The following is a 56,771-nucleotide window of genomic DNA, read 5'->3' on the forward strand; positions in this document are numbered from 1 at the left end:
TGCAGGTTGTTGAGGTTCACCACGTAGGCGTTGTGATGCTTGCCGTAGTGGTATTCGAGGGTTTCCTTCGAATACTCGGGCGCCAGTGCGTCGAGGGCGTAAGGCAGGGGTGGGAGCACATGTTCCATGATTTTTTTCTCGCGGGTTGGTTGTAGGAATCAGCGATTCTAGGAAGTAATTAGCGAGGCAGCGTCGGACGTGTGCCCGTTGCATCGCCCGGCGTGACGGTCAGGTCGACTTCGCCATCAGCAAGCCGCGCCTTGACGGCGTCGCCCGCCGCCAGTTGCGTTGCGCTGACGATCGCATGACCGTCTGTGTCGGTCAGCCACGCATAGCCGCGTTGCAAGACCAGGGCCGGGTCGAGCAGCCGCAAACGCAAGGCCATGCGTTCCAGGCGCTCGCGACGCTGAACCAGTGCACGCCCCAGCCGCAAGGGAAAGTCGGCCGCGATCGACCGCGGCGTCTGCGACAGGCGCTCCCGTCTCGACAGCACCGCATACCGCAGGCGCTGCGCATGATGCGCCAATCGGAGCTGCTGCCGCGCCACGAGGTTCGAGGGGCGGCCCAGGCGTCCCGCGGCTTGGTCGATGCGCTGCCCGAGCGCGTCGAGGCGCCCATCCAGAGCATCGCCGAGCCGCTCGTCGAGCAGATCGAGTGCACCGAGCCACAAGTCGCGCGGCGCGCTCACCAGTTCTGCCGCGGCCGTGGGCGTGGGCGCGCGCAGGTCGGCGCAGAAATCGGCGATGGTGAAGTCGGTTTCGTGGCCCACGCCGCTGATCAGCGGCACCGGGCTCTGCACGATGGTGCGCGCCAGCGTCTCGTCGTTGAAAGCCCAAAGGTCTTCGATGGAGCCACCGCCACGCACCAGCAGGATCACGTCGACGGCAGGTTCGAGGCGGTAGAGCGACTGCAACGCCCGCACCAGCTCGGCTGGTGCGCCGACTCCCTGCACTGCCGCCGGTGCGAGCACGACCGGGATGTGCGGAACACGCCTTCGCAGCGCCGTCACTACATCGTGCAAGGCCGCCGCGCCCAACGACGTGACGATGCCGACCGCCCGCGGCATGGCCGGCAACGCCCGCTTGCGCGCTGGATCGAACAGGCCTTCGGCTTCCAGGCGTGCCTTGCGCTGCATGAACTGCTCGAACAGGGCGCCCTGCCCGGCCCGCCGCAAGCTCTCGACCACCAGTTGCAGATCGCCGCGAGGCTCATACACCGCAAGGCGCCCACGCACTTCGACCTGATCGCCATCGCGCGGCGAAAAGTCGAGCAAACCGGCAGCGCGGCGGAACATCGCGCAGCGCAGCTGGCCGGACTCGTCCTTAAGCGAGAAGTAACAATGTCCGCTTGAGGCTCGCGAGAAGCCGGAAATTTCGCCCCGCACCGCGACCGGATTGAAGCGCGCGTCGAGTGCGTCGGCCACCGCCCGGCACAACGCGCCGACGGCCCAGACGCGCGGCCCCGGCGCGGAGTTCGATTCACGCAAGTTCACAGAATGCACGCTCGGCCAGATGCCACTCGTCCACAACAGGCCGCATGCGGCCCCGCGTCAGCCCCTGGAGCGAGGCAAACGCACGGTTTCTCGTGCAAGCCGTTGATTTCATTAAAAAAAGTGCTGCTCAAAATTCAGTCGATCTAGCAGAAAGGCCGCCCCATGCGGGCCCGGACGAGTTGCGTAGCAGGTTAATCACAAAGTTATCCACAGAATCTGTGCGTCCTTGCCGACACAAAAACAAGGTGCGTGCCGATGGTGGGCTCAGTGGATAATCGCCGCGCATTTGCAGTCTACGGGCCGGAGGATTTTTTCTTGTTTTCCATCATAGTTGCCGCGGGTTGGCCAATCTGGCCCTTGCTCGCTTGTTCGGTCATTGCGCTCGCGCTGGTTATAGAACGTTTCACGAGTCTGAAGACCGTGAGGGTACTTCCGCCGAAGCTGCTCGACGAAACCATCACCGTGTCGCACGGGGCCATTCCCGGCCCGGACATCGTGACCAAACTTGAACGCAACTCGATGCTCGGCCAGGTGCTGGCCGCCGGCCTGCGTGCGCTGAACGCCAACCCGCGCTGTACCGAAGACGATCTGCGTGCCGCCATGGAGGCCTCGGGCCGCACGGTGGCGCACAAGCTGGAGCGCTACCTGCCGGCGCTGGCCACCATCGCCTCGGCAGCCCCGCTGCTGGGGTTGCTGGGCACGGTGATCGGCATGATCGAGATTTTCGGCTCGCAGTCGCCGGGCAGCGGCGCTGTCGGCTCGGGCAACCCTGCCCAGCTGGCGCACGGCATCTCGATCGCGCTCTACAACACGGCCTTCGGCCTGATCGTGGCCATTCCGACGCTGATCTTCTGGCGCTACTTCCGCAGCCGCGTCGACGAATACCTGCTGAACCTCGAACTGTCCGGCGAGCGCTTCGCCCGCCACCTGAACGCGCTGCGCAAATGATGACCCCCACGCTTGCCACTGCGTGTGCTGCGCTGCCCCCCGAGGGGGCCGCCGCCTCCTTGGGGCGGCCCGGCGGAGGCTTGTCATGACCCGCGCCCGCATGCAGTTCCGCCATGGTGCGCGCGACGAGCCGGAGATCAACCTGATCCCGTTCATCGACGTGCTGCTGGTGATCCTCATCTTCCTGATGCTGTCGACCACCTACAGCAAGTTCACCGAAATGCAGCTGAGGTTGCCGACGGCAGACGTCGACGCGCAGCGTGACTATCCGAAGGAAGTGATCGTGGCGGTGTCGGCCGACGGCCGCTACTCGATCAACAAGAGCCCGGTGGCCGACCGCAGCGTGGAAACCGTGACGGCAGCCCTCGCCGCCGCGGCCACCGGCGGCAAGGACAGCGTGGTGATCATCAGCGCCGACGCGACCAGCCCGCACCAGGCCGTGGTGACGGTGATGGAGGCCGCGCGCCGCGCCGGCATGATGCAGATCACCTTCGCCGCCCAGTCGACGGCACAAGCCGGGCACTGAGTGCCTTCCGACGGCCGCAGCAGCAGCAAGGCGGGTTCGCCGTCCGCCTCGCGGCTGCAGCGTGCCTGGCTGCGCCGAGGCCCGCTGGCTTGCCTGCTGTGGCCATTGTCGTTGCTATATGCCGCGCTCTTCGCGGTGCGGGGCTGGCTCTATCGGCTGGGATGGCTGCGGACCGAGCGGGTGCCCGTCCCGGTGATCGTGGTCGGCAACGTGATCGCGGGTGGAGCGGGGAAAACACCGGTCGTGATGGCCGTCGTCCAGCATCTGCAGGCGCGAGGACTGACGGTCGGCGTGGTGTCGCGCGGCTACGGCCGGCGCACCGACGATTGCCGCGAGGTGCTCGGCGACAGCGATCCACAGGATGTCGGCGACGAACCTGCGCTGATTCACCATGCCACGAAGGCGCCGGTGTTCGTGGCGCGCAAACGCATCGATGCGGCGCGCGCCCTGCTCGCCAGCCACCCGGCCACGCAGGTCGTCGTGAGCGACGACGGCCTGCAGCATCTGGCACTGGGTCGCGATATCGAGATCTGCGTGTTCGACGACCGCGGCATCGGCAACGGCTGGCGACTGCCTGCAGGCCCGTTGCGCGAAGCCTGGCCGCGGCCATGCGATCTGGTGTTGCACAGCGGCGCACGGCCCGCGTTCGCCGGCGGCTACACCGCTACCCGCGCGCTCGCATACGACGCCTTGACCGGCGGCGGACAACGCGTGCCCCTGGCAACCCTTGCAGGCCGGCCCCTGGTGGCACTGGCAGCCATTGCGCGGCCGGAGGCCTTCTTCGACATGCTGCGCGCACGCGGCCTGATGCTCGCCGAAACCATCGCACTGCCCGACCACTTTGACTTCGGGAGTTGGCAGCGCCCTGCCGCCACCGAACGCACCATCGTCTGCACGGAAAAAGATGCCGTCAAGGTGTGGCGCAAGGCGCCCGATGCGCTGGCAGTGCCATTGCACTTCGCGCCCTCGCCGGAATTCTTCACCGCACTCGACGCAAAGCTATCATCGCTCGATGGATACCAAGCTGCTTGAACTGCTCGTCTGCCCCGTCACCAAGGGTCCGCTAACCTGGAACCCCGAGAAGCAGGAGCTCTGCTCGCGCAGCGCGCGCCTCGCCTATCCGGTGCGCGACGGCATTCCAGTGCTGCTCGAGAACGAAGCGCGCACGCTCTCCGACGAAGAGCTCGGGCTGTGAGCTTCACCGTTCTGGTGCCGGCGCGCCTGGCGTCGACACGGCTTCCCAACAAACCGCTGGCCGACATCGCTGGCTTGCCTATGGTGGTGCGCGTGGCGCAGCGCGCCGGCGAATCCAGCGCGGCGCGCGTGGTGGTCGCCGGCGACGATCCTTCGATCGTTGCGGCGTGCAAGGCGCACGGCGTCGAAGCCATCCTGACGCGCCAGGACCACCCCAGCGGCACCGACCGGCTGGCCGAAGCCTGTGAGCAGCTTGGCCTGGACGGCGACGACATCGTTGTCAACGTACAGGGCGACGAGCCACTGATCGATCCCGCGCTGATCGACGCCGTGGCATCAACGCTGGCCACCCATGCGGAAGCAGCGATGAGCACAGCGGCCCACGAGATCGACTCGATCGGCGACTTCATGAACCCCAACGTGGTGAAGGCCGTGCTCGACACGCAAGGCAACGCCATGTACTTCAGCCGCGCACCGATCCCGTGGTGGCGCGACGGCTCCGCAAACGGCGCGCCCCCCGCGGTGCTGCCCACGCCCGCCCCGCTGCGCCACATCGGCATCTACGGCTATCGCGCGGGCTTCGTGCGGAAGTTTCCGTCGCTGCCGCCGGCGCCTGTCGAGGCCACCGAAGCACTCGAACAGCTGCGCGCGCTATGGCACGGCCATCGCATCGCGGTGCATGTGAGCCATGTCGCCCCCGGACCGGGCATCGACACGCCCGAAGATCTGGCGCGCGTGCGTGCCGTCTTTGCCGCCGCGCCCCCCGCCTGAGACGCTCTGCAGCCTGCCCGGCAGCGGAAATTCTTCGCGGGCACGCGTGCTATCCTCGAAGCAACTCCGCCTAGCCCAGCCCTGGGGCCGACGCTTGGTGCGACACAAAATCCAAGAACCGTCCGAGGAAACCATGAGACTAATTTTGCTGGGCGCGCCCGGGGCGGGCAAAGGCACGCAAGCGGCTTTCATCTGCCAGAAATACAGCATCCCCCAAATCTCGACCGGCGACATGCTGCGCGCCGCCGTCAAGGCCGGCACGCCGCTCGGCCTGCAGGCCAAGGCCGTCATGGACGCCGGCGCACTGGTCAGCGATGACCTGATCATCAATCTCGTGAAGGAACGCATTGCGCAACCCGATTGCGCCGGCGGCTTCCTGTTCGACGGCTTCCCCCGCACCATTCCCCAGGCCGATGCCATGAAGGCAGCGGGCGTCAAGCTCGACTACGTGCTCGAGATCGACGTGCCCTTCAGCGACATCATCGAACGCATGAGCGGCCGCCGTTCGCACCCGGCCTCGGGCCGCACCTATCACGTCAAGTTCAATCCGCCCAAGGTTGAAGGCAAGGACGACGTGACCGGCGAGGAACTGATTCAGCGCGAGGATGACAAGGAAGAAACCGTGCGCAAACGGCTCGACGTGTACAGCCAGCAGACGCGTCCGCTGGTCGACTACTACTCGGCCTGGGCCGAGGCCGACCCGGCCGCCGCCCCGAAATACCGCGCCATCAAGGGTGTGGGCACGGTGGACGAGATCACGCAACGTGCATTGGCTGCCCTGAACAGCTGATCCTCCCAACCGCCCCTGTACGGGGCGGTTTTGCTTTCACCCCAGCAGTTCCAGGATCAGCGCGATGCGCGCTTTCACGGGCGTCAATGCGCCAGCATCGCGCAGCTCGTCCCCGGCCTTCGGCAGGATGCGCCCGTTGGCGCAACGCGTGGCGCGAACAACCGCAACGCCTGCGTCCTGCGCCTTGAGCGCAGCCGCTTCCAGCGCGTGGTGCAGGGTGCCGTTGCCAGTGGCGGCAAGCACCAGTCCTCGCACGGGATCGGCACCGCCGAACTGCAGCAGCGCATCGATCACAGCACCGCTGGCGCCGGCATGGCTCATGACGATCTCGACGCGGGGCCACTGAACCGCAGCCTCCAGGAAGACCTTCGACGCGTGTGATGCAGCGCCTTCCGGCCAAGACCGGACAAGGCGAACCTCCCCTTCCTCGACATAACCGACGGGCCCAGCATCGCCTGAAGCAAAGGCGTCAGGCCGATAGGTGTGCACCTTCTGGATGTCGATGCCGCTGTGGATCGTGCCGGCGCACACCACCGCTACGCCTCGCGCGCCCTGCGTCGCGGCAACGCTGATGGCGTCGCGCACGTTCTGTGGTCCGTCGGGCGCCAGCGCGGTCGCCGGGCGCATCGCGCAGGTCAGTACCACGGGCTTGGAGGGCGCCAGCACCGAGTGCAGGAAGAATGCGGTCTCTTCGAGCGTGTCGGTGCCGTGCGTGATCACGACGCCTGCCACGTCGGCCTGCGCCAGCCAGTGCGCACTGCGCCGGGCCAGTTGCTGCCAGATGGCGAACGACATGTCCTTGCTGTCCACCTGCGCGACCTGCTCCGCTTCCAGCAACACGCCCTCAGGCGCCTCGATGCCGCCCAACAGGTCGGCCACGCCGACCTGTCCCGCGGTGTAGCCGATGTTGTCGCCGCTGCTGGCGGCCCGGCCGGCAATGGTGCCGCCCGTGCCCAAAACCACGACACGGCGGCGCGATTCAGGCGAAGAGGAATTGACCATAGCTTGTCAACTTTTAAAAACTGGTTAAAAATACAGCTACTGGATATCTAGCCAGTGCCGCAAGGAACCACATATGCAGTTCGCCGTGAAGCTTACAGCCCGCCAGCAGCAGATCCTGGACCTGATCCAGAGCGCCATAGCACGCACCGGTGCGCCGCCCACGCGCGCCGAAATAGCCACCGAGCTCGGGTTCAAGTCGGCCAACGCCGCCGAAGAGCATTTGCAGGCGCTGGCGCGCAAGGGCGTCATCGAGCTCGTGAGCGGCACCTCGCGCGGCATCCGCCTCAAGGGCGACGCCCTGCGTTCGCTCAATGAAACACGCCACCGCGAAGGTGGTCAGTTCTCGCTCTCGCTGCCCGGCATGGCCCAACTGGCATTGCCGCTCATCGGCCGCGTCGCAGCCGGCTCGCCCATCCTCGCGCAGGAGCACGTCGACCAGACCTACTACGTCGAGAACACGCTGTTCCAGCGCCAGCCCGACTACCTGCTCAAGGTGCGCGGCATGTCGATGCGCGACGCCGGCATCATGGACGGCGACCTGCTCGCGGTGCAGGCCACCAAGGAAGCGCGCAATGGCCAGATCGTGGTTGCGCGCCTGGGCGACGAAGTGACCGTCAAGCGCCTGAAGCGCAACAAGCAGGTCATCGAGCTGCACGCCGAGAACCCCGACTACCCGACCATCATCGTCCAGCCCGGCGAGCCCTTCGAAATCGAAGGCCTCGCAGTCGGGCTCATCCGCAACACCATGCTGATGTAGGCCCCGCGGCCTGCTTTTTGCAGCACCCCATCCGGCAGCGACAGGTGGCGGGCGTATGGCGAAGAGTCGCCATCACCCTGTCGCAGCCGACTCAAGAAATCCTGCCTGTGTTCAACCTCATACTTTTTTGGAGTTCACATGGGAATCGCCCTCCTCGCCATCGCTGATTTCTGGATGCCGCTGCAATCGCTGGCCAGCCGCCTGATGCCGGCACACCGTCCTCGCCGCAGGGATCGCCTCGACGCTGCCGAATCCTCGACCGGACTTCGCTACGTGGCGGTGCGCCCTGCCTGCACCGCCCGCGCCGGCGGCGGTGCAACACCCACAGCAGCCAGCGCCGCGCCGGCGCGTCCGTTGCGCGTGGTTCGCGTGGTCGACGGCATGGGCCAGCAGCGCAGCAACCGCGTCGTGATCTCGGGCCGCATGGCCGATGTCTGCGCCGAACTCGACCGGCTGGCCGCACTCGAAACCGCCGAGACCGCGGCCGCGGCCCCTCGTTCGACCCGCCTTCACTGAGCCAGAACACCCCTGCGAGCGGCTGTGGGGTGGGTATCCAAACGTTCACTGGCACGACATTCCAATGCTGCGAGGCACAATGACACGCCATGAACATTGTGATCCTCGACGATTACCAGGACGCCGTGCGCAAACTGCGCTGCGCCGCCAAGCTGGACGCGTACGCGGCCAAGGTCTATACCAATACGGTGAAGGGTATCGGGCAGCTTTCGGTTCGCCTCAAGGATGCCGACGTGATCGTGCTGATCCGCGAGCGCACCCAGATCTCGCGCCAGCTGATCGAAAAGCTGCCGAAGCTCAAGCTCATCTCGCAGACGGGGCGTGTCGCCGGGCACATCGACGTTACTGCCTGCACGGAACGTGGCGTCGCGGTTGCGGAGGGCTCGGGCTCGCCGCAGGCGCCTGCCGAGCTCACCTGGGCGCTCATCATGGCCGCCATGCGCCGGCTGCCGCAGTACATCAGCAACCTCAAGCACGGCGCGTGGCAGCAGTCGGGGCTCAAGTCGGCCTCGATGCCGCCCAACTTCGGGATCGGCTCGGTGCTCAAGGGCAAGACGCTGTGCATCTGGGGTTATGGCCGCATCGGCCAACTGGTGGCGCGCTATGGACAGGCTTTCGGGATGCAGGTCGTGATCTGGGGCCGTGAAGCCAGTTGCGCCAAGGCCCGCTCCGACGGCTTCCAGGTCGCACAGAACCGCCACGAGTTCTTTGCCGCGGCCGACGTGCTGTCGGTGCATCTGCGGCTCAACGAAGAGACCAACGGCCTCATCACGCTGGAAGATCTCTCGCGCATGAAGCCGACGGCGCTGTTCGTCAACACTTCGCGCGCCGAACTGGTCGAAGCCGACGCCCTGCTCGCCGCGCTCAACCGCGGCCGCCCCGGGCTGGCCGCCATCGACGTGTTCGAGAGCGAGCCGCCGCTGCAAGGCCATGCGCTGCTGCGGCTCGAGAACTGCATCTGTACGCCGCACATCGGTTACGTCGAGCAGGAGAGCTACGAGAGCTACTTCGGTCAGGCGTTCGACAACGTGGTGAGCTACATCAACGGCAACCCGACGAACATCGTGAATCCCGGCGCGCTGCAGGTTCGCCGGTGAACCGGCCGGCGCCCCGGGGTGCACTCTGGGCGCTGCTCGCCGGCAATTTCGTGATCGGCACGGGCGTGATGGTGGTGCCCGGCACGCTCAATGAAATCAGCACCTCGCTTTCGGTCACGGCCGCCACCGCGGGCCAGCTGATCACGGCCGCAGCGGCAGTGATGTGCGTCGGCGCACCGCTGCTGGCTGCGGCGGTCGCGGGCTGGGACCGCCGCCAATTGCTGGCGCTCAGCCTGCTCTGGTACGCCGCGGGCCACATCCTCTGCGCGCTGATGCCGAGCTTCGGCGCCCTGCTGCCGGTGCGCATGCTCACTGTGGTCGCTCCAGCCATCTTCACGCCCCAGGCCGCGGCCTGCGCCGGCATGCTGGTGCCGCCGGAGCAGCGCGGACGTGCGGTCACGTTCGTCTTCCTGGGCTGGTCCATGGCCTCGGTGCTGGGCCTGCCCATCGGCGCGCTGATCGGCGGCCACCTGGGCTGGCGCATGGCCTTCCTGGCCATTGCGGCGCTCAGTGTCGCAAGCGCGACAGCGGTCTGGCTCACCTTGCCGAACGGCGTCCGCCCCGCCGCTCTGACCGCCGAAGCATGGTCGCGCGTGCTGCGCAGCCCGGTGCTGATGGGCATCGTTTCGGTCACGGCGCTGCAGGGGGCCGGCCAGTTCGTGCTGTTCAGTTATTTCGGCCCGGTCCTCAAGCAAGGCTTCGGCGCGGACGCCACCACGCTGAGCGTGATGTGGGCGCTGTTCGGCGCCTGCGGGCTGGTCGGCAACATGATGGTCAGCCGCTTCATCGACCGTGTGGGCGCCGGCCGCATGGTGCTGATTACCACCGTGCTGATCGCCTCGAGCCTGCTGCTGTGGCCGCTGGCCTCCACGCTCGCCTGGCTGGCTGTCGTGCTCGTTCCGTGGGGGTTGGGCTGCTTCTCCGCCAACTCAGCCCAGCAGGCCCGTCTGGTGGGTCTGGCGCCGGCCCTCGCACCAGGCTCCGTGGCGCTCAACAGCTCCGGCATCTATACCGGGCAGGCCGTGGGCGCCGCGGTCGGCGGCTGGCTGCTTGCCAACGATGCCGGGGCATGGATGAGCTGGGTCGGTTTTGGCCTGCTGCTGGTCGCCATATCGCTCAGCGTGGCCATCGATCGCAGCCGCCGGGCGGCCTGAAAGCGCGCCCCCGCGTTAAACCCGTCACGCCCCACCCGCACGGGGCTGCAAAATCAGAGTCTTCGTCAGCATCAATCTCCAGCAAATGACAGTGAACTACACCCGAATCGGCGTCATCGGCGCAGGCGCCATGGGTCGCGGCATCGCACAGATCGCCGCCCAGGCAGGCAGCGAAGTGCTGCTGCTCGACAGTTTCGCAGGCGCCGCCGAGCGCGGCCGCGAGGCCCTCGTTGCGCAATGGAACAAGCTGCACGAGAAGAACAAGATCGACGCCGCCACGCGCGATGCCCAGATCGCCCGCGTCAAGGCGATCGACAGCATCCAGGCTCTGGCCGGCTGCGACCTGGTGATCGAAGCGGTCATCGAAGACCTCGAAGTCAAGCGCAAGCTGTTCCGCGAGCTCGAAGGCTCGGTGAGCGAGGCCGCCACGCTGGTCACCAACACCTCGTCGCTCTCGGTGACGGCCATCGCCGCCGGCCTCAAGCACCCGGAGCGCTTCGCGGGCTTCCACTTCTTCAACCCCGTGCCGTTGATGAAGGTGGTCGAGGTGGTCGCGGGCTTCAAGACCGCGCCCGAAGTCTGCAAGCAACTGGCCGGCTACGCGGTGCAGATGGGCCACAGCGCCGTGCAGGCACAGGACACGCCGGGCTTCATCGTCAACCACGCGGGCCGCGGCTATGGCACCGAGGCGCTGCGCATCGTCGGCGAAGGAGTGACCGACTTTGCGACCATCGACCGCATCCTCAAGGACCAGGCGGGCTTTCGCCTGGGACCGTTCGAGCTGCTGGACCTGACGGCTCTCGACGTGTCGCATCCAGTGATGGAGTCGATCTACCACCAGTATTTCGAGGAGCCGCGCTTCCGACCGAGCGTGATCACCGCGCAGCGGCTGGCTGCGGGTGCCCTGGGCCGCAAGACCAACGAAGGCTTCTACCGCTACACCGACGGCGTGATGCAGCAGGCGCCCGAGGCCCCTGCGCCGGTGGTCGAGGGCACGCCTTCGGTCTGGGTGTCTCCGCGCGCAGCACGCCGCGCCGAGCTGCTGCGCCTGGTGAACACGCTGGGCGCGCAGATCGACAGCGGCGCCGCGGCCGCGCCGCACTCGCTGATCCTGGTGGCGCCGCTGGGCTTCGACGTGACCACGGTCGCAGCGGTCGAGCGCCTGGACGCCACGCGCACTGTCGGCATCGACATGCTCATCGACGACGACGCTACCAAGCGCCGCGTACTCGCCACCAACCCTGCGACGCGCCGCGACGTCCGCGATGCCGCACACGCCCTCTTCGCGCGCGATGGCAAGGCCGTGAGCGTGATCCGCGACAGCGGCGGCTTCGTCACGCAACGCGTGATCGGCACCATCGTCAACATCGCCACCGACATGTGCCAGCAGCGCGTGTGCACGCCGGCCGACCTCGAGACCGCGGTGCAGCTGGGACTCGGCTATCCGCGCGGCCCGCTCGCCATGGGCAATCTCTACGGTCCGACCAACATGCTCGAAGTGCTGTTCAACCTGCAGACGGTGTACGGCGATCCGCGCTATCGCCCGAGCCCGTGGCTGCGCCGCCGCGGCGCGTTGGGCCTGAGCTTGCTGCACGAAGAAGAATAGACAGACATGACCGCCGAACTCAAGAGCACGAGCGAAGGCAGCACCATGGTGCTGACGATCGCAAACCCTACCCAGCGCAACGCACTGGGTCCGGAAATCTATGCCGCGGGCATCGAGGCGCTCAACGGCGCCGAGAACAGCGCCGAGATCCGCAGTGTCGTCATCGTGGGCGAAGGTGCATGGTTCTGCGCCGGCGGCTCGCTGCAGCGGCTGCTGGCCAACCGGCAGCTCGACCGCTCGGTGCAGGCCGAGAGCATCGAGGGCCTGCACAACTGGATCGATTCGATCCGCACCTTCCCCAAGCCGGTCATCGCCGCCGTCGAGGGCGCGGCTGCCGGCGCGGGCTTCTCGCTCGCGCTGGCCTGCGACTTCGTAGTGTCCGCGCGCGACGCCGTCTTCGCGGCCTCGTACAGCAACGTGGCGCTGTCGCCCGACGGCGGCCTGAGCTGGCACCTGGGCCGGCAGCTGCCGCGCCAGCTGGCGAGCGAATGGCTCATGAACGGCGAGCGCATCGGCGCCCCGCGCCTGCATGCGCTCGGCCTGGTCAACGAACTCACGGAAAACGGCCAGGCGCTCGCAGGTGCGCTGGCGCTGGCCGCGAAGCTCAATGCACGCGCGCCGAACTCGCTGGCCAGCATCAAGGAACTGCTCAGCGAGGCGCGAGGCGCCACGCTGGCCACGCAGCTCTCGCAGGAGCGCGACCACTTCGTGCGCAACCTGCACCATGCGAACGCAGGCATCGGCATCGCCGCGTTCCTCGAAAAGAAGCCGCCGCAGTACGAGTAACGCCAAACGGCGTCGCTCCCGTGACACCCACCAGCATTCCAGTCGCCGAGAGGACAGACCAATGGACGACCCCATTCTTACCATCGAAGAACGTGAAGCGATCAATAGTGGTCGCTGGTTTTCTTCCCTATCTCCATCGCTACGGCACGACATCCTCCGATGCGCCTTCGTCAAACGCTACAAGGACGGCGACCTGATCGCTGCCCGCGGCGATCCTCCCGAACACTGGATCGCCTGTGCCAAGGGCGCGGTGCGCGTGAGTTCGACGGCCGTCTCCGGCAAGCAGGTGACGCTGACCTACGTGGAGCCGGGCATCTGGTTCGGCGACGTGGCGATGTTCGACGGGGACCGGCGCACGCACGATTCCTACTCGCACGGCGACACCACGATCCTGTGCGTGGCGCGCGCCGACTTCCAGAAGATCCTGGCCTCGCACGTGGAGTTGTACGAGGCGCTGATGCGGCTGCAGGCACGCCGCATCCGCACGCTGTTCGGGCTGGTGGAAGACCTCAACACCCTGCCCCTGCGGGCACGGCTGGCCAAGCAGCTCATTCACCTCGTGCGCAGCTACGGCGTGCCGAACCTGGAAGACGGCAACCAGATGCGCATCGGCCTGCAGCTGGCGCAGGAAGAGCTGGCGCAGCTGCTGGGCGCATCGCGCCAGCGGGTCAACCAGGAACTCAAGACCATGGAGCGCGAGGGCAGCATCCGCATCGAACAGGGTGGCCTGGTCGTGCTGGACCGCGCAGCCTTGAGGCGCATTTCCGAAGCCGAGAACTGAAAAGCCAGACGCAGACATGAGCCAGGACTTCTCCAACTTCATCGGCACCCGTGCCGTCTCGCAACAGCACGCTTTCGACGTCGACGCGCTCGCGGCCTGGCTCGAGAAGAACCTCGAGGGGTTCAAGGGTCCGCTCGCGGTCGAGATGTTCAAGGGCGGCCAGTCGAACCCGACCTACAAGCTCGTCACGCCGTCGCAAAGCTATGTGATGCGCGCCAAGCCGGGTCCGGTCGCCAAGCTGCTGCCCTCGGCCCACGCGGTGGAGCGCGAGTTCAAGGTGATGAGCGGCCTGGCCGGTACCGATGTGCCCGTGCCACGCATGTACTGCCTGTGCGAAGACGAGGCCATCATCGGCCGCGCCTTCTACGTCATGGAGTTCATGCAGGGCCGCGTGCTGTGGGACCAGTCGCTGCCCGGCTTCAGCAATGCCGAACGCGCGGCCCACTACGACGAGATGAACCGCGTCATCGCGGCGCTGCACACGGTCGACTTCGCCGCCCGCGGCCTGGCCGGCTACGGCAAGCCCGGCAACTACTTCGAGCGCCAGATCGGCCGCTGGAGCAAGCAGTACAAGGCCTCGGCCGACGGCACCGGCGAACTCTCCCAGCCCATCGAGGCCATGGAGCGCCTGATCGACTGGCTGCCCGCCCACATGCCGGCGAGCGCGCGCGATGAAAGCAAGGTGTCGATCGTCCATGGCGACTATCGCCTCGACAACGTGATGTTCCACGCCACCGAGCCGCGGATCATCGCGGTGCTCGACTGGGAACTCTCCACGCTGGGCCACCCGCTGGCGGACTTCAGCTACCACTGCATGTCCTGGCACATGCCGCCCACCACGGGCCGCGGCATCGGCGGTGTGGACGTCACCGCGCTGGGGATTCCCACCGAGAGCGAATACATCCGCCGTTATTGCGAACGCACCCGCATCAGCACACCCGAGGCGCTGGCGCCCGACTGGAATTTCTACCAGGCCTACAACCTGTTCCGCATGGCCGCGATCCTGCAAGGCATTGCCAAGCGGGTCGAGGCCGGCACCGCGTCGAGCGAGCAAGCCGTGGCTTCGGCCCGCGGCGCCCGACCCATGGCCGAAATGGCCTGGCAGTTTGCCCAAAAGGCATAAGCCGCCCCACACCCACCAGGAGACGAAGATGGATTTCGAATACTCGGCCAAGACCAAAGACCTGCAGAAACGCGTCCAGGCATTCATGGACGACCACATCTATCCGGCCGAAGCCGAGTACCACGCCGAACTGGCCGCCAACACGGTCGCCGGCAAGCGCTGGTCGGCTCTCAAGACCGTCGAGAAGCTCAAGGAAAAGGCCAAGGCCCAGGGCCTGTGGAACCTGTTCCTGCCGGTCGACAGCGCCGCCGCCTCGGGCTATGAGGGCGCGGGGCTGACCAACCAGGAATACGCCCCGCTGGCCGAGATCATGGGCGCGGTGCCATGGGCGAGCGAAGCCTTCAACTGCTCGGCGCCCGACACCGGCAACATGGAGACCGTCGCGCGCTACGGCTCGGAAGAAATCAAGGCCCGCTGGCTCAAGCCGCTGCTCGAAGGTCAGATTCGCTCGGCCTTCGCGATGACCGAGCCCGAAGTGGCATCGAGCGATGCCACCAACATCGCCACGCGCATCGAACGCCAGGGCGACGAATACGTGATCAACGGTCACAAATGGTGGATTTCGGGTGCGGCCGACCCGCGCTGCGCCGTCTTCATCACCATGGGCAAGAGCGACCCCGATGCGCCGCGCCACTCGCAGCAGAGCATGGTCATCGTGCCGGCCGATGCCAAGGGCATCCGCATCGTGCGCCCGCTGAACGTGATGGGCTACGACGATGCGCCGCACGGCCACGTCGAGATGTACTTCGAGAACGTGCGCGTGCCGGTCAACAACATTCTGCTGGGCGAAGGCCGTGGCTTCGAAATCGCCCAGGGCCGCCTCGGCCCTGGACGCATCCACCACTGCATGCGCCTGATCGGCCTGGCCGAGCGCGCGCTCGAACTGATGTGCAAGCGCGCCTCGTCGCGCGTGGCCTTCGGCAAGACCGTGGCCTCGCAGACCGTGACGCAGGAACGCATCGCCGAAGCCCGCTGCAAGATCGACATGGCTCGCCTGCTCACGCTGAAGGCCGCCTGGCTGATGGACGTGGCCGGCAACAAGGTCGCCAAGAACGAGATCGCCATGATCAAGGTGGTGGCGCCGTCGATGGCCTGCCAGGTGATCGACTGGGCCATGCAGGTCCACGGCGGCGGCGGCATGTGCGACGACTTCCCGCTTGCGGCCGCCTATGCCGGTGCGCGCACGCTGCGCTTTGCGGACGGCCCGGACGAAGTGCACCGCAATGCAATCGCCAAGTGGGAGCTGGGCAAGTACGCCCCGACCAAGGCGGGCGATGCCGAAATGCCGGTAACACGTTTCTGATCTGACTTGCCCCTCTTCCCGGGGGAGAGGGTTGGGGTGAGGGCCGACGGCGACAGGTACGCCTCGGCCCTTTTTCTTTTCAGAGCTTCTTCTGCAGGAAGACGGCCCTGCCGAACGCCGGATCGAGCTGATAGCTCACGAACCCGTCGCGTTCATAGGCGCGCAGCGCGGGCGCGTTGCCCGACAGCACTTCGAGCGTGAGCTTGCAGGCGCCGCGCCTGCGCGCCTCCTGCTCCACCTGAGCGAACATCTTCTGCGCCACGCGCTGCCCGCGATGGCCGGCCAGCACGACCACATCGTGCACGTTCACCAGCGGCTTGCAGGCAAAGGTCGAGAAGCCTTCGATGCAGTTGATGAGGCCCACGACCCGCTCGCCGTCGTAGGCCAGCACGCTGAAGGCCTGCGGGCGCGCTGCCAGCGCCGCAGGCAAGGCTTCGCGCACGGCCGCGTCGAGCGGCGTGCTGCCACCAGCCGGATCGCGGGCATAGCTGTCCAGCAGGGACACGACAGCCTCGGCGTGCGCGGGATTGCGATAGTCGGCGATCAGGGTCGCGATCGCGGCGTGGCCAGGCGTCGACATGCGATGCGCGCCGATCAGCCCAGCGTGGCCGCCAGGCGCTGGGCGTACGAGTCGGCTTGTGCCGCATCGCGCGCCTCGACCATCACCCGCACCAGCGGCTCGGTGCCGCTCGCACGGATCAGCACGCGGCCGCTGTCGCCAAGTTCCGCCTCGATGCGCTGGGTTTCGCTCGCGAGCGCCTTGTTGGACTTCCAGTCCTGGTCCGGAGACAGGCGCACGTTGATCAGCGTCTGCGGGAACAGCGTGACGCCTTCGAGCAGCTGCGCCACTGTCTTGCCGCTGCGCACGCAGGCCTGCAGCACCTGCAGTGCGCTCACGATGCCATCGCCCGTGGTGTGGCGATCGAGCGCCAGCAGATGGCCGGAACCTTCGCCGCCCAGCAGCCAGCCGCGCTTGTCCAGCTCTTCGAGCACGTAGCGGTCGCCGACCTTGGCACGCACGAACTCGATGCCCTGCCCGCGCAGCGCCACTTCGACGGCCTTGTTGGTCATGAGCGTGCCGACCACGCCCGCCGGCTTCTCGCCGCGCGCGATGCGCTCGGCCACCATGAGGTAGAGCAGCTCGTCGCCATTGAACAGGCGCCCGCTGGCATCCACCAGCTGCAGGCGGTCGGCGTCGCCGTCGAGGGCGATGCCATAGTCGGCCTGCTGCGTCGTCACCGCGGTCACCAAGGCCTGTGGATGCGTGGCGCCGAAGCCCTTGTTGATGTTGAGCCCGTCGGGCGAAACGCCGATGCTGCTGACCTCCGCACCCAGTTCGTGGAACACGTTGGGCGCGACCTGATACGCCGCGCCGTGCGCCGCGTCGACGACCAGCTTCATGTCGCGCAGGGTCAGGTCGTTGGCGAAGGTGCTCTTGCAGAACTCGATGTAGCGCCCCGGCGCGTCGTTGAGGCGGCGGGCCTTGCCCAGGTCGGCGGAGGCTGCCCATACCGGCGCTTCCTCCAATGCCGCCTCGACAGCCAGTTCCCAGGCGTCGTCGAGCTTGGTGCCCTGCGCGCTGAAGAACTTGATGCCGTTATCGGGGTAGGCGTTGTGGCTCGCGCTGATCACCACGCCCAGGCTCGCGCGCTGGGCGCGCGTGAGGTACGCCACGCCGGGCGTCGGCAACGGGCCGAGCAGCACCACATCGACGCCCGCCGAATTGAAGCCCGACTCGAGCGCCGACTCAAGCATGTAGCCCGAGATGCGCGTGTCCTTGCCGATCAGCACCGTGGGACGCGCCTGGGTTCTCTTGAGCACGCGGCCCACGGCATGTGCGAGGCGCAGCACGAAATCGGGCGTGATGGGCGCCTGGCCGACAGTGCCGCGGATGCCGTCGGTGCCGAAATATTTGCGGGTCATGTGGTTTCCTCTTTTCTTTGTTGTGGTTCTTGTGTCGCCTTCATTGCTCGCCACACGGCGAGGGCGGCCACTGTGTCGCGCACGTCATGCACGCGCACCACGGCCGCGCCGCGGTCCACGGCCAGCACCGCCGCGGCGACGCTGGGTACCATGCGCTCGCCCGCCACCTCGATGCCCGTGACGGCGCCGATGGACGACTTACGCGACCAGCCCAGCAGCAGCGGGTAACCGCCGGCGAGCAACTCGCGCTGGCGCGCCAGCAAGGCGAAATTCTGCATCACGGTCTTGCCGAACCCAACGCCGGGGTCGAGCAGGATGCGCGAAGAATCGACTCCCGCCGCACGAAGAAGTTGCGCCTGCTCCCCGAGGAAAGACAGCACTGCCGGGATCACGTCGCCCGCCATGGGCACGGCCTGCATGGTCTGCGGGTCCCGATGCATGTGCATCAGGCAGATGCCGCACGAAGGGTGCGCCGAGACGGCTTCGCGCGCGCCCGGCTGGCGCAGCGCCCAGATGTCGTTGACGATGTCAGCGCCCAGATCGAGCACGGCACGCATGACCTCGGGCTTGTAGGTGTCGATGGAGATCGGCGCGTTCAGCTTCACTGCCTCGCGCACCACGGGCAGCACGCGTGCCAGCTCGGCCTCGAGCGGCACCGCAGGGCTCCCTGGGCGGGTCGATTCACCGCCGATGTCGAGGATGTCGGCGCCCTCCTTCAGCAGCTGCTCGCAGTGCTTCAGCGCGCTGCCGGTGGAAGCGTGGGCACCGCCATCGGAGAAGGAGTCGGGCGTGACGTTGACGATGCCCATCACGCGCGGCTGCGCGAGGTCGATGCGAAAACGTGAGGTCTGCCAGACCTCTCCATGGAAAACGGGGCCAGAGGCCCCGTTGTTGCTTGCTGCCAAGTCCACTTCAAGCCGCAGTGGGCGCCGGGTCGGGATTGACCGCCGGCGTGCCGCCGCTGCCGCCACTGCCCGAAGGCGGGATGCGCGGCGTCCAATCCTTGGGCGGGCGCGGCGCACGGCCGGCCATGATGTCGTCGAGCTGTTCGCTGTCGATGGTTTCCCATTCGAGCAGCGCCTTGGCCATGGCGTGCATCTTGTCGCTGTTCTCTTCGATCAGGCGACGCGCCAGTGCGTACTGCTCGTCGATGATGCGGCGCACCTCGCTGTCGACCTTTTCCATGGTCTGTTCGCTCATGTTCGTGGTCTTGGTGACCGAGCGGCCCAGAAACACTTCGCCTTCGTTCTCGGCGTAGACCATCGGGCCCAGCGCATCGGTCATGCCGTAGCGCGTGACCATGTCGCGGGCAATGGAGGTCGCGCGCTCGAAGTCGTTGCTGGCGCCCGTGGTCATCTGGTGCATGAACACTTCCTCGGCGATGCGGCCACCGAACAGCATGCTGATCTGGTTGAGCATGTATTCGCGGTCGTAGCTGTAGCGGTCCTGCGAAGGCAGGCTCATGGTCACGCCGAGGGCACGGCCGCGCGGAATGATCGTGACCTTGTGGACCGGGTCGCACTTGGGCAGCAGCTTGCCGATGAGGGCGTGGCCGGACTCGTGGTAGGCCGTGTTGCGGCGCTCTTCCTCGGGCATGACCATGCTCTTGCGCTCGGGGCCCATGAAGATCTTGTCCTTGGCCTTCTCGAAGTCCTGCATCTCGACCACGCGCGCATTGCGGCGTGCGGCCATGAGGGCTGCTTCGTTGCAGAGGTTGGCCAGGTCGGCACCCGACATGCCGGGCGTGCCGCGGGCGATCACGCTCGGGTTCACGTCCTGGCCCAGCGGGACCTTGCGCATGTGCACGCCGAGGATCTGCTCGCGGCCGCGGATGTCGGGCAGCGTGACGTAGACCTGGCGGTCGAAGCGGCCGGGGCGCAGCAAAGCGGCGTCCAGGATGTCGGGGCGGTTGGTGGCAGCCACCACGATCACGCCGAGGTTGGTTTCGAAACCGTCCATCTCGACCAGCATCTGGTTGAGGGTTTGCTCCCGCTCGTCGTTGCCGCCGCCGAGACCGGCGCCGCGCTGACGGCCCACCGCATCGATTTCGTCGATGAAGATGATGCAGGGCGCGTTCTTCTTGGCGTTCTCGAACATGTCGCGGACACGGGCGGCGCCGACGCCGACGAACATTTCAACGAAGTCGGAACCCGAGATCGAGAAGAAAGGCACCTTGGCTTCACCGGCGATCGACTTGGCCAGCAGCGTCTTGCCGGTGCCTGGGGGACCGACCAGCAGCAGACCACGCGGAATGCGGCCGCCGAGCTTCTGGAAGCGTTGCGGGTCTTTCAGGAAGTCGACCACTTCACGGACCTCTTCCTTGGCCTCGTCGCAGCCCGCGACGTCGGCAAAAGTGACCGTGTTGTTGTTCTCGTCCATCATGCGGGCCTTGCTCTTGCCGAAGCTGAACGCCCCGCCCTTGCCGCCGCCCTGCATCTGTCGCATGAAATAGATCCAGACGCCGATCAGCAGCAGCATCGGCCCCCAACTGACCAGCAGCGTCATGAGGAGCGAGCCCTCTTCGCGCGGCTTGACGTCGAACTTGACGTTGTGATCGATCAGATCGCCCACGAGGCCGCGGTCGAGCACCGTGGCGGTCGTGCGGATCTTGCGATCGTCGTTGGTGACGGCGACGATTTCACCGCCGGCAGCGCCCTCAGGAATGATGGCGCTCTTGACCTGGTTGTTCCGGACCTGGTCCAGGAACTCGGAATAGCTGACTGTCCCCGAACCGACGCTGCCGCGGGTGTCGAACTGCTTGAACACAGTGAACAACACCATGGCAATGACGAGCCATACGGCAACTTTGGAAAACCACTGATTGTTCAAACGAAGCTCCAGGCTAAAGCGCGTGACAGACAGATGAAAAACGCGCTATGGGTACGCAATTGCGACCCATTTTAGGCTTTTCAAGCTGCGAAAAGCGGGCATTTCCCTAATGCGGCGATAGGCTGGCATGGGTTTGTGCCCCGGACGCGCCCCTGCGCAGCAAGGTATCAAGGCGTATCCGAGGCCTTGAGGCCCACTCCGACCAGGAAGGTTTCAGCCGATTTGTCCCGCGATGCCTTCGGCTTGAACGGCTTGACGATGCGGAAATTCGCCTTGAAAAGCTTCACCAGATCGTCGTAGCCGCTGCCGTGGAACAGCTTGGCCACCAGCGCTCCTTCAGGCTTCAGATGGTGCTGGGCGAAGTCGATCGCAAGCTCGATCAGGTGAGCCACGCGGGCGGCGTCGGCCGAATGGATGCCTGACAGGTTGGGCGCCATGTCCGACACCACCAGGTCGGCCTTTCGGCCCGCCAGCACGCCCAGCAACTGTTGCAGCAGCGCGTCTTCGCGGAAATCCCCCTGGAGGAAGGTCACGCCCTCGATGGGCTCCATCGGCAGGATGTCGAGCGAAACGATGGTGCCGTTGAGCTCGCCGGCCGCCGCCCCGCCGGGCGACATGCGCCGGCGCAGGTACTGGCTCCAGGCGCCCGGGGTAGAACCGAGGTCCACCACCAGCTGCCCCGGCTTGACGAGCCCGAGCGACTCGTCGATCTCCTTGAGCTTGTAGGCGGCGCGTGCGCGATAACCCTCCTTGGTGGCGAGTTTCACGTAGGGGTCGTTGATATGGTCGTGCAGCCACGCCTTGTTGACTTTTTTGCTTTTGGCTTTGGTGCTCATGAAGGTCTTCGTGTACGCGTCGATAATACGGGGATGCCCGCCATTCAACTTACCCCTGCCGAGCGCAAGGTGCACCGCGCCGAAGCTCACCACCTGGATCCGATCGTCATGGTCGGTGGAGACGGGCTCACCCCTGCCGTAAAAAAAGAGGCCGATGCGGCGCTCAAGGCCCATGGCCTGATCAAGGTCCGGGTCTTTTCCGACGACCGCCTCGCCCGCGACGCCATGCTGCGAGAGCTGTCCGACGAACTCGGCGCGGCCCCGATCCAGCACATCGGCAAGCTGCTGGTGCTGTGGCGCCCGAAGCCCGAAAAGGAACGCGTGGTCGATGAAGACCGCATGCCCGGCCCGCGCGACGTCAAGATCGTCAAGTACAGCAAGCGCGGCGGCCAGCGCCCCGAAATCAAGACCCTGCGCGTGCTCGGCAATCAGCGCCTCACCCCCGGCGGCACCATCAAGCGCGCCAAGGCAAAGCGGCCGCTGTCGGCCAAGAAGCGCAACCAGGCGGACTGAGCTTGGTGGCAGCGCAAGGCGCCCAGCGCCACATCCTCTGCATGAAATGGGGCACGAAATACGGCCCCGAATACGTCAACCGGCTCTACGCGATGGTGCGCCGCAACCTCCGCGGCGACTTCAAGTTCGTGTGCCTGACCGACGACGGCAACGGCATCCACCCCGAGGTGACGTGCCTGCCGATCCCGCCCCTCAATCTGCACCTGGCCCCGGGCCAGCGCGATGGCGCCTGGAAGAAGCTCACGACCTTCGAGCAGGACCTGCACGGCCTGCGCGGCACCGCTCTCTTCCTCGACCTCGACGTGGTGGTCGTCGGCAGCCTGGACGCCTTCTTCGAACAGCCCGGCGAATTCCTGATCATTCACGACTACGCCCGCCCCTGGCGACGCGAGCGGGTCACCGGCAATTCGTCGGTCTACCGTTTCGAGTTGGGCGCCCATGCCGACGTGCTGGCGTATTTCCGCGCCAACATGGACAAGGTCCAGGCCGAGTACCGCAACGAGCAGGCCTACCTCTCCGACGTGCTCCACAAGCAGGGCAAGCTGGCCTACTGGCCTGACGCCTGGTGCCCGAGCTTCAAGTACCACGGCATCCCGACCTGGCCAACCAACTACTGGGAAGAGCCCTTCGTGCCCGAGGGCGCGCGCATCATGGTGTTCCATGGCGAGTGCAACCCGCCGGATGCGCTGGCAGGCCGCCGCAACCGGGCCTTCCGGTACATCCGGCCTGCGGGCTGGGTCGCCAAGTATTGGAAAGAGTGAGAGGCACGAGGCGGCAATTGCCGCCTCTGCACTTCAGCCCGGCTTGCGGGCGCCCATGCGCCATAGCAGCACGCCGGTACACAGCCACTGCACGAAGTACATGCCGGTGCCCACGGCGTGCCACAACTTGAGGTTCTCGCGCGCCAGGATGCGCGGCGCCACGGCGTACTGCTGAAGCAGCGCCAGCAACAGCGCTCCCAGGATGAAGAAGATCGCCGTCATTGCCGGCCCGTCCATGCGCTCGTCGGCCTTGGACCTGAAATGGATCAGCAGGATCAGTCCGCAGGCAATTGCGATCCAGCTCTGCGCCTCGAACAACTGGCCGGCGAAGTTGCCCGCCACCGATGGATTGCCCAGCTTCGCGAACAGCATCGGCACCACCAGGAAGCCGATCGTGGTGAGGCTGCCCCACCAGAAGGCGGCCAGCATCAGCGCAATGCGGTCTTTCACGGGTCGAAGAATCAGAGGTAGCGCACGGCCACGATCTCGTAGCGCTTGAGTCCGCCGGGCGCCTGCACTTCGGCGGTGTCGCCTTCTTCCTTGCCGATCAGCGCACGCGCGATCGGGCTGGAAATGTTGATCAGGCCGAGCTTGAGGTCGGCTTCGTCTTCACCAACGATCTGGTACTTCACCGCGTCGCCGGTCTCTTCCTCTTCGAGCTCCACGGTGGAGCCGAACACCACCTTGCCACCGGCATCGAGCTCGCTGGGATCGATGATCTGCGCGGCCGACAGCTTGCCTTCGACCTCCTGGATGCGGCCTTCGATGAAGCCCTGGCGGTCCTTGGCGACTTCGTATTCGGCGTTCTCGCTCAGGTCGCCCTGGGCGCGCGCTTCGGAGATGGCGTTGATGACCCAGGGACGGTCCACCGTCTTGAGCTGGTGAAGTTCGGCGCGCAGCTTTTCGGCACCGCGCTTGGTAATTGGAATGGTGGCCATGTTTGGTTCTCCATAAAGCGAAACCGCCGAACGATGCCGTTCGGCGGTCGATTGGGGGGACAGGTCAGACGAGATTGCGTCCGGTCAGCCGGCTCAGGATGGCGAGCGGGCTCGAGTCGGGATTGTATTGCTTCGAAGCGGCCAGATGAAGGGTCTGCTCGAGCATGTACTGGCCCGCCATCACGGCGTGCGAGGTCTGGTCGGAGAAGCACACCCACACCGAGCCCGGCGGGAACTCGGCCTTTTCCTGCGGCGAGTTTTCCTGGTACGCCATGTCCGATTTCATGCCGTCGTGCAGCTGCAGCATCAGGTGGTCGTACTCGCTGCGGAACGACTTGGTCACGTGCAGCGCCTGCAGCAGCCTGGCTTGCCAGCGCACATACGGCTTGGCGCGCGGCAGGAAGCGCTTCGCGATGTTCTCGAAAGGCTCGCCCACCCGCCACACGCGCGGTGCGCCTTCAGGATTGACATTGGTGAACACACGCAGGATGCGCTCGCCGTAGTTGGGACGCGACGGGAACGCATCGACGTGCAAACGCCGATCGTCCGCGCGCCACGACTGCACGCGCGTCTCGACCTGCGCCGGCCGGTAGCTCGTGGGCGCCAGCCGCAAGGCTGGCGCGTAGTGCGGCAGCAGCCCATGAATGAGCTGCGTGGCCTGCGCCCGGAAGCGCCCCACCATCGCCGCGGCCTTGCGCTGCACCGCCTCGTCGCCGACAGCGCCCTTGAGCTTGCCATTGGCATCGAGGCTGATGTTGCGCACATCCGGCGACAGCAGGCTCGGCGTGAGCAGGCTGCGCTCTTCGGGCAGCAGCTCGAAGCTCAGGCGCGGGAAATACAGCACCTTGCCCGCTTCCAGCTCCGCGATCCACGCCTCGTTCGGCGTGGCCGCGTTCCAGTCGCTCAGGCCCAGTTCGACGAGCTGCGTTTCCATGACGGCGCTCAGGCGGCAGCCAGCTGCGCGTGCATCTCCTGCACCGAGATCACGCCCAGCTCGTCCATGAAGCCCATGCCTTCCACCGCGGCTTCGGCGCCGAAGATCGTGGTAAACGTGGTCACGCGCGCCAGCAGCGCCGAAGTGCGGATTTGCCGCGAATCGGTGATCGCATTGCGGCGCTCTTCCACCGTGTTGATGACCAGCGCAATCTCGTTGTTCTTGATCATGTCCACGATGTGCGGGCGGCCTTCGGTCACCTTGTTCACCGTCGCACATTCGATGCCGGCGGCGCCGATGGCGGCAGCCGTGCCCTTGGTGGCGATGATCTCGAAGCCCAGCTTGACGAGTCCGCGCGCCACTTCCACGGCACGCGCCTTGTCGTTGTTCTTCACCGAGATGAAGACCTTGCCCGACTTCGGCAGGTGTGTGCCCGCGCCGAGCTGCGACTTCACGAAGGCTTCGCCGAAGGTCTTGCCCACACCCATCACTTCGCCGGTCGACTTCATTTCGGGGCCGAGGATGGTGTCCACGCCCGGGAACTTGACGAACGGGAACACGGCTTCCTTCACGCTGAAATACGGCGGCGTGACTTCCTTCGTCACTCCCTGCGACTTGAGCGACTGGCCGGCCATGCAGCGTGCCGCCACCTTGGCGAGCTGGATGCCGGTGGCCTTGCTCACGTAGGGCACGGTGCGAGAAGCGCGCGGGTTCACTTCCAGTACGTAGATGACGTCCTTGCCGTCTTTCTGCTGGATCGCGAACTGCACGTTCATCAGGCCGACCACGTTCAGAGCCTTGGCCATCGCGGCGCTCTGGCGCTTCAGTTCAGCGATGGTTTCTGCGCTCAGGCTATAGGGCGGCAGCGAACAGGCAGAGTCGCCCGAATGCACACCGGCCTGTTCGATGTGCTCCATCACGCCACCGATCAGCGTGGCGCCTTCGGCGTCGCGGATGCAGTCGACATCGCACTCGACAGCGTCGTTCAGGAAGCGGTCGAGCAGCACCGGCGAGTCGTTGCTGACCTTGACCGCTTCGCGCATGTAGCGCTCGAGGTCGCGCTGCTCGTGCACGATTTCCATCGCGCGGCCGCCGAGCACGTAGCTCGGGCGCACCACCAGCGGGTAGCCCAGCGCCGCAGCCTTTTCGAGCGCCTCGGGTTCGGTGCGCGCCGTGGCGTTCGGCGGCTGGCGCAGGCCCAGTTCATGCAACAGCTTCTGGAAGCGCTCGCGATCTTCGGCCGCGTCGATCATGTCGGGCGAGGTGCCGATGATCGGCACGCCGTTGGCTTCGAGGTCGAGCGCGAGCTTCAGCGGCGTCTGGCCGCCGTACTGCACGATCACGCCGAGCGGCTTTTCGCGGTCGACGATCTCGAGCACGTCTTCGAGCGTCAGCGGCTCGAAGTACAGCCGGTCGGACGTGTCGTAGTCGGTCGACACGGTCTCCGGGTTGCAGTTGACCATGATGGTCTCGTAGCCGTCCTCGCGCATGGCGAGCGCAGCGTGCACGCAGCAGTAATCGAACTCGATGCCCTGGCCGATGCGGTTGGGACCGCCGCCGAGCACCATGATTTTCTTCTTGTCGGTCGGATCGGCTTCGCACTCGTCCTCGTAGGTCGAGTACATGTAGGCCGTGTTGGTCGCGAACTCGGCCGCGCAGGTGTCCACGCGCTTGTAGACCGGGCGCACGCCCAGGGCACGGCGCTTCTCGCGGATGGCCGTGTCGGTGGTCTTGAGCTGCTTGGCCAGGCGGCGGTCGGAGAAGCCCTTCTTCTTCAGCGCGAGCAGCGTGTCCTTGTCGATCTGGTCGAGCGACTTGGTTTCCAGCTCGAGTTCGATCTTCACGATCTCTTCGATCTGCACCAGGAACCACGGGTCGATCTTGGTCAGCGCGAACACCTCATCGACGCTCAGGCCCATGGCGAAGGCATCGCCCACGTACCAGATGCGCTCGGGACCGGGCTCGCCCAGTTCCTTTTCGAGCACTTCGCGGTCCTGCGTCTTCTCGTTCAGGCCGTCGACGCCCACTTCGAGGCCGCGCAGGGCCTTCTGGAACGACTCCTGGAAAGTGCGGCCCATGGCCATCACCTCGCCCACCGACTTCATCTGCGTCGTCAGGCGCGAGTCGGCCTGCGGGAATTTCTCGAACGCGAAACGCGGGATCTTGGTGACCACGTAGTCGATCGAGGGCTCGAACGACGCGGGCGTGGCGCCGCCGGTAATTTCGTTGCGCAGCTCGTCGAGCGTGTAGCCCACGGCCAGCTTGGCCGCGACCTTGGCGATCGGGAAGCCCGTGGCCTTGGAGGCCAGCGCCGACGAACGCGACACGCGCGGGTTCATCTCGATGACGACCATGCGGCCGTCCTTCGGGTTGATGGAGAACTGCACGTTCGAACCGCCGGTGTCGACGCCGATCTCGCGCAGCACGGCCAGCGAGGCGTTGCGCAGGATCTGGTATTCCTTGTCGGACAGCGTCTGCGCCGGTGCCACGGTGATCGAGTCGCCGGTGTGCACGCCCATGGGGTCGAGATTCTCGATCGAGCAGACGATGATGCAGTTGTCGGCCTTGTCGCGCACGACTTCCATCTCGTACTCCTTCCAGCCGAGCAGCGATTCTTCGATCAGCAGCTCGTTGGTCGGCGAGGCTTCGATGCCGCGCTTGCAAATGGTCTCGAATTCGTCGGGGTTGTAGGCGATGCCGCCGCCCGTGCCGCCGAGCGTGAAGCTGGGGCGGATCACGGTCGGGAAACCGAGCGTCTTCTGCACGGCCCAGGCTTCGTCCATCGTGTGGGCGATGCCCGAGCGCGCCGAACCGAGACCGATCTTGGTCATCGCGTCCTTGAACTTCAGACGGTCCTCGGCCTTGTCGATGGCTTCGGGCGTGGCGCCGATGAGTTCGACTGGCTTGTTGGTGGCCGCGCCCGTGTACTTGTCGAGCACGCCGTTGCGCCAGAGGTCGAGCGCGCAGTTCAGCGCGGTCTGGCCGCCCATGGTCGGCAGGATCGCGTCGGGGCGTTCCTTGGCGATGATTTTCTCGACCGTCTGCCAGGTGATGGGCTCGATGTAGGTGACGTCGGCCGTGGCCGGGTCGGTCATGATCGTCGCGGGGTTGCTGTTGATCAGGATGACCTTGTAGCCCTCTTCGCGCAGCGCCTTGCAGGCTTGCACGCCGGAGTAGTCGAACTCGCAGGCCTGGCCGATGATGATCGGGCCGGCGCCGATGATGAGGATCGATTTGAGGTCTGTGCGCTTAGGCATTCTTGCTCTCCGTCTTGTGCTTTTCCATGAGTGCCGTGAAGCGATCGAACAGGTAGCCGATATCGTGCGGGCCGGGCGAGGCTTCAGGGTGGCCCTGGAAGCAGAACGCGGGCTTGTCGGTGCGCGCCAGGCCCTGCAGCGTGTTGTCGAACAGGCTGATGTGGGTGGGACGCAGGGTAGCCGGCAGCGACTTCTCGTCGACCGCGAAGCCGTGGTTCTGGCTGGTGATGCTCACGCGGCCGTTGTCGAGGTCCTTCACCGGATGGTTCGCGCCGTGGTGGCCGAACTTCATCTTGAAGGTCTTGGCGCCCGAGGCCAGCGCCATGATCTGGTGGCCCAGGCAGATGCCGAAGGTCGGGATGCCGGTCTCGATCAGTTCCTTGACGGCGCTGATGGCGTAGTCGCAAGGCTCCGGGTCACCGGGGCCGTTGGCCAGGAAGATGCCATCGGGCTTGAGCTTGAGCACGTCGGCCGCGGGCGTCTGTGCCGGCACCACGGTGATGCGCGCGCCGCGCTGCGCGATCATGCGCAGGATGTTCTTCTTGACGCCGTAGTCGAAGGCGACGACGTGGAACTTCGGTGTGATCTGCACGCCGTAGCCCGCGCCGAGCTTCCACTCGGTTTCAGTCCATTCGTAGGTCTGCGTGACCGACACCACCTTGGCGAGGTCGAGGCCCGACATGCTCGGCGCGGCCTTGGCTGCGGCGATGGCCTTGTCGATCAGCGCCTGCGTCACGGTCTCGCCCGCGGCCAGGCCCAGGATGCAGCCGTTCTGCGCGCCGTGGGTGCGCAGGTGTCGCGTGAGCTTGCGGGTGTCAATGTTCGCAATGGCCACCGTGTTGCCGGACACGAGGTACTCGGTCAGCGTGGTGGTCTTGCGGAAGTTGGAGGCGACGAGGGGCAGGTCCTTGATGATCAGGCCCGCGGCATGGATCTTGTCGGCTTCGATGTCTTCACCGTTGACGCCGTAGTTGCCAATGTGCGGATACGTGAGGGTCACGATCTGCTGGCAGTAGCTCGGGTCGGTGAGGATTTCCTGGTAACCGGTCATGGCGGTGTTGAACACCACTTCACCGGTCGTGGAGCCGGTGGCTCCGATCGAATTGCCTTGAAAGACCGTGCCGTCTGCGAGCGCCAGGATGGCGGGCGGGAAACTTCCCTTGAGAGACAAAAGCACTGGGTTCTCCGGATGGTTACGGTCGCCCGGAGCCCCAGGCGCGTTGCCTGCGGACTGCTGCTTCAGGGGATTTTGGCGTTAAAGGCGGCCGGGCGACGCTGATTGGCGAGTAAGCCCCCGATTGTAGCCCGGACTGGGTGTGTTATTTGGCCTGCAGGGCTGCTCCGCTCGCATGCAAGCAGATCGCGGCAGCTGCCGCGACGTTGAGCGACTCCTCGCCGCCTGGCTGGGCGATGCGGATATGGTGCGTGGCGCGCGCCTCGAGCGCGGGCGACACGCCCTGCCCTTCATGGCCCATCAGCCAGGCGCAGGGATGCGGCAGCTCGGCCTTGTGAAGCCACTCGCCGTGGTGCGAACTGGTCGCCACCAACGGCACTTTCAGGCCGTCGAGCACGTCGGCGTCCACGCCTTCGATCAGCCGCAGGCCAAAATGCGCACCCATGCCTGCACGCAGCACCTTCGGCGCCCACAGGGCCGCCGTACCCTTGAGCGCGATCACCTGGGTGAAGCCGAAAGCGGCCGCGCTGCGAAGGATGGAGCCGGCGTTGCCGGCGTCCTGCAGACGGTCGAGCACCACGCTGGGCGCATCGGGGATCAGCTCCGGCCGCGCTGGCAGGTCGAGCACGAAGCCCATCGGCGCAGGCGACTCCAGGCCGCTGGCGCCGCGCAGCAGATCGTCGCTGACTACTACGGTTTTAATAGCGCTACTTGCCCATTCGGCAGGGGCTGTAGGCCAGAAAGACTCCGAAAACACCGCAATCGCCGGCTTCACGCCGCGCGCCAGCGCCGCCCGGCACAGATGGTCACCTTCGAGCCAGATGCGGCGCAGCTTGCGATAGGCGCCCGGGTCCTGGGCCAGTTTGCGCAGGTCCTTGAGGAGCGGGTTGTCGCGCGAACTGATGAGGCTCGCGCCGGGATCGGTGGTCATGAGAGTCAGGGCGCAGCGCGCAGGTCGAGGTGCACGGTCTCGACCGTTGCCGCGAACACCGTGGGCGCGACAGACTCAGTCTCGACGACCTGCGCGGTACCCGCTGCCGTCCGAGCCAGCGCGGCGGCAACCGGGCTGAACGACCTGCGGTGATGCACACAGGCGCCGTGGCGCTGCAGCGCTTCCAGGTGCTCCGGCGTGCCGTAGCCCTTGTGGCCGGCAAAGCCGTAGTTCGGAAATTCGACGTGCAATTGCTCGCAGAGACGGTCGCGATGGACCTTGGCCAGGATGGACGCAGCCGAAATCGCCTTGACCAGCGCATCGCCCTTGACCACGGCTTCGGCCAGCACGTCCAGCGTCGGCAGGCGGTTGCCGTCGACCAGCACCTTGGCCGGCTTCAGGCGCAAGCCCTCGACCGCGCGCCGCATCGCAAGCATCGTGGCCTGCAGGATGTTGTGCGTATCGATTTCCTCGACGCTCGCCTGGGCGATGGAGCAGCAAAGGGCCTTGGCCAGGATCTGGTCGTGCAGGCGCTCGCGCTGCAAAGGTGTGAGGGTCTTGGAATCGGCCAGTCCGCGGATCGGCCGGGTGTCGTCGAGGATCACCGCCGCGGCCACCACGGGGCCCGCCAGCGGGCCGCGACCGGCCTCGTCCACGCCTGCGAGCAGGCCCGGCGCGTCCCACACCAAACGGGCTTGCTCAGCTTTCAAGAACTTTCTGGATCGCATCGGCGCAAAGTGTCGGCGTATCGCGCTGCAATTGCACGTGCAGCTCGGAAAATCTTTGTTGCAGGGCCCGCGTCTTTTCGGGCTCGTCGAGCCAGGCGAGCGTGGCCTGGGCCAGCGCCTCGGGCGTGGCGGCTTCCTGCAGCAGTTCGGGCACCACGAACTGACGGCACAGGATGTTGGGCAAGCCGACCCACGGCTGCAACTGCTTGCGCTGCATCAGGCGCCACGAGAGCGCGTTCATGTTGTAGGCGATGACCATCGGCCGCTTGAACAGCGCCGCCTCGAGCGTGGCGGTGCCGCTGGCGATCAGCGTGGCGTCGCAGGCGGCCAGTGCGGTGTGCGACTGGCCATCGAGCAGCTTCACCCGGCCCGTCATGCCGCTGGCCTGGAGCAAGGCCTCGACCTCGGAGCGCAGCCCCGGAAGGATGGGCGCCACGAACTGGAGCGCCGGCCGGGCCTTCTGCATCAGCGCGGCGGCGGCGAAGAATCGGTCCGCCAGGTAGCGTATCTCGGAGCGGCGGCTGCCCGGCAACAAGGCGACGACCTGAGCCTCGGACGCCAACCCGATCGCGGCGCGGGCCGCGGCGCGGTCGGGTGTCATCGGGATCACGTTGGCAATCGGATGCCCCACGTAGCTCGCGGCAACACCCTGCTTTTCGAGCAGTTCGGGCTCGAACGGGAAGATGCACAGCACATGGTCGGCTGCAGCCCGGACCTTCTCGATGCGCTTCGGCCGCCAGGCCCAGATCGAAGGGCAGATGAAATGCACGGTCTTGATGCCCTGGCTGCGCAGCCCGGCTTCGAGATCGAGATTGAAATCGGGCGCATCGACGCCGATGAACAGCTCGGGCCGTTCGCTCAGCAAACGGGTCTTCAGCTGGCGGCGGATGCCGGCGATCTCGGCATAGTGCCGCAGCACCTCGACGTAGCCGCGCACCGCGAGCTTTTCCTGCGGCCACCAGCTCTGGAAGCCGTGGGCCAGCATGCGGGGGCCGCCGATGCCGACGGTCTGGAGATCCGGCCAACGGGCCTTGAGGCCATCGAGCAGCAAACCCGCGAGCAGATCGCCGGAGGCTTCGCCCGCGACCAGCGCGAAGCGTCGCTGTCCGTCCTTCTGCATCGCGGTCACGTCAGCGCGCGATGCCGCGCGTCGAGTTGGCGAGGAAGGACTCCATCAGCGCGACGTCACCTGCAGCTTCCGGCATTTCCGTCGCGAGCGCGGCAATGCCCAGGCGCGCTTCTTCGAGCGTCTTGCCCTGACGGTATAGCAGGCGATGCATCTGCTTCACCGCTGCAAGCCGCTGGGCAGAGAAGTCGCGCCGCCGCAGGCCGACGATGTTGAAGCCGCGCACTGCCAGCGGATTGCCGTCGACCAGCATGAAAGGCGGCACGTCCTGCGACACCGCGCTTGCGAAGCCGAGCATGGCATGCGCCCCCACCGAGACGAACTGGTGAATGCCGGTGAGCCCGCCGACCGTCACCCAGTCTGCGAGGTGAACGTGGCCGGCCAGCGTGGTGTTGTTGGACAGCGTGGTGTGGTTGTCGACCTGGCAGTCATGCGCGATGTGCGTGTACGCCATGATCCAGTTGTCGTCGCCCACGCGCGTCACGCCGCCCGCCCCCGGCACGCCGAGATTGAACGTGCAGAACTCGCGAATGACGTTGCGGTCGCCGATAACGAGCTCGGTCGGTTCGCCCGCGTACTTCTTGTCCTGGGGAATGGCGCCGAGCGACGAGAACTGGAAGATCCTGTTGTCGCGCCCGATGGTCGTGCGCCCCTCGATCACGCAATGCGCGCCGATGGTAGTGCCCGCGCCCACCCGCACGTGCGGACCGATCACGGTATAGGGACCGACCGACACCGAGGCGTGGAGTTCGGCCTGGGGGTCGACGAGTGCGGTCGAATGAACCTGGGTCATGCCTTGTGGAAACGACTGCGGCCGGATCAGTTGATCTGGCGCATGGCGCACATCAGCGTCGCCTCGCAGGCGAGTTCGCTGCCCACCAGGGCCCGGCCCTTGAACTTGGAAATGCCGGCCTTCATGCGCTCGATCTCGACTTCGAGCGTCAACTGGTCACCGGGCTCCACGGGCCGCTTGAAGCGTGCGCCGTCGATGGCGGCAAAGTAGTAGACGGTGTTGTCGTCCGGCACGATGTCGAGCGAGTGGAACGACAGCAGGGCCGCGGCCTGGGCCATGGCTTCGAGCATCAGCACGCCCGGCATCACCGGACGGTGCGGGAAGTGGCCGTTGAAGAACGGCTCGTTCATCGTCACGTTCTTCAGCGCCGTGATGCGCTTGCCCTTTTCCATGTCCAGTACGCGGTCCACCAGCAGGAACGGGTAGCGGTGGGGCAGCAGCTTGAGGATTTGATGGATATCGAGCGCTATCGCTGGCTTTGTCATGATTTTCTGTTCCTGCATCGTCGTCATTTTTTCGAGGGAGCCTTCTCCAGCGCCTTCAGTCGTTCGCGCAGGCTGTGCAACTGCTTGAGCGTTGCCGCATTCTTTTCCCAGCTCGCATTGTCATCGATGGGAAACATGCCGGTGTATTGGCCGGCCTTGTGGATCGAACGGGTAACCACGGTTGCGGCGGACACGTGGACGCCGTCGGCCACCGTCAGATGGCCCAGCACGATGGCGCCGCCGCCGAAGGTGCAGTTGGCACCGATGGTGGCGCTGCCAGCCACGCCGACACAGCCCGCCATGGCGGTGTTCTTGCCGACGCGCACGTTGTGGCCGATCTGGATCAGGTTGTCGAGCTTCACGCCGTCGTCGATCACTGTGTCGTCGAGCGCGCCGCGGTCGATGCAGGTGTTGGCGCCGATCTCGACGTCGTTGCCGATGCGCACCGCACCCAACTGTTCGATCTTGATCCAGCGCCCCTCGTGCGGCGCCAGGCCGAAGCCGTCGGCACCGATGACCACGCCCGGGTGCAGCAGGCAGCGCTCGCCGATGGTGCAGTCTTCGCTGACCGTCACCCGGGACTTCAGCACAGTGCCCGCACCGATGCGCGCGCCCCGCTCCACCACGCACAGCGCGCCGATGCGCGCAGTGGCATCGACTTGCGCCTCAGCATGGATCACTGCGCTGGGATGGATGCGATCGGCTTCCGGACGCGCGTGGTGCGCCTTCCAGAGCTGTGTCAGGCGGGCAAAGTAGAAGTACGGATCCGGCGTGAGGATGAAAGCGCCACGCGCCGCAGCCGCCTCGCGCATGGCCGGCGACACGATCACGCAAGCGGCCTTCGAAGCCGCCAATTCCTGCTGGTATTTGGGATGGCTCAGGAAACTGAGCGCATCGGGCTGCGCATTCTGCAGCGGCGCCAACCGCTCGATGGACAGCGCCGCATCGCCATGAAGTTCGCCCCCAAGGGCGTCAACGATGGCTCCGAGCTGCAGTGACACGCCGGCTCCCGGCGCTACTTGCCGGCCGCAGGCGCAGAAGAGCTGACCGACGCGTTCAGCGCCTTGATCACCTTGTCGGTGATGTCGTGCTTCGGATTGATGTAGATCGCCTCCTGCAGGATGGCGTCGTACTTCTCGGCCTCGGCCACCTGCTTCACCACGCGGTTGGCGCGCTCGTAGACCTGCTGGAGCTCTTCATTCTTGCGCGAGTTCAGGTCTTCCTGGAACTCGCGCCGCTTGCGCTGAAAGTCGCGGTCCTGGTCAACCAGCCCGCGCTGACGCGCTGCCCGCTGGCTTTCCGACAGGGTGGGTGCCTCGCGCTCGAACTTCTCCGAGGCCGCTTTCAGGGCGTCTCCCTGCGAAGTCAGATCCTTCTCGCGCTTCAGGAATTCGGCTTCGAGTTTTGCCTGGGCAGTCTTGGCCGGCTGCGCCTCGCGCAGCACGCGGTCCGGGTTCACGAAACCGATGCGAAAGGTTTCCTGCGCCTGGGCGGGCACCGCAGCGAACGCGAGAGCGGGAATCAACAACACGCCTGCCGCGGCGCGAATCAAATGCTTCATTTAGAAAGACGTTCCGATCTGGAATTGGAGGCGCTGAATTCTATCCTTCGGGATGTAGCCGGGCGTCAGCGGGACCCCTACTTCCTTCTGGGACTTGATGGGGAAGGCGTAGGCGAGGCGCAGCGGGCCCAGCGGCGAGATCCAGCTGATGCCCAGGCCGACGGAAGCGCGCAGCTTCTTCTCGGCCTTCCATTGCTCGTCGGTCAGTCCGGCGGCACGCGAGCCGAACACATTGCCGACGTCGAAGAAGCCGTACAGGCGCAGCGTGCGGTCGTTGCCGGCCCCCGGGAACGGCGTGCTCAGCTCCGCGTTGAAGATGGCCTTCTTGGTGCCGCCCAAAGCAGCACCTTCGCTCTGGCCCAACAGCGGCACGTCGCGTGGACCCAGCGAGTTTTGCTCGAAGCCGCGAATGGAGCCGAGACCACCCGCGTAGAAGTTCTTGAAGATCGGATAGACCTTGCCGCCCAGCGCCTTGGCATAGCCGACTTCGCCGTTGATCGAGAAGGTGTACTGCTTGTTGATCGCGAAGAACTGCTGGTACTGGTAGTTCGTCTTGACGTATTTCATGTCGCCCGCCACCCCCAGTTCGAGGTTGGCACGCTGCAGCCGCCCGGTGGTCGGAATCAGCGCGCTGTCGCGGTTGTCCCGGCCCCAGCCTACGCTCAGCGGCACGCCCCAGACGCTGTCCTGCGAGCAGCCCGTAACGAGCCAGCCGGCCGGTGTCGGCGGCAGCAGCGGGCCGTTGCTCACAGGGCTCGTGTTGAGATGGCACTGGAAGTAGTCGAGGTAGGAACGCGGCGTGGTCAAGCCCGCGAGTGCCGTCGTCTTGTTCGGATCGAACGCATACCGCTCCAGGCCGATGCCGAAGAAGACCGTATCGACCTCGCTGAACGGAACGCCAAAGCGGATGGAAGCGCCCTGGTTGACCAGCTTGTAGTCGCCGTCGATGGTCGTCGAATACGGCCGTGTCGTCGTGTGATACACGCTGATCGTGCGCGAGATGCCGTCAGGCGTGAAGTACGGATCGGTCGTCGTCAGCGACAACGTGCGGTTGTACTTGCTGGTGTTGACCTGCACGCCCAGGAAGTTGCCCGAGCCGAACACGTTTTCCTGCGAAATACCGAAGGTCAGTGCGACCTTCTCGGCGCTCGAGTAGCCGGCGCCGAGCTGCAGGCTGCCGGTGGGCTTTTCGGCCACGTTGACTGTCAGGTCCACCTGATCAGGCGAGCCGGGCACTTCCTGCGTATCGACATTCACCTCGGTGAAGAACCCCAGGCGGTCCACGCGGTCGCGCGAGAGCTTGATCTTGTCGCCGTCGTACCAGGAGGCCTCGTACTGGCGGAACTCGCGGCGAATGACTTCGTCGCGGGTCTTGTTGTTGCCGCCCACCGACACGCGCCGCACGTACACGCGGCGCGAAGGTTCGGCCTGCAGCGTGAGCGCGACCCGGTTGTTGACACGGTCGATCTCGGGGCGCGCCTGCACGCGTGCGAACGCGTAGCCGAAGGTGCCGAAATAGTCGTTGAAGGCCTTGGTGGTCTCGGTGACCTGCTCGCCGTTGTAGGGCTCGCCCGGCTTGATGGTAATGAGCGACTTGAACTCCTCGTCGCGGCCGAGGTAGTTGCCGTCGAGCTTGACGCTCGACACCACGAACTTCTCGCCTTCGGTGATGTTCACGGTCACCGTCAGGTCCTTGCGGTCCGGCGAGATGGCAACCTGGGTCGAGTCGATGCGGAACTCCAGATAGCCGCGCGTGATGTAGTACGAGCGCAGGGTTTCGAGGTCGGCGTTGAGCTTGGCGCGCGAGTACTGGTTCGACTTGGTGTACCAGCTCATGAAGCCGCCGCTGTCCTGGTCGAACAGGCTCAGCAGCGTCGATTCGCTGAAGGCCTTGTTGCCCACCACGTGCACTTCGCGGATGCGGGCCGAATCGCCTTCGGTCACGGTGAAGGTCAGGTTGACGCGGTTGCGCTCGATGGGCGTGACGGTGGTCACGACCTGTGCGTTGTAGAGGCTCTTGCTCACGTACTGGCGCTTGAGTTCCTGCTCGGCACGGTCAGCCAGCGCCTTGTCGTAGGGACGGCCATCAGCCAGACCGACTTCGCGCAGCGCCTTCTGCAGAGCCGCCTTGTCGAACTCCTTCGCACCAACGAAATCGACGTCTGCAATGGTCGGCCGCTCTTCGACGATCACCACCAGCACGTTGCCGTTCACGTCGATGCGCACATCCTTGAACAACCCCAGATCGAACAGCGCACGAATGGCGGCTGAGCCGCGCTCGTCGCTGTAGGTATCGCCCACGCGCAGCGGCAGCGATGCGAAGATCGTGCCGGCTTCGACGCGTTGCAGGCCTTCGACGCGAATGTCGCGCACCGTGAAAGGCTCGACGGCCCAAGCTGCCGTGGCGGCGAGCGCACTGGCGACCACCGCGGCAACGCTACGCAGGCGAAAGCGACTGAAGTTTTTGTTCATCTGTGAATTGAACCGGCACGGAAAGGGCCGGCTGAAAGTTAACCAAAGAGCCGCGTGACGTCGTTGAAGAGTGCGACCGACATCATGACCAGCAGCAGGGCCACACCCCCGCGCTGAAGCCGTTCCATCCAGGCGTCGGAGACGCTCTTGCCGGTCAGGCCCTCCCAAAGATAATACATCAGGTGTCCACCATCGAGGACCGGCAGCGGCATGAGATTGAGGACCCCGAGGCTCACGCTGATGAGCGCCAGGAAGATCAGATACTGAGTGAAGCCGAGGCTTGCGGACTTGCCCGCGTAGTCGGCGATCGTGAGCGGACCGCTCAGGTTCTTGAGCGAAACCTCGCCGATGACCATCTTGCCCATCATGCGCACAGTCAGCGCGGAGACCTCCCAGGTGCGCACTACGCCGCGCCAGACACCGTCGATCGGCCCCTGGCGCACCGTCACCATTTCGGGCGGCGCACCGACGTACGCGCCGATGCGACCGACCTTGTTGCCGCCCTCTTCCCGCACCTCGGGTTTCACGTCGATCGTGAGCGACCTGCCACCGCGCTCGACCTGCCAGGCCTGCGTGCGCGGCTCGCCGCCATCGACCGACGCCCGGATCGCTTCACGCAGCTGCTGCCCGTCGACGATGGCCGTGCCGCCGATGGCACGCACCACGTCGCCGTTGCGAAGACCGGCACTCTCGGCCGCGCCACCTGCCATGACTTCACCGATCTCGGGCCTGGTCAGAGGTGCCAGCACGCCGATCTTGCGGAACATTTGAGGATCAGCGTCCTTGGCCTCCATGCGGCTCAGCGGCAGCACCAGTTGCCGCGCCGGCCGCCCGCCCTCGCCCGCCACTTCGAGCGTCAGGTCGTGTCCATCCAGCGCGCCGCGCGTCATGCGCCAGCGCAGGTCCTCGAAGGACTGCACCGGTGAAAGGCCTCCATCGAAGCCCGCCCGGGTGATCTGTTCGCCACCGCGCAGGCCCGCTGCCTCGGCCAGAGAAGCCGCCACCGGCCGCGCAAGCCTGGCGACCGGCTCCTGCACGCCGATCCAGTTGACCGCGGTGTAAAGCACGACGGCCAGCAGCAGATTGGCAATAGGCCCCGCCGCAACGATGGCCGCTCGCGAACGCAGCGGCTGGGTGTTGAAGGCGCGATGACGCTCTTCGGGCGCAACCGGCCCTTCGCGCTCGTCGAGCATCTTGACGTAGCCGCCCAATGGAAAGGCGCCGATGACGAATTCGGTCTGCTGTCCCGGATGCTGGCGCTTCGGTTGCCAGCGAAACAGCGCCTTGCCGAATCCGACGGAGAAGCGCTCGACCTTGACGCCACAGGCAACGGCCACGCGGTAGTGCCCGTATTCGTGCACCGCGATCAGGACACCGAGCGCGACCACGAAGGCTATGACTGTGAGCAGCATCGGGATCCTTGGTCTCTTGAGGGGGTACGTCAGGCTGCGAAGCGCAGCGCAGCGGCATTGGCCGCCGCACGGGCGCTGGCATCGATCGCCAGCAGGTCGGCCAGCGATGCCGGCTTGGAGGGAGAGACTGCTTCCAAAGTTTCCATGTTGACCGCATGAATGCAATCGAACCGAAGGCGGCGGCTCAGGAAAGCTTCCACCGCAACCTCGTTGGCAGCGTTGAGCACCGCCGTCGTGCCCGGTGCGGCCCGCAGTGCGTGCCATGCCAGGCCCAGCCCTGGAAAGAGCGCCGCATCGGGTGCATCGAAGGTCAGCGAAGCCATCTGGCGGAAGTCGAGCCGCGCGGCGCCGCTCTCTATGCGTTCGGGCCAGGCCAGGCCCACCGCGATCGGCACCCGCATGTCGGGCGTACCGAGCTGTGCGATGACCGATGCATCGGTGAACTGCACCATCGAGTGCACCACGCTCTGCGGATGGATGACGACCTCGATCTGCTCGGGCGAGACGCCGAACAGGTGACGCGCCTCGATCACCTCGAGCGCCTTGTTCATCATGGTGGCCGAGTCGACCGAAATCTTGCGGCCCATGACCCAGTTCGGATGGGCACAGGCCTGCTCGGGCGTTACCGTGCCCAGGGTTTCCGGAGCACGCGTACGGAACGGACCGCCCGAGGCGGTCAGGATGATCTTGTCGATGCGCCGTGCCCAGGTGGATGGGTCCTCGGGCAGCGACTGGAAGATGGCCGAATGCTCGCTGTCGATAGGCAGCAGCGTGGCGCCGCCCTCGCGCACGGTACGCATGAAGAGCTCGCCGCCGACGACCAGCGCCTCCTTGTTGGCCAGCAGCAGGCGCTTGCCGGCGCGCGCGGCGGCCAGGCACGGGCCCAGGCCTGCGGCACCGACGATGGCGGCCATGACGGCATCCGTTTCGTCGTGGGACGCTATCGTTTCGAGAGCATCGTCACCCATCAGGACAACTGTCTTCAGGCTGTTCTGCTTCAGCTTTTCAGCCAGCATCGCGGCATGCGGCGCGCTGGCCATCACCGCGAACCGCGGCAAGAACTGGGCGCACTGCGCCAGCAACTCGTCGACCTTGGTGGCAGCCGAAAGCGCGAACACCTCAAAGCGCTCGGGGTGGCGCGAAATGACGTCGAGCGTGCTCACGCCGACCGAGCCGGTCGAGCCGAGCACCGTGACGCGTTGTCTTCTGAGTGAGTTCACAGGAAAGCCAGCATCATGGCAATGGGAAGCGCCGGCAAGAGGGCATCCACGCGGTCGAGAACACCACCGTGGCCGGGCAACAGCCGGCTGCTGTCCTTGGCGCCGGCACTGCGCTTGATGAGAGATTCGACGAGGTCGCCCACGACGCTCATGGCCGAGAGGAACAACGCGGCGAGCAGCAGGAGCCACCAGCCACGCTCGTTGAGACGGGTGTAGAGGCTGGCCACGGCGGCGCCGGTTGCCTTGTCGGCCCAGGCCCAGGCAAAGGCCAGTACCACCACGCCGATCATGCCGCCCCAGACACCTTCCCAGCTCTTGCCGGGACTGATCGCGGGCGCGAGCTTGTTGCGCGTGAACCTGAGGCCGAAGGCACGGCCGGCGAAATAGGCGAACACGTCGGCCACCCATACCAGCACCAGGATCGACAGCAGGAAGTTGATGCCGATCATGCGCGCCTGCACCGCGGCAAGCCACGCCACCCAGAGCGCAAGCAGGCCGCCGACCAGCCGCAGCCCACGCGGAATGCGGGGCCAGCCCGGCACCGCCACGCGCAGCAGGGCCGCACCGCCCAGCACCCAGGCTGCGCTGGCCAGGGTCCACACCAGCACCAGCGGCCGCTCCAGCAACCCCAGCCACCAGGACAGCGCACACAGCACCACCATCTCGAAGCCGATGAATACCGACAGCCGCTGGCCGTATCCGTTCAGGCGCCCCCACTCCCAAGCGGCCGCGCCGATCAAGACCAGCATGACGCAGGCAAAAGGGATGTAGTTTCGGTAGAACAGCGCCGGCAGCAGGATCGCGAGCAGCACGATCGCCGTGAGGATGCGTTGTTTGAGCATGCGTGAGGTTGTGGGGTCTTCAGGCCGCAGCCGTCGAAACCTGTGCCGAGGTCTGGCCGAAGCGGCGCTCGCGGCCCTGGAACGCGGCAATCGCCTCGTCCAGCGCGGCCTCGTCGAATTCGGGCCACAGCTTGTCGCTGAAGAAGAGCTCGGCGTAGGCACTCTGCCAGAGCAGGAAATTGGACAACCGCTGCTCGCCGCCCGTTCGGATGAACAGGTCGGGGTCAGGCACGTGGGCCAGGGCCATGGCGCGGTCGAGGCTGATCTCGGTGATCGCTTCGCCCTGCGCCACCAATCTGGCGGCGGCCTGCGCGATGTCCCAGCGGCCGCCGTAGTTGAAGCAGACGTTGAGCACCATGCGCGTGTTGTGTGCCGTGGCAACCTCGGCGTCGACCAGGCCCTTCACCATCTTTGGTGACAGGCCGCCCCGCTCGCCGACGAAATGCAGCCGCACACCGTCGCTGCTGAGCTTGGGCACCTCGCGGGCGAGCGCCCCGACCATCAGCTCCATAAGCCCGGAGACTTCCTCGACGGGCCGATTCCAGTTCTCGGAGGAGAACGCAAACACCGTGAGCACGCCCACGCCGCGATCGGCGCAGGCCTTGACACAGCGCCGCAGCGCTTCGACGCCCTGCTTGTGCCCCGCGACGCGAGGCAGGAAACGTCGCGTCGCCCAACGGCCGTTGCCGTCCATGACGATGGCAACGTGGTGGGGAATGCGCGGCGCTGACGAGGCCATGGCGAGCCTCAAACGGCCATGATCTCCGCTTCCTTGGCCGCGACCAGGCGGTCGATTTCCGCGATGTGGCGGTCAGTAACCTTCTGGATTTCGGCTTCGGCACGCTTCTGGTCGTCTTCGGAGGCCAGCTTGTCCTTGACCAGCTTCTTGACCGACTCGTTCGCGTCACGGCGCAGGTTGCGCGTGGCGATCTTGGCGGTTTCGCCTTCGTTGCGGACCAGCTTGGTCATTTCCTTGCGGCGCTCCTCGCTCATGGCGGGCAGCGGCACGCGGATCAGGTCGCCCATCGAGGCGGGATTCAGGCCCAGGTCGCTTTCGCGGATGGCCTTCTCGATCTTGGCGCCCATGCCCTTTTCCCAGGGCTGGACGCTGATGGTGCGCGAGTCGAGCACCGACACGTTGGCCACCTGGCTCAGCGGCACCTGCGAGCCGTAGTACTCGACGTGGATCGAGTCGAGCAGCGCCGAATTGGCGCGGCCGGTACGGATCTTGGTGAGGTTGTTCTGGAATGCGGCGAGCGACTGATTCATCTTCGCGTCGGTCGCACTGCGGATGTCTGCAATGGTCATCTCAAATACTCCTAGGCATGCACCAGCGTGCCCTCGTCCTCGCCCATTACGACGCGCTTGAGCGCACCGTTCTTGAGGATCGAGAACACCTTGATCGGCAGCTTCTGGTCGCGGCACAGCGCGAAGGCCGTGGCGTCCATGATGCCGAGATTTTTTGCGATCGCCTCGTCGAAAGTCAGCGTGGCGTAGCGCGTTGCATCGGGGTTGGTCTTGGGGTCGGCGGTATAGACGCCGTCGACCTTGGTCGCCTTGAGCACGAGCTCGGCGCCGATCTCGGCGCCGCGCAGCGCGGCGGCCGTATCGGTGGTGAAGAACGGATTGCCCGTGCCGGCCGCGAACACCACGACCTTGCCCTCTTCAAGGTACTGCAGGGCCTTGGGGCGCACATAGGGCTCGACCACCTGCTCGATGGCAATGGCGGACATCACGCGGGCTACGAGACCCTGCTTGTCCATTGCGTCGGCCAGCGCCAGCGAGTTCATCACGGTGGCCAGCATGCCCATGTAGTCGGCCGTGGCGCGGTCCATGCCGACCGAGCCACCCGCGACGCCGCGGAAGATGTTGCCGCCCCCGATCACGACCGCCACCTGGACGCCCATGTTCACGACCTCGGCCACTTCCTGCACCATGCGCACGATGGTTGCGCGGTTGATGCCAAAGGCGTCATCGCCCATCAATGCCTCTCCCGACAGCTTCAACAAGATTCGCTTGTGGGCTGGGCGGGCATCAGACATGGGCAATTTCCTTTGATTTGGCGGGGACGAGTGTAAAACGTAGCGATGAAAAAGCGACGGCACGCGTGGCGCACCGTCGCTGGAGCCCGAAAGGCTTAGGCAGCGGCCTTGGCTGCTGCGACCTGCGCGGCAACTTCCGCAGCGAAGTCGTCAACTTTCTTCTCAATGCCTTCGCCGACCACGTACAAGGTAAAGCCCTTGATCGAGGTGTCGGCGGCCTTGAGCATCTGCTCGACGGTCTGCTTGTCGTTCTTCACGAACGGCTGGTTGTGCAGCGAGACTTCCTTCAGGTACTTCTGCACGCCGCCTTCGATGCGCTTGGCAACGATGTCGTCGGGCTGCGGCTTCTTGCCTTCGGCCTCGGCCACCTTGCGGTCTTCGGCAGCCTTGCCGGCAGCCACAGCGCGCTCTTTTTCGATCAGCTCGACAGGCACGTCCGACGCCTGGATGGCGACCGGCTTCATGGCGGCAATGTGCATCGCCACGTCCTTGGCCGACGTATCGTCGCCCTCGAACTCGACCATCACGCCGATGCGCGTGCCGTGCAGGTACGAAGCCAGCTTGCCGTTGCCGGCAAAGTGCTTGAAGCGGCGAAAGCTCATGTTCTCGCCGATCTTGCCAATCAGGCCCTTGCGCACATCCTCGAGCGTCGGGCCGAAGCCGTCCTGCTCGTAAGGCAGCGCGCCCAGCGCAGCGATGTCGGCCGGGTTGTTCTTGGCGACCAGCATCGCGGCAGCGTTGGCCATGGCCAGGAAGCTGTCGTTCTTGGTGACGAAGTCGGTTTCGCAGTTGATTTCGATCATGCCGCCGGCAGCGCCATCGACGAATGCCGTGACCACGCCTTCGGCAGTGATGCGGCCCGATGCCTTGCCAGCCTTGTTGCCGAGCTTGATGCGCAGCAGCTCTTCGGCCTTTTCCATGTTGCCGTCGGCCTCGGTCAGGGCCTTCTTGCACTCCATCATCGGCGCGTCGGTCTTTGCACGCAGTTCGCCGACCATGCTTGCGGTGATTGCAGCCATTGTTGTATCTCCGTAAATCCAAAAATCAGGTTAAAAAAAAGGGGCACCAAAGCCCCTTCTTCAGGCTCGCGAGCGCGCCAATCAGGCCGAAGCGCCCTCTTCGACTTCGACGAATTCGTCGCTGCCTTCGGCGATGGCCTTGACCACGTCACCGGTGGCGCTGTTGCGGCCTTCGATGATCGCGTCGGCGATGCCGCGGGCGTACAGCGTGACAGCCTTCGACGAGTCGTCGTTGCCAGGAATCACATAGTCGATGCCTTCGGGCGAGTGGTTGGAGTCCACCACGCCGATCAGCGGAATGCCGAGCTTCTTGGCTTCGGCCACGGCGATCTTGTGGAAGCCCACGTCGATCACGAAGATGGCGTCGGGCAGCGCGGTCATGTCCTGGATGCCGCCGATGTCCTTTTCGAGCTTCTCGATTTCGCGCGAGAAGGTCAGTTGCTCCTTCTTGCTCAGCGAGTCGAGACCGGCTTCCTGCTGGGCCTTCATGTCCTTCAGGCGCTTGATCGAGGTCTTGACCGTCTTGAAGTTGGTCAGCATGCCGCCGAGCCAGCGGGTGTCGACGAAAGGCACGCCGGCGCGGCGAGCCTCGGCAGCCACGATTTCACGGGCCTGGCGCTTCGTGCCGACCATCAGGATCGTGCCGCGGTTGGCGGTGAGCTGCTTGGCGTACTTCATCGCGTCCTGAAACATCGGGAGCGACTTTTCCAGGTTGATGATGTGGATCTTGTTGCGATGGCCGAAGATGAACGGGGCCATCTTGGGGTTCCAGAAGCGGGTTTGGTGACCGAAATGGACACCTGCTTCCAGCATTTCGCGCATGGTGGTAGACATTGAAATTACTCCAAAGGTTGGGTCTAAAATCCAGCCCGTTTTGTGCTCTTTTGAACGGAGTCACAACACCTTGATTGGGCCGGTTTGCGGATGTGTCTGGCTGGATGCAACGAAAGCCGTCGCTTTGCCAGCGAAACCCAAAGAGTATAGCACGGCCGCCGCCCCTTCTCCCTCGAAACCGAGCCGCCTCACGGCATCCGCAGCCTCCATGAACGACCTTCACGCCACTCGCTTTACCCTTCTGGCAGGTGGCTCCGACGCCCGCACCGAAATGGAGCGCGCCATCGGCATCGCCCTGTCCCCGGCCTGCGCGCACGTCTTCACCCGCACCATGTTCGACGAGGCCCGCCAGACTGCCGCCGCGTCGACCCCCGATAGCCGCCTTTCCGGACTGGCCTTCACCGCGAAGGACCTGTTCGATGTCGAAGGCCAGCCAACGCCCGCCGGCTCTGCAGTGCTGGCCCATGCGCCCGCTGCCAAGGCCGACGCCCTTGCCGTGGCGCGGCTGCGCGCCGCAGGCGGCGTGCTGACCGGCCGCACCAACATGACGGAGTTCGCCTTCTCGGGCGTCGGCGTCAATCCGCACCACGGCACGCCGGCCAACGCGTGCGACGCCGCCACGCCCCGCATCCCGGGCGGCTCGTCGTCCGGCGCGGCAGTGTCGGTGGCCAGCGGCGCTGCGTTCATCGGGCTGGGCTCCGACACCGGCGGCTCGATCCGCATCCCGGCGGCGCTGAACGGCATCGTCGGCTTCAAGAACACGGCCCGGCTGACACCTGCGGAAGGCGCACTGCCGCTCTCGACCACCCTGGACACGGTTTGCGCCATGACGCGGTCGGTGCGCGACGCCATCACGGTGCACGAAATCCTCGCCGCGCGGCGCGTGACCGCCGGCAACGCCCCGCTGGCCGCCTACAGGCTGGCGGTAGTGAAGAACGTGTTCTTCGACAGTATCGAACCCGCCGTGGCCGCCGCTGTCGAGCGCTCGCTGAAGGCGTTGCGGGCCGCCGGCGCCCGCATCATCGAGATCGAACTGCCCGAACTGGCCGAGTTGACCACCATCAACGCCACCGGCGGCTTCTCGGCAGCCGAGTCTTACGCCTGGCACCGCCTGCTGCTGGAGCGCAGCGGCGCAGGCTACGATCCGCGCGTGGTCCAGCGCATCCTGCGCGGTGCCACGATGAAGGCGCACGAATACATCGACCTGATGCATGCCCGCCGCGACTGGATCGCCCGCGTCGAAACCGCACTCGCCCCGTTCGACGCCGTCCTGTCGCCGACCGTGCCGATCACCGCGCCGTCCCTCTCCAGCGTGGCGCCGGGCGCCGAGCGCGACGACGAATTCTTCCGCGTCAATACACTGCTGCTGCGCAATCCATCGATCGTCAACATGCTCGACGGCTGCGCCATCTCGCTGCCCTGCCACGTCGACGGCGAACTGCCGGTCGGCCTGATGCTGTGGCACGCCGCGCTGCACGACGACGCCGTGCTCGCAGTTGCGCTCCAGGCCGAGCGCTCGCTGCAAAAATAACAACCGACGCTGCCCAACTCACAGGCGCCAACCATCTCTCTTATCCAGAAAATTCAATGAAAATCGCGATCGTGGGCGCCGGCATCGTCGGCGTCACCACCGCCTGGGAACTGGTTTCCGACGGCCATGAAGTGACCGTGTTCGAGCGCAGGGGCGCCGCCGCAGAAGAAGCCAGCTTCGCCAACGCCGGCGTGGTCGCTCCCGGGTACGTCACGCCATGGGCCGCCCCCGGCATGCGCGGCAAGGTGCTGCGTTCGCTGCTGTCCTCGCACGGCGCCGTCAAGCTGCGATGGCCGCTGGCTTCGCGCGACATAGGCTGGCTGTCGCGCTGGCAAAAGGCCTGCAAGCTCGAAACCTACCTCGCCAATCGCGCACGCATGCAGCGCCTGGCCTTCTACAGCCGCAACCGCCTGCACGAAGTGACCGAGGCGCGCGAGCTCAGCTACGAACGCAGCGACGGCTACCTGGTGCTGCTGCGTTCCAAGTGCGAAAAGAAGCTGGTGCAGCCCGGGCTCGACGTACTGCGCGCGGCCGGCAGCGTTTTCAAGGAAATCGATGCAGACGAGGCCCGGCTGATCGAGCCGGCCCTCAACCCCGAGGCCCCGCTGGCGGGCGCCATCCACCTGCCCGACGATGAAGTGGCCAACTGCCGGCAGTTCGCACTGCTCCTCAAGTGGGAGGCCGAGTCGCTCGGCGCCCAGTTTCACTTCAACTGCGACATTGCCCCCCTGAGCCGCGCGGCGCCCACTTCGCTGTCTTTGGCGAGCGGCTCGGACCCGGTGCGCTACGACGCGGTCGTGATGTGCGCCGGCCTGGCGTCGGCGTCGCTGCTGCGGCCGCTGGGGCTGCGCATCCCGATGGCGCCGGTCTACGGCCATTCGATCAGTGCGCCGATCCGCGAACCGCTCAATGCACCGCGCAGCGCGGTGATGGACGAGCGCTACAAGGTTGCCATCTCCCGTCTGGGCCAGCGCGTGCGCGTGGCTGGCGGAGCCGAGATCGGCGGCTCGCTCGACACGATGAATCCGGCTGCCGTGCAGACGCTCTACAAGGTGCTGCACGACTGGTTCCCGGGCGCGGCCACGCTGCAGTCCGGCGTACAGCAATGGAAAGGCGCGCGGCCGATGCTGCCCGACGGCCCGCCCGTGCTGGGCGCAAGCGGCATCCCCGGCGTGTGGCTCAATCTCGGCCACGGCTCGAGCGGCTGGGCGCTGTCATGCGGCAGCGCGCGCGTGCTGGGCGACCTGATCGCCGGACAAGACCCTGGCATCGACCTCGAAGGCCTGGGCGTCGAACGGCTCAGTCTTTAGGACCCCACCGGCGCAGGCGCTCGGCGCAGGCCGGCTGCTCGACGGGCAACGCGGGCTCCGGCGGCGGCCGGAGTTTCTGCGCAGTCCATCCCAGCAAACCGGGGCCGACCAGCACAAAGAAACCCAGGCACAGCGCATCAGCACTCAGCAGCGCGAGGCGCGCCAGACCGGAAACGGTTTCGGACGGCACGTCAAACCAGCGGACCACGCTGATGCCGAAGCCGACATTGGCGGCCCATGCCAGGTACCGCAAAGCCACCCATCGCTTCAAATCGGCCAGCAGAAAGACGCCCCACACGCAGCACAGCAGGCCCAGGACCCATCCCAGCCCTGCAATCCACGACATCGTCGCAGCCACGAAGAAGACGAGCGCCGCGCAAAGCAGGACGAGCACCCAGCCGACGCTCTTGAGATTCATCCCCGGATGATAAGGAGACGACGCGACGGCACAATGCGCCGATGCAACGCATCACGTCCGCCACCGTCGCCGAGTTGTTCGACATCGCCGCCACGCGCCGCATCGAACAGGCTGCGGCGGCCGCCCTGCCCGCGCACGCGCTGATGCAGCGTGCCGGCCTCGCAGTCGCACGGCTGGCAATGGCGATCGCGCCGCATGCACGGACGATCTGGGTGGCCTGCGGGCCAGGCAACAACGGCGGCGATGGCTTCGAGGCCGCTGCGCAGTTGCGGCACAGGGGCTTCTTTCCGGTCGTCACCTTCCTGGGGGATGAAAGCCGCTTGCCGCCGGACGCCAAGGCATCGCTGCAGCGCGCCCGCGACGCAGGCGTGACATTCGCATCGACACCGCCTTCGGCCTATGAACTGGCCATCGACGCGCTGCTCGGCATTGGATCGACTCGGCCACCCGAAGGCACGATGGCCGAATGGCTGGCGAATATGCATGCAAGTGCCCGGCCGGTGCTCAGCGTCGACGTGCCATCGGGCCTGAATGCCGACACGGGCACGCTAACCCACGGCATCGAACCTGCCCAGACATCGACGCGCAGCTGCGTCACCTTCCTCACGCTGAAGCCCGGCCTGTTCACCGCCCAGGGCCGCGATGCGGCAGACGCCGTGTGGTTCGACGATCTGGGTTGCGGCGCATTCAAGGATCAACCCGCGGCCCGGATCGCCGGGGCGCCCGAAGCTCGGCGGCGCGCACATGCGTCGCACAAGGGCAGTTTTGGCGATGTCGCGGTGATCGGCGGCGCGCTCGGCATGGCAGGAGCCGCGCTGCTGGCCGGGTCGGCGGCTTTGCACAGCGGTGCGGGGCGCGTATTCGTCGGGCTGCTCGATCCGAGCGCGGCCCCCGTCGACATCGCGCAACCCGAACTGATGCTGCGCGACGCCCGAACGCTCGACCTGTCAGGCATGACAGCAGTGTGCGGATGCGGCGGCGCAGAGGCCGTGGCCGAACTGCTGCCGCGCGCGCTCTCGACGGCAGCCGCGCTGGTACTCGATGCCGACGCGCTCAATGCCATCGCAGCCGATGGCGCGCTGCAAGCCCAATTGGTATTGCGAGGAAAAGGCGGAGCACCCACCGTGATCACGCCGCATCCGCTGGAAGCGGCGCGCCTGCTGGGCTGCCCGGTCGGCGAGGTCCAGGCCGACAGGCTGGCCGCAGCCCGCCAACTCGCCGCGCGCTTCGGTGTCGTGACAGTGCTCAAGGGTTCAGGCACTGTGGTTGCCGACGCCCGCGGCGCACCACCCATCATCAACCTGACCGGCAATGCGCGCCTCGCGACGGCCGGCACCGGCGACGTGCTGGCCGGCATGATCGGCGCGGCACTGGCCATGCGCCAGCCAGCCTTCGAGGCGGCGCATGAAGCCGTCTGGCAGCACGGCCACATCGCCGATACCTGGCCGGCCGATGCCGCCCCGCTCACGGCCGGCACGCTGGCCCGCCGTGCGTCCGCCTGACGGCGCTTAGCCGCGCCCGACGAAGGGCATCTTCGTCGCCATGATGGTGTGGAACAGCACGTTGGCTTCCAGCGGCAGGTTTGCCATGTAGAGCACCGACTGGCCCACGATCTTGACGTCGATCAGCGGCTCGATCGCAAGTTCGCCGTTGGCTTGCGGCACGCCCTTGGCCATGCGTGCGGCCAGTTCGGTCATGGCATTGCCGACGTCGACCTGCCCCACCGCGATGTCGTACTTGCGGCCATCGAGCGACGCAGTTTTCGTCAGCCCTTCGACCGCATGCTTGGTCGCCGTATAGGCAGCCGAGTTCGGCCGCGGCGCGGTGGCCGAGATGGAGCCGTTGTTGATGATGCGGCCCCCCTGCGGCGTTTGCGCCTTCATCGTGCGGAACGCCTGCTGGATGCAGAAGAACATGCCCGTCAGGTTGATGTCGACAACACCCTGCCACTGCGCGGGTGTCCAGTCCTCGAACGGGCCCGGCGGGTTGCCCACGCCGGCGTTGTTGAACAGCAGGTCGACACGGCCGAAGCGCTCGACCGTGGCCGCGAACAGGGCTTGCACCGAGTCCGCATTGGCCACGTCGGTCGGCACCGCGAAGGCGCGCGCGCCGGCACCCGATTCTTGCGCCACCTGTTCCAGCGGCTCCAGGCGGCGCCCCGCCAGCGCCACGCTCCAGCCGTCGCCCAACAGCGCCAGTGCGGCTGCGCGGCCGATGCCGGAGCCCGCCCCAGTGACGATGGCGATGCGGCCCTTGTTGTCTTCAGCGCTCATGCTGTGTGTCTCTTTCTCTTCTTGGGTTGGTCGATGGTTCGTGCGGCCTGGGCTTCATCGGCGCGGCTTGCGCCCCTTCATCTTGTTGGCGGCCTTCTTGACCGCCGACTTGAAGGCCTGCATTGCCGACTGCGGTCCTGCCGCAGGCGAGGAACCGCGCTCCGCGCGCGGCTCGGCGTTGCCGGCTTCAGCCTTGTGGCGCGTGCTGCGCTTGGCCGAGGCCTTGACCGGCACGCCCGATGCCACGCCCTTGTCCTTCATGGCACGGGTCGCCAGCTCTTCGCCTTCGCGCACGAGGCGGAAGTCGATCTTGCGGCCGTCGAGGTCGACGCGGCTCACCTGCACCCGCACCCGCGTGCCGATGGCGTAGCGGATGCCGGTGCGCTCGCCGCGCAATTCCTGGCGCATCTCGTCGAACTTGAAGTACTCGCCGCCAAGCTCGGTGATGTGCACCAGGCCCTCGACGTACATCGCATCGAGCGTGACGAAGATGCCGAAAGTCGTGGCGGCCGTGACCACACCGCCGTATTCCTCGCCGAGGTGCTCGCGCATGTACTTGCACTTGAGCCACGCCTCGACGTCACGGCTGGCTTCGTCGGCTCGGCGCTCGTTGGCGCTGCAATGCAGGCCCGCGGCCTCCCATGCGAGCACTTCCTTGCTTGGCGCCACAGTAGCCTTCTGCGGCTTGTTGGTCGGCGCCTTCACGCGCGACGCAAGCCGCTTGGCCAGTTTGGCGTGCGCTTCGCCGGGCGTGGGCAGCATCGGCAGCTGGTAGCGCGTCTTGCCGAGGATCGCCTTGATCACACGATGCACCAGCAAATCCGGATAGCGCCGGATCGGGCTCGTGAAATGCGTGTAGGCCTCGTAGGCCAGGCCGAAGTGGCCGCTGTTGATCGGCGTATAGATCGCCTGCTGCATCGAGCGCAGCAGCATGGTGTGGATCTGCTGCGCATCGGGGCGCTCTTTCGTGGCCTCGGCAATCGCCTGGAACTCGCCCGGCCTGGGGTCGTCGGTGATGCTCAGGCCCACGCCCATCGCCTTCAGGTAGCCACGCAGGATTTCCTTCTTCTCGGGCGTCGGGCCTTCGTGCACGCGGTACAGGCCCGGGTGCTTGCCTTCGGCGATGAAGTCGGCGCTGCAGACGTTGGCCGCGAGCATCGCTTCCTCGATCAGGCGGTGCGCTTCGTTGCGCGTGCGCGGAACGATCTTTTCGATGCGCCCGGCGTCGTCGCAGATGATCTGCGTCTCGGTGGTTTCGAAGTCGACCGCGCCGCGCTTGCCGCGTTGCTTGAGCAGCGCCTTGTAGACATCGGCGAGGTTCAGCAGATCCTTGACGCGGTCCTTGCGCTTGGCGGCTTCGGGGCCGCGTGTGTTGCCGAGGATGGCCGCCACTTCGGTGTACGTGAAGCGCGCATGGCTGAACATCACGGCCGGATAGAACTGGTAGGCGTAGATCTCGCCGTCTGCGGCCACGAGCATGTCGCACACCATGCACAGGCGCTCGACCTCGGGGTTCAGCGAGCACAGGCCGTTCGACAACTTCTCGGGCAGCATCGGAATGACGCGGCGCGGGAAGTAGACGCTGGTGGCGCGGTCGTAGGCGTCGATGTCGATGCCCGAACCCGTCTGCACGTAGGCGCTGACGTCGGCGATCGCAACCAGCAAGCGCCAGCCCTTGCCACGGCCCACCTTCGCAGGCTCGCAGTACACGGCGTCGTCGAAGTCGCGCGCGTCTTCACCGTCGATGGTGACGAGCGGAATGTCGGTGAGGTCCACGCGCCCCTTCTTATCGGCGGGACGAACCTTCTCTGGCAGCGCCTTGGCCTCGGCCAGGCACTCTGCGGAAAATTCATGCGGCACGCCGTACTTGCGCACGGCGATCTCGATCTCCATGCCGGGGTCGTCGATCTCGCCCAGCACTTCCTTCACGCGGCCCACCGGCTGGCCGAACAACGCCGGCGGCTCGGTGAGTTGCACGACCACCACCTGCCCCACCTTTGCGGGACCGGTGGCGCCCTTGGGAATCAGGACGTCCTGTCCGTAGCGCTTGTCTTCCGGCGCAACAAGCCAGATGCCGCCTTCGTGCAGCAGGCGGCCGATGATGGGCTGCTCGGGACGCTCGACGATCTCCACCACGCGCCCCTCGGGACGGCCGCGGCGGTCCTGGCGCACAACGCGCGCCTTGACGCGGTCCTTGTGCAGCACCGCGCGCATCTCGTTCGGGGGCAGGTAGATGTCTGCCTCGCCGTCATCGCGCTGAACGAAGCCATGCCCGTCACGATGCCCTTGAACGGTTCCTTCGAATTCATCCAGCAAGCCGCTGGAAGTGACATTATTTTTGATATGATCTCCTTCTTTCCTGAAATTCAAAACATAACTGCTTCGGCAGTTCTGTGGGCCCAGATGGCGGAATTGGTAGACGCACTAGTTTCAGGTACTAGCGAGTAACATCGTGGAGGTTCGAGTCCTCTTCTGGGCACCAAGTTTAAACAGACCTTTACCAGGTCATTCGATTCAAGCCACCGGCCTCCGGTGGCTTTTTTCATGGCTGCTTGAATTTGCATCGAGCAGCCGGCGCAGCAAAGTTGCTTCGCAAAAATATGTATAATCGCAATCTTTGCTGAAAAGCAAAAACAAGCCCAGATGGCGGAATTGGTAGACGCACTAGTTTCAGGTACTAGCGAGTAACATCGTGGAGGTTCGAGTCCTCTTCTGGGCACCAGATTCAACAAGACCCTTACCAGGTCATTCGATTCAAGCCACCGGCCTCCGGTGGCTTTTTTCTTGTCCGCTTGAATCTGAAGCATCAAACGGGCAGCGCGATCAAGTCATGGCCCTCGGCGCCCACGATGCGGGCGCGAGTGAACTCGCCCACCTTCAGCGTCTTGCTGATCTTCTCGGGCGGCAGCAGGCGAACCGTGCCGTCGATCTCCGGCGCATCGGCGTACGTGCGCCCCACTCCACCCTTGCGGCCCATGCCCGGCGCCGAATCAACCAGCACCTGCATCGTCGAGCCAACACGCTTCTGCAGCTTGGCGATCGATACGATCTCCGCCACCTCCATGAAGCGGGCGCGACGCGCTTCACGCTCCGGCTCGGGCAGCATGCCGGGAATGTCATTGGCGGTCGCGCCCTCGACCGGGCTGTAGGCAAAGCAACCAGCACGATCGATCTCGGCTTCCCGGATGAAGTCGAGCAGATGCTCGAACTCCTGCTCCGTCTCGCCAGGAAAGCCAGCGATGAAGGTACTGCGGATCACAAGCTCCGGGCACACCTCGCGCCAGCGCGCCAGCCGCTCCAGATTCTTCTCGCCACTGGCCGGGCGCTTCATGCGCTTCAGCACATCGGGATGGCTGTGCTGCAACGGCACGTCGAGGTACGGCAGCACCTGGCCGCTGGCCATGAGCGGAATGACTTCGTCGACGCTCGGATACGGGTACACGTAGTGCAAACGGACCCATGCGCCGTAGGGCTCGGCGATTTCACCCAGCGTGCGCACCAGTTCGAGCATGCGGGTCTTGACCGGCTTGCCATCCCAGAACCCGGTGCGGTACTTCATATCGACGCCATAGGCCGAAGTGTCCTGGCTGATCACCAGCAGTTCTTTCACGCCGCCTTCGAACAGGGCCTTCGCCTCGCTCAGAACATCTCCGACCGGCCGCGACACGAGGTCGCCGCGCATCGAGGGAATGATGCAGAAGGTGCAGCGGTGGTTGCAGCCTTCGCTGATCTTCAGGTAGGCGTAGTGGCGCGGCGTCAGCTTGAGGCCGGCAACGCCGAAGGTGTTCGGCACCAGGTCGATAAACGGATCGTGCGGCTTCGGCAGGTTCGCATGCACCGCGTCCATCACCTCCTGCGTGGCATGCGGACCGGTCACGGCCAGCACGCTCGGGTGCATCTGGCGCACCAGGTTGCCCCCCTGGTCGCCAGTCTTGGCGCCCAGGCAGCCAGTGACGATCACACGGCCGTTCTCGGCCAAAGCCTCACCGATGGTGTCCAGGCTCTCCTTCACGGCATCGTCGATGAAGCCGCAGGTGTTGACGATCACTAGATCGGCGCCTTCGAAAGTCTTGGCGGTTTGATAACCCTCGGCACTCAGCTGGGTCAGGATCAGTTCGGAATCGGTAAGGGCCTTGGGACAGCCCAGGCTCACGAATCCGACCTTGGGGGCGGCCGGCGTGGCCGTACGTTCGGGGGAGGCAACTTCGCTCATATGCCTCTATTGTCCCAGCTATCGGTGACGGCTGGGCATTCAAGGGCGCTTGATGCCAAAGGCCCCCAGTACCTGTTCGGTGTTTTTCTGCATCTGCTCCTGCATCTGCAGGAAAACGTTCTTCGATTGCTCGACGTAATTGCCCATCAGCCCCTGCAGCATCGGAGACTGCATGGTCATGAAGCGCGACCACATTTCGGGCGTCAGCCCCTCGGCCTTCTCGGCCAACTGTGCCTGCACCTCGGTCATGGCCTGGATGTTCTTCTCGAGATACGGCCCCATGTAGCCCTGCATAGCCTGTCCATAGAACCGGATGATGTTGGCCAGGACCTGCTCGGTGAACATCGGCGCGCCGCCCGCTTCTTCTTCGAGAATGATCTGCAGCAAGATGCTGCGAGTGAGGTCGTCGCCCGTCTTGGCATCGCGCACCACGAACTGGGCGTTCTGGATGACCAACTGCTTCACCTCGGTCAGCGTGATGTACGTGGATGTCTCGGTGTCGTAGAGCCTTCGGTTGGGGTACTTCTTGATCACACGCTGTACCGGCTTGACCCCGGACTTCTTGCTCTGCACTGCGGACTCCTTCACATGGACGCCCATGTCATCGGATGATTCTAGGGAGCGGTTTTGCTGCGCCGCGACAAGGTTTACCCTGACCGGGCTCGCCGCCTTCCTCAATCCGACGATGTCGCGTACTCCGCGCCGCATGCATGGCAGGCGGCCGACTCGGGCCGCTCTTCGTCGGCCTCTCGAAAACGCAGCGGTGTTTTTTGGCCGTAGACCACCCAGCAGCGCGGACAGTGCTCCTGCCCCACGGTCGGCAGGTAGGCACGAGCGCGCTGTTCGGCGCGCTCTTCGGTCAAGGGCATGCCCTGGCGTTGGGCACGCGCCACTTCGCGCGCCGCCATCGTGTCGGTACGTCCACCCGCGTGGTCGTTGATGCCGTAGACAGCACGCGCAAACTCGATGGGAGCCTGCTTCAACAGCGCCGCAAGGCGCTTGTCGGCATGAGCCCGATCAACCAGCGTTGATCGCGTATTCATCGGATCGCTTGTCAAGAAAAATAGAATGAGGGTGCAGAGAGGCCAAGGTAGCACAACAACATGGTCGAGGGCTTTTTCCGCATCACCGCAAATGGGACGATATGTGCACCGGGGAACCCGGTGCATGCTCTGTTCAACGGGTCCGGTGGTTGGCCGGGGTTGAAACAGAAATTGGTAGGCGCGATTGGACTCGAACCAACGACCCCCACCATGTCAAGGTGGTGCTCTAACCAGCTGAGCTACGCGCCTAAGGATGTGTCCGAGAAGCAGCTATTGTAGCAGGAGAAAACGCGCTTTTCAGCGGCGACGTGCAGATCGCACACCAATAACTGCAGTGACCAGCCCAAGGACCTGCGTGAGCCGCGCGGCATCTGCGATTTCCACAGTGAACGTCATCCACGCGGTGCCCTTGATCGACTGCGTCTGCACGCCGATCACGTTCATCTTCTCGCGCGCAAACACGTCGGAGATATCGCGCAGCAGCCCTTGGCGGTCGGCCGCCTCGACGGCCACGTCCACCGCATACACAGGCGCATCGGCACCCTTCTTCGCAACACCCCACTCCACATCGATAACGCGCTCGCCATCCTTCGCTGCCATCGTGCGGAAGTTGCTGCAATCGCCGCGGTGCACGCTGACGCCATGGCCCCGCGTGACGAAGCCGCGAATGGCATCGGGCGGCGCGGGCTTGCAGCACTTGGCGAGCTGCGTCATCAGCGAAGACACGCCCACCACCAGCACGCCACCCTTGCCCGATTTTTCGCTGCCGCGCGCCTTCTTGATAAGCACGCCGTCATCCGGCCCCGGTGCGGGCTCGGGCGGACGCAGCAGCGTCTCGATGTTGCGCAGCGAGAACTCGTCCTTGCCCACCACTTCGAACAGGTGGTCCGCCGACTTGAAGCCGAGCTGCGACGCCAGGTCTTCGAGCCGCACTGCTGTCTTGCCTTCGCGCTGCAGCAGCTTCTCGACCGCTTCGCGTCCGCGCGCCACGGTCTCGTGCGTGATCTGTGCGTTGAACCATGCGCGCACCTTCGCGCGCGCACGATGGCTGGCCAGATAGCCCAGTTCCGCATTGAGCCAGTCGCGCGACGGACCGCCTTCCTTGGCCGCGATGATCTCGACCGTCTGCCCGTTCGACAGCGGCGTGTTCAACGGCACCATCGCACCATCGACGCGCGCTCCGCGGCAGCGATGGCCCAGCGTGGTGTGCACGGTGTAGGCAAAGTCGACCGGCGTCGCGCCCTGCGGCAACTCGACGATGGCGGCATCGGGCGTCAGCACATAGATGCGGTCGTCGAACAGACCCTGACCCTGCAGGCCGCCCGACAGATCGCGCTCCCATGCCAGCAGTTGCCGCAGCACCGCGATCTTTGCGTCGTACTCGCCACTCGCCCATACGCCCGCGTAGCCCTTGTGGCCCGCTTCCTTGTAGGCCCAGTGCGCCGCCACGCCATGCTCGGCGTGGTCATGCATTTCTTCGGTGCGGATCTGGATCTCGATCGGCTTG

55 protein-coding genes, 3 tRNA genes and 1 pseudogene (1 of these 59 running past the window's edge) are annotated in these 56,771 nt (G+C 65.7%); 22 read left to right on the forward strand and 37 right to left on the reverse strand.

Annotated features, from left to right (window positions below; genetic code table 11):
• Both PMI12_RS22175 and xseA read right to left on the reverse strand, forming a co-directional pair.
• Positions 1-128 (reverse strand): annotated as a pseudogene (locus PMI12_RS22175) (superoxide dismutase [Fe]); the annotation flags it as partial.
• A gap of 50 nt (positions 129-178) precedes the next feature.
• Positions 179-1,492: an exodeoxyribonuclease VII large subunit gene (gene xseA / locus PMI12_RS22180; protein WP_007836931.1), complete on the reverse strand. Its 1,314-nt coding sequence runs from the start codon at positions 1,490-1,492 to the stop codon at positions 179-181.
• A gap of 315 nt (positions 1,493-1,807) precedes the next feature.
• Between xseA and PMI12_RS22185 the strand changes: the two genes are divergently transcribed.
• From PMI12_RS22185 to adk, 6 genes are all read left to right on the forward strand, one after another.
• Positions 1,808-2,440, forward strand: a complete 633-nt coding sequence (locus PMI12_RS22185; RefSeq protein WP_042674017.1) for a MotA/TolQ/ExbB proton channel family protein — start codon at positions 1,808-1,810, stop codon at positions 2,438-2,440.
• Positions 2,441-2,540: 100 nt separating this feature from the next.
• Positions 2,541-2,966 (forward strand): ExbD/TolR family protein, encoded by a 426-nt coding sequence (locus PMI12_RS22190; protein ID WP_042674034.1) that lies wholly within the window; start codon positions 2,541-2,543, stop codon positions 2,964-2,966.
• A complete protein-coding gene (gene lpxK / locus PMI12_RS22195) occupies positions 2,967-3,998 on the forward strand; it encodes a tetraacyldisaccharide 4'-kinase (protein ID WP_007836934.1) in 1,032 nt (343 codons plus the stop codon). It begins immediately after the preceding gene.
• On the forward strand, positions 3,979-4,161 hold the full coding sequence (locus PMI12_RS22200; protein WP_007836935.1) for a Trm112 family protein: 183 nt from the start codon (positions 3,979-3,981) through the stop codon (positions 4,159-4,161). The genes lpxK and PMI12_RS22200 overlap by 20 nt, the downstream gene beginning before the upstream one ends.
• On the forward strand, positions 4,158-4,931 hold the full coding sequence (kdsB, locus tag PMI12_RS22205) for a 3-deoxy-manno-octulosonate cytidylyltransferase (RefSeq protein WP_042674019.1): 774 nt from the start codon (positions 4,158-4,160) through the stop codon (positions 4,929-4,931). Before PMI12_RS22200 ends, kdsB begins: the two co-directional genes overlap by 4 nt.
• A 133-nt stretch (positions 4,932-5,064) precedes the next feature.
• The gene (gene adk / locus PMI12_RS22210; protein ID WP_007836937.1) at positions 5,065-5,721 is read left to right on the forward strand and encodes an adenylate kinase; all 657 of its coding nucleotides are present in this window, start codon (positions 5,065-5,067) and stop codon (positions 5,719-5,721) included.
• Positions 5,722-5,757: 36 nt separating this feature from the next.
• Here adk and PMI12_RS22215 read toward each other — a convergent pair whose 3' ends face one another.
• Complete coding sequence (locus tag PMI12_RS22215) at positions 5,758-6,723, reverse strand: asparaginase (protein ID WP_007836938.1); 966 nt, start codon at positions 6,721-6,723, stop codon at positions 5,758-5,760.
• Positions 6,724-6,796: 73 nt separating this feature from the next.
• Here PMI12_RS22215 and lexA point away from each other — a divergent pair, with 73 nt between their 5' ends.
• The 9 genes from lexA (at position 6,797) to PMI12_RS22260 (ending at position 15,846) form a co-directional block, all read left to right on the forward strand.
• A complete protein-coding gene (gene lexA / locus PMI12_RS22220; RefSeq protein ID WP_007836939.1) occupies positions 6,797-7,480 on the forward strand; it encodes a transcriptional repressor LexA in 684 nt (227 codons plus the stop codon).
• Between the two features lie 138 nt (positions 7,481-7,618).
• The gene (locus tag PMI12_RS22225; RefSeq protein WP_007836940.1) at positions 7,619-7,996 is read left to right on the forward strand and encodes a hypothetical protein; all 378 of its coding nucleotides are present in this window, start codon (positions 7,619-7,621) and stop codon (positions 7,994-7,996) included.
• An 89-nt stretch (positions 7,997-8,085) separates the two neighbouring features.
• Entirely contained in the window at positions 8,086-9,093 is a 1,008-nt protein-coding gene (locus PMI12_RS22230) for a D-2-hydroxyacid dehydrogenase family protein (RefSeq protein WP_007836951.1), read from the forward strand.
• A complete protein-coding gene (locus tag PMI12_RS22235; protein ID WP_007836952.1) occupies positions 9,090-10,247 on the forward strand; it encodes an MFS transporter in 1,158 nt (385 codons plus the stop codon). Before PMI12_RS22230 ends, PMI12_RS22235 begins: the two co-directional genes overlap by 4 nt.
• An 85-nt stretch (positions 10,248-10,332) precedes the next feature.
• Complete coding sequence (locus tag PMI12_RS22240; RefSeq protein WP_007836953.1) at positions 10,333-11,853, forward strand: 3-hydroxyacyl-CoA dehydrogenase; 1,521 nt, start codon at positions 10,333-10,335, stop codon at positions 11,851-11,853.
• A gap of 6 nt (positions 11,854-11,859) precedes the next feature.
• Positions 11,860-12,639, forward strand: coding sequence for an oxepin-CoA hydrolase, alternative type (locus PMI12_RS22245; protein ID WP_007836954.1), 780 nt, complete (start codon positions 11,860-11,862; stop codon positions 12,637-12,639).
• A 61-nt stretch (positions 12,640-12,700) separates the two neighbouring features.
• On the forward strand, positions 12,701-13,420 hold the full coding sequence (locus tag PMI12_RS22250) for a Crp/Fnr family transcriptional regulator (RefSeq protein WP_007836955.1): 720 nt from the start codon (positions 12,701-12,703) through the stop codon (positions 13,418-13,420).
• Positions 13,421-13,436: 16 nt separating this feature from the next.
• Positions 13,437-14,543 (forward strand): phosphotransferase, encoded by a 1,107-nt coding sequence (locus PMI12_RS22255; protein WP_007836956.1) that lies wholly within the window; start codon positions 13,437-13,439, stop codon positions 14,541-14,543.
• Positions 14,544-14,571: 28 nt separating this feature from the next.
• Positions 14,572-15,846 carry an acyl-CoA dehydrogenase family protein gene (locus PMI12_RS22260; protein ID WP_007836957.1) on the forward strand — a complete coding sequence of 425 codons (1,275 nt, stop codon included), beginning with the start codon at positions 14,572-14,574 and terminating at the stop codon, positions 15,844-15,846.
• 79 nt (positions 15,847-15,925) lie between these two features.
• Here the strand turns inward: PMI12_RS22260 and PMI12_RS22265 are convergent, their stop codons facing one another.
• The 5 genes from PMI12_RS22265 to PMI12_RS22285 all read right to left on the reverse strand — a co-directional run bounded on the left by PMI12_RS22265 (position 15,926) and on the right by PMI12_RS22285 (position 21,434).
• Positions 15,926-16,426, reverse strand: coding sequence for a GNAT family N-acetyltransferase (locus PMI12_RS22265; RefSeq protein ID WP_007836959.1), 501 nt, complete (start codon positions 16,424-16,426; stop codon positions 15,926-15,928).
• A 14-nt stretch (positions 16,427-16,440) separates the two neighbouring features.
• Positions 16,441-17,769 (reverse strand): phosphoglucosamine mutase, encoded by a 1,329-nt coding sequence (glmM, locus tag PMI12_RS22270; RefSeq protein ID WP_007836960.1) that lies wholly within the window; start codon positions 17,767-17,769, stop codon positions 16,441-16,443.
• Entirely contained in the window at positions 17,766-18,578 is an 813-nt protein-coding gene (gene folP / locus PMI12_RS22275; protein ID WP_007836963.1) for a dihydropteroate synthase, read from the reverse strand. Before folP ends, glmM begins: the two co-directional genes overlap by 4 nt.
• A 103-nt stretch (positions 18,579-18,681) precedes the next feature.
• Positions 18,682-20,598: an ATP-dependent zinc metalloprotease FtsH gene (gene ftsH, locus PMI12_RS22280; RefSeq protein WP_007836965.1), complete on the reverse strand. Its 1,917-nt coding sequence runs from the start codon at positions 20,596-20,598 to the stop codon at positions 18,682-18,684.
• Positions 20,599-20,765: 167 nt separating this feature from the next.
• Positions 20,766-21,434: an RlmE family RNA methyltransferase gene (locus tag PMI12_RS22285; protein ID WP_042674023.1), complete on the reverse strand. Its 669-nt coding sequence runs from the start codon at positions 21,432-21,434 to the stop codon at positions 20,766-20,768.
• Positions 21,435-21,467: 33 nt separating this feature from the next.
• Here PMI12_RS22285 and PMI12_RS22290 point away from each other — a divergent pair, with 33 nt between their 5' ends.
• Both PMI12_RS22290 and PMI12_RS22295 read left to right on the forward strand, forming a co-directional pair.
• Complete coding sequence (locus PMI12_RS22290) at positions 21,468-21,947, forward strand: YhbY family RNA-binding protein (RefSeq protein ID WP_042674024.1); 480 nt, start codon at positions 21,468-21,470, stop codon at positions 21,945-21,947.
• A gap of 2 nt (positions 21,948-21,949) precedes the next feature.
• The gene (locus tag PMI12_RS22295; RefSeq protein WP_007836971.1) at positions 21,950-22,708 is read left to right on the forward strand and encodes a hypothetical protein; all 759 of its coding nucleotides are present in this window, start codon (positions 21,950-21,952) and stop codon (positions 22,706-22,708) included.
• Positions 22,709-22,741: 33 nt separating this feature from the next.
• Here PMI12_RS22295 and PMI12_RS22300 read toward each other — a convergent pair whose 3' ends face one another.
• From PMI12_RS22300 to rpsB, 21 genes are all read right to left on the reverse strand, one after another.
• Positions 22,742-23,158 carry a DUF4149 domain-containing protein gene (locus PMI12_RS22300; protein WP_042674026.1) on the reverse strand — a complete coding sequence of 139 codons (417 nt, stop codon included), beginning with the start codon at positions 23,156-23,158 and terminating at the stop codon, positions 22,742-22,744.
• An 11-nt stretch (positions 23,159-23,169) separates the two neighbouring features.
• The gene (greA, locus tag PMI12_RS22305) at positions 23,170-23,646 is read right to left on the reverse strand and encodes a transcription elongation factor GreA (protein ID WP_007836973.1); all 477 of its coding nucleotides are present in this window, start codon (positions 23,644-23,646) and stop codon (positions 23,170-23,172) included.
• Positions 23,647-23,710: 64 nt separating this feature from the next.
• On the reverse strand, positions 23,711-24,580 hold the full coding sequence (locus tag PMI12_RS22310) for a Kdo hydroxylase family protein (RefSeq protein WP_007836974.1): 870 nt from the start codon (positions 24,578-24,580) through the stop codon (positions 23,711-23,713).
• An 8-nt stretch (positions 24,581-24,588) separates the two neighbouring features.
• Positions 24,589-27,837: a carbamoyl-phosphate synthase large subunit gene (carB, locus tag PMI12_RS22315; RefSeq protein ID WP_007836975.1), complete on the reverse strand. Its 3,249-nt coding sequence runs from the start codon at positions 27,835-27,837 to the stop codon at positions 24,589-24,591.
• Complete coding sequence (gene carA, locus PMI12_RS22320) at positions 27,830-29,014, reverse strand: glutamine-hydrolyzing carbamoyl-phosphate synthase small subunit (protein WP_007836976.1); 1,185 nt, start codon at positions 29,012-29,014, stop codon at positions 27,830-27,832. Before carA ends, carB begins: the two co-directional genes overlap by 8 nt.
• A gap of 142 nt (positions 29,015-29,156) precedes the next feature.
• Positions 29,157-29,942, reverse strand: coding sequence for a TrmH family RNA methyltransferase (locus tag PMI12_RS22325; protein ID WP_007836977.1), 786 nt, complete (start codon positions 29,940-29,942; stop codon positions 29,157-29,159).
• A 5-nt stretch (positions 29,943-29,947) separates the two neighbouring features.
• A complete protein-coding gene (gene rnhB / locus PMI12_RS22330) occupies positions 29,948-30,670 on the reverse strand; it encodes a ribonuclease HII (protein WP_042674028.1) in 723 nt (240 codons plus the stop codon).
• A complete protein-coding gene (gene lpxB, locus PMI12_RS22335) occupies positions 30,642-31,790 on the reverse strand; it encodes a lipid-A-disaccharide synthase (RefSeq protein WP_007836979.1) in 1,149 nt (382 codons plus the stop codon). Before lpxB ends, rnhB begins: the two co-directional genes overlap by 29 nt.
• Before the next feature lie 10 nt (positions 31,791-31,800).
• A complete protein-coding gene (gene lpxA, locus PMI12_RS22340; protein WP_007836980.1) occupies positions 31,801-32,589 on the reverse strand; it encodes an acyl-ACP--UDP-N-acetylglucosamine O-acyltransferase in 789 nt (262 codons plus the stop codon).
• A gap of 26 nt (positions 32,590-32,615) precedes the next feature.
• Positions 32,616-33,074: a 3-hydroxyacyl-ACP dehydratase FabZ gene (gene fabZ / locus PMI12_RS22345; protein WP_007836981.1), complete on the reverse strand. Its 459-nt coding sequence runs from the start codon at positions 33,072-33,074 to the stop codon at positions 32,616-32,618.
• Positions 33,075-33,097: 23 nt separating this feature from the next.
• Positions 33,098-34,075, reverse strand: coding sequence for a UDP-3-O-(3-hydroxymyristoyl)glucosamine N-acyltransferase (gene lpxD / locus PMI12_RS22350; RefSeq protein WP_007836982.1), 978 nt, complete (start codon positions 34,073-34,075; stop codon positions 33,098-33,100).
• 14 nt (positions 34,076-34,089) lie between these two features.
• Positions 34,090-34,635, reverse strand: a complete 546-nt coding sequence (locus PMI12_RS22355) for an OmpH family outer membrane protein (protein WP_007836983.1) — start codon at positions 34,633-34,635, stop codon at positions 34,090-34,092.
• Complete coding sequence (gene bamA, locus PMI12_RS22360) at positions 34,636-37,107, reverse strand: outer membrane protein assembly factor BamA (protein WP_007836984.1); 2,472 nt, start codon at positions 37,105-37,107, stop codon at positions 34,636-34,638.
• Between the two features lie 38 nt (positions 37,108-37,145).
• A complete protein-coding gene (gene rseP / locus PMI12_RS22365) occupies positions 37,146-38,519 on the reverse strand; it encodes an RIP metalloprotease RseP (protein WP_007836985.1) in 1,374 nt (457 codons plus the stop codon).
• Between the two features lie 29 nt (positions 38,520-38,548).
• Complete coding sequence (ispC, locus tag PMI12_RS22370; RefSeq protein WP_042674030.1) at positions 38,549-39,739, reverse strand: 1-deoxy-D-xylulose-5-phosphate reductoisomerase; 1,191 nt, start codon at positions 39,737-39,739, stop codon at positions 38,549-38,551.
• On the reverse strand, positions 39,736-40,581 hold the full coding sequence (locus PMI12_RS22375) for a phosphatidate cytidylyltransferase (protein ID WP_007836989.1): 846 nt from the start codon (positions 40,579-40,581) through the stop codon (positions 39,736-39,738). The genes ispC and PMI12_RS22375 overlap by 4 nt, the downstream gene beginning before the upstream one ends.
• Before the next feature lie 19 nt (positions 40,582-40,600).
• A complete protein-coding gene (gene uppS / locus PMI12_RS22380; RefSeq protein ID WP_007836990.1) occupies positions 40,601-41,320 on the reverse strand; it encodes a polyprenyl diphosphate synthase in 720 nt (239 codons plus the stop codon).
• Positions 41,321-41,328: 8 nt separating this feature from the next.
• Entirely contained in the window at positions 41,329-41,889 is a 561-nt protein-coding gene (frr, locus tag PMI12_RS22385) for a ribosome recycling factor (protein ID WP_007836991.1), read from the reverse strand.
• An 11-nt stretch (positions 41,890-41,900) separates the two neighbouring features.
• Positions 41,901-42,623, reverse strand: coding sequence for a UMP kinase (gene pyrH, locus PMI12_RS22390; protein WP_007836993.1), 723 nt, complete (start codon positions 42,621-42,623; stop codon positions 41,901-41,903).
• Between the two features lie 95 nt (positions 42,624-42,718).
• Positions 42,719-43,642 (reverse strand): translation elongation factor Ts, encoded by a 924-nt coding sequence (gene tsf, locus PMI12_RS22395; protein ID WP_007836995.1) that lies wholly within the window; start codon positions 43,640-43,642, stop codon positions 42,719-42,721.
• Positions 43,643-43,723: 81 nt separating this feature from the next.
• Positions 43,724-44,476 carry a 30S ribosomal protein S2 gene (gene rpsB, locus PMI12_RS22400; RefSeq protein WP_007836997.1) on the reverse strand — a complete coding sequence of 251 codons (753 nt, stop codon included), beginning with the start codon at positions 44,474-44,476 and terminating at the stop codon, positions 43,724-43,726.
• 208 nt (positions 44,477-44,684) lie between these two features.
• Here rpsB and PMI12_RS22405 point away from each other — a divergent pair, with 208 nt between their 5' ends.
• Positions 44,685-46,007, forward strand: coding sequence for an amidase (locus PMI12_RS22405; protein WP_007836998.1), 1,323 nt, complete (start codon positions 44,685-44,687; stop codon positions 46,005-46,007).
• Between the two features lie 56 nt (positions 46,008-46,063).
• A complete protein-coding gene (locus PMI12_RS22410; protein WP_007836999.1) occupies positions 46,064-47,317 on the forward strand; it encodes a D-amino acid dehydrogenase in 1,254 nt (417 codons plus the stop codon).
• On the opposite strand, the gene PMI12_RS22415 is transcribed toward PMI12_RS22410, so the two are convergent.
• Positions 47,307-47,735 carry a hypothetical protein gene (locus PMI12_RS22415; RefSeq protein WP_007837000.1) on the reverse strand — a complete coding sequence of 143 codons (429 nt, stop codon included), beginning with the start codon at positions 47,733-47,735 and terminating at the stop codon, positions 47,307-47,309. The genes PMI12_RS22410 and PMI12_RS22415 overlap by 11 nt on opposite strands.
• Positions 47,736-47,776: 41 nt before the next feature.
• On the opposite strand from PMI12_RS22415, the gene PMI12_RS22420 reads away from it, so the two are divergent.
• Positions 47,777-49,237 carry a bifunctional ADP-dependent NAD(P)H-hydrate dehydratase/NAD(P)H-hydrate epimerase gene (locus PMI12_RS22420; RefSeq protein ID WP_007837001.1) on the forward strand — a complete coding sequence of 487 codons (1,461 nt, stop codon included), beginning with the start codon at positions 47,777-47,779 and terminating at the stop codon, positions 49,235-49,237.
• Between the two features lie 6 nt (positions 49,238-49,243).
• On the opposite strand, the gene PMI12_RS22425 is transcribed toward PMI12_RS22420, so the two are convergent.
• Positions 49,244-50,008, reverse strand: a complete 765-nt coding sequence (locus PMI12_RS22425; RefSeq protein WP_007837002.1) for an SDR family oxidoreductase — start codon at positions 50,006-50,008, stop codon at positions 49,244-49,246.
• Positions 50,009-50,062: 54 nt separating this feature from the next.
• Complete coding sequence (gene rnr, locus PMI12_RS22430; RefSeq protein WP_237726155.1) at positions 50,063-52,324, reverse strand: ribonuclease R; 2,262 nt, start codon at positions 52,322-52,324, stop codon at positions 50,063-50,065.
• Between the two features lie 81 nt (positions 52,325-52,405).
• Here rnr and PMI12_RS22435 point away from each other — a divergent pair.
• Positions 52,406-52,490, forward strand: a tRNA-Leu gene (locus tag PMI12_RS22435).
• Between the two features lie 155 nt (positions 52,491-52,645).
• Positions 52,646-52,730 (forward strand) — tRNA-Leu (locus tag PMI12_RS22440).
• Positions 52,731-52,814: 84 nt separating this feature from the next.
• Here the strand turns inward: PMI12_RS22440 and rimO are convergent.
• The 5 genes from rimO to PMI12_RS22465 all read right to left on the reverse strand — a co-directional run.
• A complete protein-coding gene (rimO, locus tag PMI12_RS22445; RefSeq protein WP_007837004.1) occupies positions 52,815-54,221 on the reverse strand; it encodes a 30S ribosomal protein S12 methylthiotransferase RimO in 1,407 nt (468 codons plus the stop codon).
• A gap of 39 nt (positions 54,222-54,260) precedes the next feature.
• A complete protein-coding gene (phaR, locus tag PMI12_RS22450; protein ID WP_007837005.1) occupies positions 54,261-54,821 on the reverse strand; it encodes a polyhydroxyalkanoate synthesis repressor PhaR in 561 nt (186 codons plus the stop codon).
• Between the two features lie 74 nt (positions 54,822-54,895).
• Positions 54,896-55,264, reverse strand: a complete 369-nt coding sequence (locus tag PMI12_RS22455; RefSeq protein WP_007837006.1) for a hypothetical protein — start codon at positions 55,262-55,264, stop codon at positions 54,896-54,898.
• Between the two features lie 172 nt (positions 55,265-55,436).
• Positions 55,437-55,513: transfer RNA gene (locus PMI12_RS22460), tRNA-Val, on the reverse strand.
• A 48-nt stretch (positions 55,514-55,561) separates the two neighbouring features.
• Positions 55,562-56,771, reverse strand: partial view of a RelA/SpoT family protein gene (locus PMI12_RS22465; RefSeq protein ID WP_007837007.1) — the 3' portion only. It continues 995 nt past the right edge of the window; the window shows 1,210 of its 2,205 coding nt (coding positions 996-2,205); its start codon lies off the right edge, out of view; the stop codon is at positions 55,562-55,564.

Origin of the sequence: Variovorax sp. CF313, assembly GCF_000282635.1 — a bacterium.
Lineage (GTDB): Bacteria > Pseudomonadota > Gammaproteobacteria > Burkholderiales > Burkholderiaceae_C > Variovorax.

Coding starts and splice junctions, on each gene's coding strand:
- PMI12_RS22190 (WP_042674034.1), top strand. CDS start 2,541: ATGCAGTTCCGCCATGGTGCGCGCGACGAGCCGGAGATCAACCTGATC.
- PMI12_RS22200 (WP_007836935.1), top strand. CDS start 3,979: ATGGATACCAAGCTGCTTGAACTGCTCGTCTGCCCCGTCACCAAGGGT.
- adk (WP_007836937.1), top strand. CDS start 5,065: ATGAGACTAATTTTGCTGGGCGCGCCCGGGGCGGGCAAAGGCACGCAA.
- PMI12_RS22215 (WP_007836938.1), bottom strand. CDS start 6,723: ATGGTCAATTCCTCTTCGCCTGAATCGCGCCGCCGTGTCGTGGTTTTG.
- lexA (WP_007836939.1), top strand. CDS start 6,797: ATGCAGTTCGCCGTGAAGCTTACAGCCCGCCAGCAGCAGATCCTGGAC.
- PMI12_RS22225 (WP_007836940.1), top strand. CDS start 7,619: ATGGGAATCGCCCTCCTCGCCATCGCTGATTTCTGGATGCCGCTGCAA.
- PMI12_RS22230 (WP_007836951.1), top strand. CDS start 8,086: ATGAACATTGTGATCCTCGACGATTACCAGGACGCCGTGCGCAAACTG.
- PMI12_RS22240 (WP_007836953.1), top strand. CDS start 10,333: ATGACAGTGAACTACACCCGAATCGGCGTCATCGGCGCAGGCGCCATG.
- PMI12_RS22245 (WP_007836954.1), top strand. CDS start 11,860: ATGACCGCCGAACTCAAGAGCACGAGCGAAGGCAGCACCATGGTGCTG.
- PMI12_RS22250 (WP_007836955.1), top strand. CDS start 12,701: ATGGACGACCCCATTCTTACCATCGAAGAACGTGAAGCGATCAATAGT.
- PMI12_RS22255 (WP_007836956.1), top strand. CDS start 13,437: ATGAGCCAGGACTTCTCCAACTTCATCGGCACCCGTGCCGTCTCGCAA.
- PMI12_RS22260 (WP_007836957.1), top strand. CDS start 14,572: ATGGATTTCGAATACTCGGCCAAGACCAAAGACCTGCAGAAACGCGTC.
- PMI12_RS22265 (WP_007836959.1), bottom strand. CDS start 16,426: ATGTCGACGCCTGGCCACGCCGCGATCGCGACCCTGATCGCCGACTAT.
- glmM (WP_007836960.1), bottom strand. CDS start 17,769: ATGACCCGCAAATATTTCGGCACCGACGGCATCCGCGGCACTGTCGGC.
- folP (WP_007836963.1), bottom strand. CDS start 18,578: ATGGGCATCGTCAACGTCACGCCCGACTCCTTCTCCGATGGCGGTGCC.
- PMI12_RS22285 (WP_042674023.1), bottom strand. CDS start 21,434: ATGAGCACCAAAGCCAAAAGCAAAAAAGTCAACAAGGCGTGGCTGCAC.
- PMI12_RS22290 (WP_042674024.1), top strand. CDS start 21,468: ATGCCCGCCATTCAACTTACCCCTGCCGAGCGCAAGGTGCACCGCGCC.
- greA (WP_007836973.1), bottom strand. CDS start 23,646: ATGGCCACCATTCCAATTACCAAGCGCGGTGCCGAAAAGCTGCGCGCC.
- PMI12_RS22310 (WP_007836974.1), bottom strand. CDS start 24,580: ATGGAAACGCAGCTCGTCGAACTGGGCCTGAGCGACTGGAACGCGGCC.
- carB (WP_007836975.1), bottom strand. CDS start 27,837: ATGCCTAAGCGCACAGACCTCAAATCGATCCTCATCATCGGCGCCGGC.
- PMI12_RS22325 (WP_007836977.1), bottom strand. CDS start 29,942: ATGACCACCGATCCCGGCGCGAGCCTCATCAGTTCGCGCGACAACCCG.
- rnhB (WP_042674028.1), bottom strand. CDS start 30,670: ATGCGATCCAGAAAGTTCTTGAAAGCTGAGCAAGCCCGTTTGGTGTGG.
- lpxB (WP_007836979.1), bottom strand. CDS start 31,790: ATGCAGAAGGACGGACAGCGACGCTTCGCGCTGGTCGCGGGCGAAGCC.
- lpxA (WP_007836980.1), bottom strand. CDS start 32,589: ATGACCCAGGTTCATTCGACCGCACTCGTCGACCCCCAGGCCGAACTC.
- fabZ (WP_007836981.1), bottom strand. CDS start 33,074: ATGACAAAGCCAGCGATAGCGCTCGATATCCATCAAATCCTCAAGCTG.
- PMI12_RS22355 (WP_007836983.1), bottom strand. CDS start 34,635: ATGAAGCATTTGATTCGCGCCGCGGCAGGCGTGTTGTTGATTCCCGCT.
- bamA (WP_007836984.1), bottom strand. CDS start 37,107: ATGAACAAAAACTTCAGTCGCTTTCGCCTGCGTAGCGTTGCCGCGGTG.
- rseP (WP_007836985.1), bottom strand. CDS start 38,519: ATGCTGCTCACAGTCATAGCCTTCGTGGTCGCGCTCGGTGTCCTGATC.
- PMI12_RS22375 (WP_007836989.1), bottom strand. CDS start 40,581: ATGCTCAAACAACGCATCCTCACGGCGATCGTGCTGCTCGCGATCCTG.
- uppS (WP_007836990.1), bottom strand. CDS start 41,320: ATGGCCTCGTCAGCGCCGCGCATTCCCCACCACGTTGCCATCGTCATG.
- frr (WP_007836991.1), bottom strand. CDS start 41,889: ATGACCATTGCAGACATCCGCAGTGCGACCGACGCGAAGATGAATCAG.
- pyrH (WP_007836993.1), bottom strand. CDS start 42,623: ATGTCTGATGCCCGCCCAGCCCACAAGCGAATCTTGTTGAAGCTGTCG.
- tsf (WP_007836995.1), bottom strand. CDS start 43,642: ATGGCTGCAATCACCGCAAGCATGGTCGGCGAACTGCGTGCAAAGACC.
- rpsB (WP_007836997.1), bottom strand. CDS start 44,476: ATGTCTACCACCATGCGCGAAATGCTGGAAGCAGGTGTCCATTTCGGT.
- PMI12_RS22405 (WP_007836998.1), top strand. CDS start 44,685: ATGAACGACCTTCACGCCACTCGCTTTACCCTTCTGGCAGGTGGCTCC.
- PMI12_RS22410 (WP_007836999.1), top strand. CDS start 46,064: ATGAAAATCGCGATCGTGGGCGCCGGCATCGTCGGCGTCACCACCGCC.
- PMI12_RS22415 (WP_007837000.1), bottom strand. CDS start 47,735: ATGAATCTCAAGAGCGTCGGCTGGGTGCTCGTCCTGCTTTGCGCGGCG.
- PMI12_RS22420 (WP_007837001.1), top strand. CDS start 47,777: ATGCAACGCATCACGTCCGCCACCGTCGCCGAGTTGTTCGACATCGCC.
- PMI12_RS22425 (WP_007837002.1), bottom strand. CDS start 50,008: ATGAGCGCTGAAGACAACAAGGGCCGCATCGCCATCGTCACTGGGGCG.
- rimO (WP_007837004.1), bottom strand. CDS start 54,221: ATGAGCGAAGTTGCCTCCCCCGAACGTACGGCCACGCCGGCCGCCCCC.
- phaR (WP_007837005.1), bottom strand. CDS start 54,821: ATGGGCGTCCATGTGAAGGAGTCCGCAGTGCAGAGCAAGAAGTCCGGG.
- PMI12_RS22455 (WP_007837006.1), bottom strand. CDS start 55,264: ATGAATACGCGATCAACGCTGGTTGATCGGGCTCATGCCGACAAGCGC.